Source organism: Gordonia sputi NBRC 100414 (assembly GCF_000248055.1).
In the GTDB taxonomy this organism is placed as follows: domain Bacteria; phylum Actinomycetota; class Actinomycetes; order Mycobacteriales; family Mycobacteriaceae; genus Gordonia; species Gordonia sputi.
This window is the reverse complement of the sequence record NZ_BAFC01000083.1, coordinates 1-57,671: the sequence shown is the minus strand read 5'-3', so window position 1 is coordinate 57,671 and position 57,671 is coordinate 1. Positions and strand designations below refer to the sequence as shown.

Here is a 57,671-nt window from a genome sequence, read left to right as displayed (position 1 = left end):
GACAGCATCCCGAGTCGACGTCGCAGGTCACCTGCACGCACACCGCCGATGTCTTCACGATGGGCGACGAGGTAGCCCGGCTTGCCCCGGAACTTCGCGAGCGCGACGCGTTCTGGGGATCGAGTCGGTGGGGATCGAGTCGGAACCGCTCGCTCGCCCGCGCGTTTCGCTACCGGGAGGTGCTCATACCTGCCGCACACATGGCCATGCGCGCTGCGCAGGCCGGCACCGGTGACCCCGACGTCGTGCGGTCCCTGATCGCGGAGTCGCGTCGGCGGTCATCGCTCGGCGACGTCGTACCGCTGGTCGCCACCGGTCAGCTACGCTCCGCGGCGTTCGCGGTCGGCATGGCGGCCTCGCCGTCGGCATACGCGCGGGTGCTGAGCAGGCGCTGACCTCCGTGAACGCACGCGCTCGTGGGAGCGCGGCCGAGGTGCGTACACAATCCGGTCGTCAGCGCGGCGCCGCGACAATAATTGTCTCGGCGTCCCGCTGACGTCACAGTTGTGTACGCACCCCTGCGGCATGGACGTGCGTCGGTCCCGGCATCTCGCGAAATCGCCTCCGACCGCGGTCACTGAGCAAATGTCCGGCGCCGGCGATGCGGCGTGTCGCCGCTGCTCGCGCGGCGTACGTGTCTGGTCGGGCGCGCGATTCCGCACTACGGACTTTTGCGCGGCTGAGGGTGCCGCGGTTCGTACACAATCCGGTCGTCAGCGCGAGGCCGCGACAATAATTGTCTCGGCGTCCCGCTGACGTCACAGTTGTGTACGCACCGCTGCGGCACCGGCGTGCCAGGTTCAGTATCTCGCGAAATCCTTACGACTCCGGCGACCAGTCGGGGGCCCGCGCCGTCCGCATGTCGCCGCGTGAGATCAGGCGCGGGTGCTGCGCACCCGGTAGCCGTCAGAGATCACGCGAGACGGCCCAAAAACGTTCGGGCGCAACGATTTTGTTCATGTCGAACTGCGTGTTCTGGGTGGGGTAGCACTCGACGGCCGCGCGTTTGAGATCCATCGAACCAGCAGCCGGTTGCACATCGTCGAGCACGCATCCGCGCCAACGCAACACGTCGCGGCTGGCCATCTCGTCGCTGCGGCTGTAGTTGCAGTACGGCAGGTCCGCGTACATCCACAGGGGGACCGGCACCCGAGCCGCCAGAACCGCGTTGCGTACGAGCAGGTGGTCGGCATGCCTGACACCGAGCGGCCCGATGACGATCTGCGGTCGGTGGGTTTCCACCAGTTCGGATACCGCGCCGCTCAGCGCCCCGAGGTCGGCGCCACCGTACTGCTGGTCGAGGAAGTCGAGGTGCACCGCGCGACCACCTATCGTCGCGACGGCCTTCTCGTCCTCTGCTCGGCGGACGTCGAGTGCTTCGGTCGACGACGCGAAGCCGGTCGAGCGATCCCACTCCGTGTGCTGAGGCGGATCCGGCCGACCGGCCAACATCGTCACGACGATGACGTCGTCCATCGCCGACAGCGCCGCACCAGCCGAATACACCGCATCGTCGAGGTGCGGAGAGAGGATAAGCACCCGCGACAGATCCTCCGGGTCGAGTCGCTCTCCGCCCGCTGCGTTCAGACTGTCTTCACCCTCGACGTTCAGTCGGTCTTCACCTCGGTGCGATCCTGGCCCCAGAGCGTGTGGAAGGTTCCGGGCTTGTCGACGCGCTTGTAGGTGTGCGCGCCGAAGTAGTCGCGCAGGCCCTGCGTCAGGGCGGCAGGCAGCCGGTCGCTGCGCAATCCGTCGTAGTAGGAGATCGATGAGGCGAACGCCGGTACGGGCACTCCCATCAGCGTCGCCGCCGACACCACTCGTCGCCAACTGTCGAGGGACGACTCCACGGCGTCGGTGAAGTAGGGCGCGAGCAGCAGGCTCGGCAGGTCGGCGTTGTCGGCGTACGCGTCGCGAATACGGTTGAGGAACTTCGCGCGGATGATGCAGCCGCCTCGCCAGATCGTGGCGAGCGAGCCGCGGTCGACGTTCCAGTTGTACTCCTGGCTGCCCGCGCTGATCTCGTCGAATCCCTGGGCGTAGGCGACCATCTTGGAGGCGTAGAGCGCGCGGCGGATGTCCTCGACGAACTGCTCTTTGTCTTTCGGAGCCTCTGCGAGCGTTCCCGACGCCAGCGACGTTGCCGCGGACCGCTGGTCGGCAGCACTCGACAGCGCTCGGGCGAACACCGCCTCCGCGATCCCGGTCACAGGGATGCCGAGATCGAGTGCGGCCTTCACTGTCCACCGGCCGGTGCCCTTCTGGCCCGCCTGGTCGACGATGACGTCGACGAGTGGTTTTCCGGTCTCGGCGTCGACCTGGGCCAGCACCTGCGCGGTGATCTCGACCAGGTAGCTCTCGAGTTCGCCCTTGTTCCACTCGGCGAAGACGTCGGCGATCTCGGCGGGTTCCATGCCGAGGCCGCGACGCATCAGGTCGTACGCCTCGCCGATGAGCTGCATGTCGGCGTACTCGATGCCGTTGTGGACCATCTTCACGAAGTGGCCGCTGCCGTCGGGGCCGATGTGGGTGCAACAGGGTTCGCCGTCGACGTGTGCGGAGATCTTCTCGAGCATCGGACCGACCGATTCGTACGACACCGCGGGGCCGCCGGGCATGATCGACGGACCGTTGAGTGCGCCTTCCTCGCCGCCGGAGATGCCCGCGCCGATGAAGTTCAGGCCGCGCTCGGCCATCGCGGCCTCGCGACGGATCGTGTCGGTGTAGAGGGAGTTGCCGCCATCAATGATGATGTCGCCCTTCTCCATCACGTCGGCCAGCTCAGAGATGACCGCATCGGTGGGGTCGCCCGCCTTGACCATGATCAACACGCGACGTGGCTTCTCCAACGCGTCGACGAACTCCTGCATCGTCTCGGTGCGGATGAAGTTGCCCTCGCTGCCGTGCTCATCAAGGAGAGCATCGGTCTTGGCGATGGAGCGATTGTGGAGTGCAACGGTGTAGCCGTGGTGGGCGAAATTGCGGGCGATGTTGGAGCCCATGACTGCCAGGCCGGTGACTCCGATCTGGGCCTTCGACGACGCGGACGGTGTGGCGGAGTTGGTCATGTCACCAGCCTATTGCCTAGGCGGCGTCCTGTGTTCTGTGGTGTCCGAAGTGTCGCAACCACACCGGTCGACGGTGTCGCACGCCGACCCGGCGCACGAGAGCATCAGTGAGCCGCGACGAGCCTGCTCAGTTCGGTCAGCCAGGGGATTGCGACGGCCAGCGTCGGCACCACCAGGATCGCGGTCGCGCCCGAATACGCCACCGTGACCAGCCAGATCGGCGCGCGGTCGTGCCGGAGGCGATGGACGCGGGTCAGCGTTGTCGGCCCGCCGACGGCCATCGCGCCGCGTGGTGCGACGGCGTCGGCGCATGCAACAAGCGCGCGCCCGAGTGTCGTCGGTGCGGTTGCTCGAACCGCCTGGTCGTCGGCGAGGGCCTCGACGAGAAGCTCGACCGAACCGAGCGCGGAGGAACTACGTACGAAGCGGGGAAACGCTTCATGGAGCGCGATGAACGCTTCGAGGACGAGGTCGTGGCGTGCGCGCAGGTGTGCACGCTCGTGTGCGATGACGGCGATGAGTTCGTCCCGCGAGAGCCTGGCCACGACGCCCTCGCTCAGCACGACGCGCTGCCGAATGCCGGGCAGGCAGTAGGCGAGTGGCTGCTCGACGTCGATCATGCGGATATCGCGACCGAACAGCGGATGCGACTGATCGGAGCGGTCGCATCGGTCGAGGATGTCGATGAGTTGGCGATGCGTCGCCCGTCGAGCACGGGTGCGTACGCCGACGCGAACGACCGTGAAGATCAGGCGGGCGCCGATGAGCAGCGTGAGCGCGAAGACGCCCACATAGGCGATCCACAGAGGAAGTCCGACCCGTTCGATCTCCCGCAGCGGATGGGTCGTCGGCGCGCCGTCGGGGCCGGGGGAGAGCAGATTCGCCGCGATTGCCAGACCGCAACTGAACGCAGACAGCACGGCAGCGAGTGCGATGGCCTGCCACAGCGTCATGGCCGCCCGGGGTGCACGAATCGGCCACTGGGCTCGCGACAACGCCTCAGGGGCAGGGCCGACGAAAACCAGCGTCATGATGCCGAAGAGCAGTGCGGTCATCGAGTGCTGTCCTAGCGGTGGGCTGTATAGCAGGGTGAATCAGTCGTGCAAGTAAATACATAGAACGAAAGCGAGTGAATCAACGGTACTAAAGCGAATCTAGCTGGTCTCTTGAGTACCGCGGGCTGCTTCGAGCTCATCGAGCGCACGACGCAGCGCGGCGGCTTCGTCGGCGCCTACTCGACCGACAAAGCTGACGAGGGCCGCGTGCCGAGAGCCGGGGGCGTGCGCTTCGCTGAGCGCATCGACCATCAACGACGCCACGAGGTCTTCGCGTGGATGGGTGGGAACGTACTTGTGGGCTCTGTCCTCGCGGATCTGCGTGACCAGGTTCTTCTTCGCCAGACGCTGCAGCACGGTCATCACCGTGGTGTAGGCCAGCGAGCGGTCGCGGGATAGATCCGCGTGGACCTGGCGAACCGTCTGAGGCGTGGGACTCTCCCAAAGGGAGTCCATCACCGCACGCTCCAGATCGCCCAATCCGTTCATCTTTCGCATTTTACTGCCGTTTCCTCTACTTGCTCGACGCCGGGGCCAACTTGTCCCGCGGGGTGCCTTGACAATGTTGGTAAGGCTAGCCTACGTTAATCACAACGTCGGACCGCGCGAGAGTCCTGAGGGCTGCAGAGACCCCCGGTCCACGTCGCGGTAAGCCCCACATCCCCAACGGGATGTGGGGCTTACTGGTTCCCGGGGATGTCCACAGGGCCAGCGATGCTCGGCCACGTGAGTCGTGACACTCTTGTTCGCATGACTGTTGACGACACGGACAATTTTTCGAAGTTCGCGGGCAAGGGTCTCGACGCCCTGCTCGGCCTGCAGATCACCGACATCGACGACGACGGCGCGGTCACCGCGACCTTGGAGATCGATTCGCGACATCACCAGCCGTTCGGCATCGTGCACGGCGGTATCTACTGCGCGATCGCCGAAAGCGTTGCCAGCACCAGTGGCTTCGTGTGGCTGTCCAAGCAGGGGCCGGGTCAGACCGCGGTCGGCGTCAACAACAACACCGACTTCCTCCGTTCGGTCAGCAGTGGCGTCGTCACCGCAAAGTCGTCGCCCATTCACCGCGGACGCCGGCAGCAGCTATGGCGTGTCGAGATGTCCGACGACGCAGGTCGCCTGCTTGCCACGTCGCAGGTGCGTCTCCAGAACATCGACATGCCTGCGGGCGCGTGACCTCGCGGCACACGTTGGGCGCCGACGTTCGGCGCTCGGTCGAAGAGCTGCTCGCGCCGGTCGACGACGATCTCGCGGCGCACTACCCCGGCGATCGGACTGATCCGCAGCCGGTGCACACCGTCTACGTGAGCGCGGCAGACGTCGACGAACAGACGCCGCAATCGTGGGGTGACGAGGCGCTCCGGATCGCCGACGCTGCGTCGGGTGTCCTCGGCGAACTCGCGGACGACGACGTGGTCGGAATCGCGCTCGAGCGGTTACGAACCAACCCGATCGAGGATCTGCGGATCGATCTCGAAGACGGTTACGGATGGCGTCCTGACGCCACCGAGGATGCCGACGCCCGCCGGGCAGGCGAGACCCTCGCCGCCTGGACTCGCCAACGACCCCACGCACCTCGATCCGCGGGTGTGCGGGCCAAGGGACTCGGAGCGGTCGAGCGCAGCCGCGGTCTGCGCACGCTCGAACTGGTCCTCGACGCCGCGGGCGGTATCCCCGACGGTTTCGTGTTCACGGTGCCGAAGCTGCGCGACGTGCGGCAGGTCGACGCCGTGAATCTGCTGTGCGCCGAGTTCGAGCGCGTCCACGGCGTGCCCGTCGGCTCGTTGCGATACGAACTGCAAATCGAGATCCCGCAGGCGATCCTTGGCCCGGACGGGAGCGCAACGGTTGCCGAAGCGGTGCATCGGGGTGCCCCGCGGCTGAGTGGCCTGCACTACGGCACCTACGACTACAGCGCAGCATGCGGAATCGTCTCGGCTCAGCAGTCGCTTGCGCACCCGGTCGCCGATCACGCCAAGAACGTCATGCAGGCCGCGGCGGCGCAGACCGGCGTCTGGCTCAGTGACGGCTCGACGCAGGTCATGCCGACCGGCGACGACGCCCAGGTCGCGGCCGCGTTGCGGCGTCACCACTCGCTGGTGCTGCGCTCGCTCGAGCGCGGCTACTACCAGGGATGGGATATGCATCCGGGGCATCTGATCACCCGATGGGCCGCGGTCACCGGGTTCTACCGGTCGGCGATGCCGACCGCGGTGACCCGACTGCAGAGCTATTTCGAGCGACGAGGCGGCGACGTCGTCGACGAGCCGGCCACCGCGATGTCGTTGGCGCTGGTCGTCGGCCGAGGGTTGGCGGCAGGTGCGTTCACCGAAGACGAGGTCACCGCGATCGCTCCGCAGTGCACCGTGACCCGCCTCGCGCAGTTGCGCGCCACCGGCGGTGCACTCGTCGACGAGTGACGGCGCTTCGACGCGCCGCCGCGCAGCGCGCGTGGCAGTATGACCACACCAGCAGTGGGGTGTGTCGACCCCGGATCGTTGTGAAGAGGGGTTCAGGTGCGGCTGTCGCCACATGAACAAGAACGGTTGCTCATCTCCTACGCCGCGGAACTGGCCCGGCGCAGGCAGGGCAGGGGCGTGAAGCTGAATCATCCCGAGGCCGTCGCGTTGATCACCGATCACGTGCTCGAGGGTGCGCGGGACGGACGCAGCGTCGCCGAACTCATGGCATCTGGGCGTGAGGTACTCGCTCGCGACGACGTGATGGACGGTGTGCCCGAGATGCTGCACGACGTTCAGGTGGAGGCGACGTTCCCGGACGGGACGAAGCTCGTCACCGTGCATCATCCGATCGGGTGATCCTGATGAACCACCGCGCGCCCGCGACGCTGACGAGCACGGCGATGCCCCAGCGCAGAGCATCGATGCCCCAGCGCAGAGCATCGCAGAAGCGCACGACGACAACGTTTTCCGAGTTCGTGATGCCGTGTCTCGGCGTGTCGGCGACACCCGCGCGGCTGCCAGAACGAGAGGTGCCATGTCCGACAACAATCCCGCGGTGATCCCCGGCGAGGTGATCGCCGCACCGGGAACCATCGAGCTCAACGCAGGAGCCGACCCCGTGACGTTGACCGTCGTGAACTCGGGTGATCGACCCGTCCAGGTCGGGAGTCACGTGCACTTCCCCCAAGCCAATTCGGCGCTCGATTTCGACAGAGCCGCCGCGCGTGGCCGTCGACTCGACATCGCCGCCGGCACCGCGGTGCGATTCGAACCCGGCATCGAGATGACCGTGACACTCGTACCGCTCGGCGGAACCCGTGAGGTGTACGGGATTTCGCTGGACGCGCCTGGAAAGGTTGACTGACATGGCAATTCTGGGACGCGACCGTTACGCACAGCTGTTCGGTCCGACGACCGGCGATCGAATTCGCCTCGCCGACACCGACTTGCTCATCGAGGTGACCGACGATCGTTCCGGCGGACCGGGTCTCGCGGGCGACGAAGCGGTTTTCGGCGGTGGCAAGGTGATTCGTGAGTCGATGGGACAGAGTCGCGCCACGCGCGCCGACGGCGCTCCCGACACCGTCATCACCGGTGTGGTCGTCCTCGATCACTGGGGAATCATCAAGGCGGACGTCGGTATTCGCGACGGCCGGATCGTCGCGCTGGGCAAGGCGGGTAACCCCGACACCATGGACGGTGTCCATCCCGATCTGGTTATCGGCGCCTCCACCGAGATCATCGCGGGCAACGGCAAGATCCTCACCGCGGGCGCCATCGACTGCCACGTCCACTTCATCTGCCCGCAGATCATGGACGAGGCGCTCGGCAACGGCATCACCACGCTGATCGGCGGCGGCACCGGTCCGGCGGAGGGGAGTAAGGCGACCACGGTGTCGCCCGGTTCGTGGCACCTCGCGTCGATGCTCGCCGCCACCGACGGCTGGCCGATGAACATCGCGCTGCTCGGCAAGGGCAACACCGTGAGTGCCGAGGCGATGCACGAACAGATCCGGGCGGGTGCGTCGGGCTTCAAACTGCACGAGGACTGGGGGAGTACCCCCGCCGCGATCGACGCGTGCCTGCGCGTCGCCGACGAGACCGGGGTGCAGGTCGCCCTGCACTCGGACACCCTCAACGAGGCGGGCTTCGTCGAGTCGACGCTCGGTGCGATCGCCGGACGCAGCATTCACGCGTATCACACCGAAGGCGCCGGAGGCGGGCACGCACCCGACATCATCACTGTCGCATCGGTTCCGAATGTGCTTCCGAGTTCGACGAATCCGACGCGCCCGCACACCGTCAACACACTCGACGAGCACCTCGACATGTTGATGGTCTGCCACCACCTCAATCCGACGGTGCCCGAGGATCTCGCGTTCGCCGAGAGTCGTATCCGACCGTCGACGATCGCCGCGGAGGACCTGCTCCACGACCTCGGGGCGATCTCGATGATCGGTTCGGATTCGCAGGCGATGGGTCGCATCGGTGAGGTGGTGTTGCGTACCTGGCAGACCGCGCATGTGATGAAACGCAAACGCGGATCACTGCCGGGCGACGGCGCAGCCGACAACAATCGCGCGCAGCGCTACATCGCCAAGTACACGATCTGCCCGGCCGTCGCGCACGGATTCGATTCCGAGATCGGGTCGGTGGAGACGGGTAAGCTCGCCGACCTCGTGCTCTGGGATCCCGCATTCTTCGGTGTCCGACCGGATCTCGTCATCAAGGGTGGCGCGATCGCGTGGGCACAGATGGGCGACGCGAACGCGTCCATCCCCACACCGCAGCCGGTACTACCGCGTCCGATGTTCGGGGCGAGCGCACCGTTGGCTGCCGCGACGTCGATCAGTTTCGTCGCACCGGGCTGCGATCCCGACCTCGCCGAGCGAATCGGTGTGCGACGCAAACTCGTTCCGGTCACCGACACGCGCGGAATCGGAAAAGCCGACATGACCAACAACGACGCGCGGCCGGAGATCACCGTCGATCCGGACACGTTCACCGTCACCGTCGACGGCGAGGTGTGGGATGCGCCGCCCGTCACCGAACTGCCCATGGCACAACGCTATTTCCTGTTCTGAGTTGTTCATGCTCCCGCTCCGATCTCGAAAACCACACCATGACCCCACCTGACCAACCATCGCGCTACGCGGGCGCGCCGCTGGCAATGATGTTGTCGCTGGCCGATTCTCGGCTACCCGTCGGCGGGCACGTGCACTCGGGGGGTGTCGAACAGGCCATCGCCGACGGTTTCATCCGTGGGGTCAGCGATCTCGCGTCCTTCCTCCATCGCCGTGTCACCACGAGCGGTCTGGTTGCTGCGTCCATCGCGGCGGCGGTCGCCGACGGCGGCCTCGACGTCGAGCGTGCGCTGCAGGAAACGGACGCACGCACGCCGTCGGCGGCCGCTCGCAAAGCGTCGATTGCTCAGGGCCGAGGAATGCTCCGATTGGCCAAACGCATGTGGCCGGAACGGGATTGGTCCTCGCACACGCCGACGACGCATCTGCCGGTCATCAGTGGCGCGGTGGGTGCGGCAAGCGCCTTGTCGGGATTTCACACCGCCCTTGTGCTCGTGTACACGACGATGAGCGGTTCGGCGACCGCGGGCCAGCGACTCCTCGCACTCGACCCCGCCGACGTGGCGCTCATGATCGCCGACCTCGGTCCCGAGTGTGAACGTGTCGCGGCGTCGGCGGCGGTGGGTCTCGCCGATCTGTCCGATCCGGTTCTCGACGTGTTCGCCGAACGCCATGAGCGACAACCGATGCCACTCTTCATGTCCTGACGTTGTCTTTCGATTCGCTCAACTCACGTAGTCCAACCCGCACTGTCCACAGTCACCGAAAGGATCACCATGCCACCGCATCTCATCGACGGAGAGCCGCACAGCCACGATCACGATCGTCCGCGACGCCACCGCGAGCCGGGCGAGGCGTTGCGGATCGGCGTCGGCGGGCCGGTCGGCTCGGGCAAGACGGCTCTGGTTGCCGCGCTGTGCCGTCAGCTTCGTGAGGAACTCTCCGTCGCGGTCCTGACCAACGACATCTACACCACCGAGGACGCAGACTTCTTGCGGCGCAACGCCGTTCTGCCCGACGAGCGCATCACCGCTGTGCAGACGGGTGGTTGTCCGCACACCGCGATCCGCGACGACATCACGGCGAATCTCGACGCGATCGACGACCTGGTCGCAGCGAATCCACCGCTCGATCTGATTCTGGTCGAATCCGGTGGCGACAACCTCACCGCAACCTTCTCGACCGGCCTGATCGACGTGCAGATCTTCGTGATCGACGTCGCCGGTGGCGACAAGGTGCCCCGCAAGGGCGGACCGGGCGTCACTTTCTCGGATCTGTTGGTGATCAATAAGACCGACCTCGCCGAGCGGGTCAATGCCGATCTCGACGTCATGCGTCGCGACGCCGCCAAGGTTCGCGACGACCGACCGACCGCGATGATCTCGTTGACCGACGACCCGGCGGCCACCGATGTGTTGGCGTGGGTTCGCACGCAACTCGCGGCCCCCGTGGCGACGGGGTAATGCGTACCAGAGTCGAGATCGTCGTCGAGCCCGGTCGGCGCTTCCGACACCGGGCATCCGGTGGACTGGCTGTGCGCCAAACGGGTTCGCAGGCAGCGCATCTCATCGGAACGGCGGCAACTCCGCTCGGCGGTGACGACATCGAGGTGCGCGTCATCGTCGAAGCGGGCGCCCACCTCGACCTCGGCAGTGTTGCCGCGACCATCGCGCTGCCGTCGACGCGGCGTGTCGATTCGACGATGTCGTGGCACATCGAACTCGGGCCAGGTGCCCGGTTGCACCTGCATCCAGAGCCGACCGTCGTCGCGGCCGGTGCTGATCATCGGTCGGAGATCGTGGTCGGAATGGCCGACGACGCGATCCTCACCCTCGCCGAAGACGTGCAGATCGGACGTTCTGCGGAATTCGGCGACAAGGACGCCGCCGGGCGCTGGGAGGGCGGACTGCACGTCGATGTCGGTGACGCCCCCGCGCTGCGACACCGGGTCGCGCTAGGTGTCGGCTCCAGCGCCCATCGGACCGGCCTTCGCGCGGCCAGCAGCGTCTTCCGTTACCCGGATACGCGCGATGATCAGGTCGACGGAGAGGCTTTCGCCGCCCGCCTGAGCCTGGCATCGGGCGGGTCGCTCGCTACCGCACTCGGAGAGAATGTCGCACAGACACGGCGCCTCGTCGACGAGATGGAACTCGCGACGATGGCGCCGTGACCTGAACCAGAAGTCGAGCCGGCGGTCAGCTCGCCTTGGTATCGGTTTTCTTCGCGACCTCGGCGTCGGCCTCCGATTTCTTCGCGTCGGCACCGACCGATTCGCCCTCCACCTCGTAGATGGGCTTGTTCTCGAGTTCGGAGAGATGCCCGATGGCGGTGCGGGCGTAGACCTGCTGCTCGGTCACCGCGAGCTGTGTGCGACCGCGGGTGCTGAACGCGAAGAACCAATTGATCAGCGTGTTGAGGCGGTTACGGAAGCCGACCAGATAGACCAGGTGCAGCGCCAACCAGCCGACCCATGCGAAGTAGCCTTCGGTCTCGAACCGCTTGTCGGTACCCGGAATCGGAACCGACATCACCGCGGAGAAGCGCGAGACCGTCGCCATCGAACCCTTGTCGTGGTACGAGAACGGCTTGCGCTGTTGCGGGGTCTGACCCTTGAGCTCGTTCTTGATGCAGTCGGCCGCGTACCGACCACCCTGGATCGCGCCCTGCGCCATGCCCGGCACACCCTCGACGGACATCATGTCGCCGACGACGAAGACGTCGGGGTAGCCGGGGATCGACAGGTCGGCGAGCACCTTGACGCGGCCCGCGCGATCGAGTTCGACGCCCGACTGCTCTGCGAGTTGCTTGCCGAGTGGGCTGGCCTGAACACCGGCCGACCACACCTTGCACTGCGACTCGATTCGACGGGTCGTGCCGTCCTTCTCCTTCACCACGAGACCGTCGTAGTCGACGTCGACGACCATTGCGTTGAGCTGGATCTCGACGCCGAGCTTCTCGAGGCGCTTGGCGGCCTTGGATCCGAGCTTCGGACCCATCGGCGGAAGGACGGCGGGCGCGGCGTCGAGCAGGATCACCCTCGCCTGGGTGGGATCGATGTTGCGGAATGCGCCCTTGAGGGTCTTGTCGCTCATCTCGGCGATCTGCCCTGCGAGTTCGACACCCGTCGGTCCGGCTCCCACGACGACGAACGTGAGCAACTTGTCGCGCTCGGCCGGATCGTCGGACAGTTCTGCCTGCTCGAATGCACCGAGAATCCGACCTCGCAGTTCGAGCGCGTCGTCGATCGTCTTCATGCCGGGGGCGAACTCGGCGAACTGGTCGTTGCCGAAGTACGACTGGTCGGCGCCTGCCGCGATGATCAGTTTGTCGAAGGGTGTCTCGGTCACTCTTTCGAGCAGACGTGACTTGACGACCTTGTTCTTCAGATCGATCTCGAAGACGTCACCCATGATGACGGCGGTGTTGTTCTGCTTCCGCAGTACGACGCGGGTTGCCGGAGCGATTTCACCCTCGGCGACGATTCCGGTCGCAACCTGATAGAGCATGGGCTGGAACAGATGGTGCGTGGTCTTGGCAACCAACGTGACGTCGACGTCGGCCTTGCGGAGTCGCTGCGCGGCGAACAATCCGCCGAATCCCGAGCCGATGATGACGACACGGGGACGAGCGGGGGCTGTCGGAGCGGGGCTGCTCATGATCGAGAACATCTCCTTCGCGCATTGCAGGAACGACGCGCAGGGCGCGCGTACATCTCAACGGTAGTCAATGATCAGTCGTAGGTCGCGGTGAGCCTTGGGTTGACGCCGAACTGCTCGCGCGGCCGTGTTGCGGACGGCGTCACGTATGTCTGATGTGGCACGTCACCCCGACGTCACGCCGGAAGGTTCATCACCTGGTGTCGACGTGCGTCGGCGCCCATGACCAGCGCTTCCCAATGGTGTCTGAGCAGCTCGTACTCGAGTTCTCCGAGGTTGTCGCGATTCCCGTGAGCATGCTCGTACCGCCTGCCGAGGTGGTCGCCGCCCGCGCGAACGCCCGACACCCGCATACCGAGCTTTTCCATCACACGTCGCGACGAGGAATTGCGCAGAGTGGTGCTCGCGAAGACACGCTCGGTGTGCAGTTCGTCGAATGCGAGTCCGACGACGGCGCGGGCAGCCTCGGTGGCGAGGCCACGGCCCCACGTGTCGCGGCGCAGCCGATAGCTCAGCTCCATCTCCGAGCGCTGACTGTGACGCGGCGCCCGCAGGAGCACCCAGCCGAGAAATGCCTGATAGCGCTGGTCGATGGCGATCCACATCCCACCCCGACCGGTGCTCAGTTCCGCTCGGGCGCGGGGAATGACCCAGTCGGAGATCTCGGCACGCGGCGTCGGGCGCCCGTCCGAGACAAATCGCATGACCTCGGGATCGGAGTCGAGAAACACGAGTGCATCGACGTCGGTCGAGTCGACCGGTCGCAGCCGTAGACGGCGAGTCTCAACGTTCACACATCCCCCAAGAAAACCGAGCGTGCCGGGTGGTTCGTGGCCCCCTGCAAGTCTCTCCCCGGTCAGGGAGTCTACGTAGTCTCAGCCCGAGCCGGGTCAGATCATCGCGGTGTGTCGTGCGCGTCTCCGACGCGGTGTGCCAGGGGCGTCTCCGACGCGGCGCCTGTCGAAGACTCCCCGCCGCCGATGTCGGTTCCGCCGGATAGGCTGCGGAGCGTGCAGATACCACTATTCCGATCGTCGGTGGCGGGCCCGGTAGCGAAACAGCCGCCGACGCCAGCCCCGGCACGGTGTCGCCGTCGGGTGCGACCACGGTCTCCCTACAGTTGCGCTGGGGCGACATGGATGTCAACAAACATGTCAACAACGTGCAGTTCGCTCGACTGCTCGAAGAAAGTCGTGTGCGCACGTTCGCGGAGTGGTTCGAGGGGGTATCGGTAGTGCTACCGATACTGGTCGCGCGTCAGATCATCGAGTTCCGCGCAGTGCTCGAGTACTCGTTCGACCCGGTCACCATTACCACCGGCGTCTCGCGAATCGGGCGGACGTCGTACACGATGTCCGCCGTCCTGACCGATCCGTCCGGTCTCGTGTGCGCCGTTGCCGAGACCACGCTCGTCGCCATCGACCCGAGTACTTCTCGCCCGCGACCCCTCTCCGACGATGCCCGCGCCATTCTCGAATCGCATCGCATCGAGCCGCAGCCGATGCACACGAACTGACCGCGGTCGGAATCACCCGTGTTGACCCTTCACCGCGCAGAGCGCAGCGATACCCTCGCCGACGCACTCGCCGACGTACTGCGGGTTCCGCTTGCCGATCCGATGGCAACCGAGGTCATCTCAGTGCCTGCGCGCGGCGTCGAACGATGGCTGACCCAACACCTCGCGACCACATTGGGTGCAGGCGCCGGCGGAACCGACGGGATCGCCGCGAACATCGACTTCTCGTCACCTGCGGCACTGAGCGAAGCCGTCGTGGATGCCGTCCGTACAACGCCGCGTTCGCACGCAGGACCGTACGGTCGTCACGACCCCTGGGAACCAGCACGAATGGTGTGGCAGGTCCTCGCCGTTCTCGACGAGAACATCGACGATCCGGCACTCGACATCATTGCGCGACATATCGGTTCGGGTCGCTCCGCGACGGCAGGCGACAGTGATCTTCGGATCGGCCGACGCGTCGCCACCGCTCGCCATCTCGCCGACCTCTTCGATCGGTACGGACGCCAGCGCCCCGCGATGCTTGTCGAATGGGCCAACGGCCACGACACCGACGGATCCGGGGCGGCACTCGCATCGGACATGAAGTGGCAGGCCCGATTCTGGCGGGCGGTACACGCACGGGTCGGCGTCGACCATCCCGCGCTTCTGCTCGACGACGTGTGCGCACGCGTCCGCGCCGACCCCGATGCCGTCGACCTCCCCGAACGCGTCAGTGTCTTCGGTGCGACTCAAGTGACCGAATCATTCCGACAGATACTGTCTGCACTCGCACGCCATCGCGATGTGCACCTGTTTCTGCCGCACCCGTCGCCTGCGCTGTGGGCATCGGTGGCGCGCGCCAAGACACAGACGGGCGCCGAGACCGTCGATCAGGTGCGTCGCGCCGACCGGCCGATCCCCGCGATCGATCATCCGCTGCTCGCCGGGCTGTCGCGCGATGTCCAGGAACTCCAGCAACGCATCGCCCCTATCGTCGACAGCGACATCTATCACGAGTCTCGAGCCGGGGCGGGCGTCAACTCGAGCCGTCTGCTTCCGCGCCTGCAGGCCGACCTGCGCGACGACACGGTGCACCCGACCACGGCGGCGGCCGACTCGTCGCTCGAGATACACGCGTGCCACGGCGCCGAGCGGCAGGTCGAGGTCATGCGCGACAGACTGCTGCACCTGTTCGCCGACGATGCGACGCTCGAACCGCGCGACGTCCTGATCATGTGTCCCGACGTCGAGTCGTTCGCGCCGCTCATCCGTGGTGCCTTCGGTCAATCCGGCCTCGACCACCCGGCGTTCAACCTCCGAGTGCGCCTGGCCGACCGCGGCCCCCGTCAGGTGAACCCGGTCCTCGACGTGGTGGCGTCGATCGTCGAACTCGCCGCGAGTCGAGCAGCGGCAGGAGATGTGGTCGACCTGTTGAGCCGTTCGCCGGTTCGGTCCCGGTTCGCGATGGACGACGACGATCTCGACATGATTCGGGAGTGGTTGGCGCACAGCAACATTCGCTGGGGTCTCGGAGAGAATGAACGCGCTCGATTCGGACTGTCCGGCTTCCGTCAGGGGACCTTCGCGAGCGGAGTCGATCGCATCGCTCTCGGAGCAGTCGCCGAGGAGGCCGACGGCGAATGGTTGGGCGCCGCGCTCCCGCTGGCGGGTGTGGAGAGTACCGAGATCGACTTGGCCGGCAGGTTCACGGAATTCGTCGACCGGCTCGCAGACCTCTTCGACCGCATGGGCGGTCGTTCCTCCCGTGCAGCGTGGCAACAGACGCTGATCGACGTCGTCGACCAGCTCACGCTGTCCGATCCTGGCGAGGAATGGCAACGGGCACAGGCGGTCCGGGTGATAACGGACGCTCTTGACGCCGATGAGTCCGATTCGCAGCATCTGCTGCTCGCCGACATCCGTGACCTGATGGCCGGGGTGGTGGCGGGGAGACCGACGCGCGCCAACTTCCGGACCGGCGAACTGACCGTCTGCACCATGGTGCCGATGCGTTCGGTGCCACACCGTGTGATCGTGCTCCTCGGAGTCGACGCCGACACTTTCCCACGCGCACAGCGCACCGATGGCGACGATGTCCTCGGCCGTGATCCGCTTGTCGGGGAACGGAATCCGCGCGACGAAGACAGGCAGCTGTTCCTCGATGCGATCGGCGCCGCCGGGGACTCGCTACTCGTGTTCTACAACGGAGCCGACCCGGTGAACGGAAGCCGCATCCCGCCCGCGGTGGTCGTCAGCGAACTCGCCGAGAGTGTCGCCACCCTGCGAGGACTCGACGACCCCTCCGACGTCGTCATCACCCACACCCTGCACGGATTCGATCGGTTGAATTTCACCCCCGGCGCGATCGGTTCGATTCCGACACCATTCAGCTTCGACGCCGAGTTGCTCGCGGGCGCACAGGCTCTCGACTCTGACGCGGTGCCGTCCGCGCGATTGTCCGACGCCGAGGTCGGCGATCTCGAACCCACCGACATCGAGTTGCGCGACCTCGTCGCGTTCCTCGCGAATCCGATCGAGGGCTTCGTGCGTCAGCGACTCGGGGCACGAATGCCAGACGACGATCGGGCACACACCGACGAACTCGACGTAGAACTCGATGCTCTCGACAGGTGGGGCGTCGGCGACCGATTCCTACGACAGATGCTCGCGGGCGACGATCTCGTCACCTGTCAGGCAGCAGAGCTGCGACGTGGCAACCTGCCTCCATACGAATTCGGGCGCCGTGAGTTGGTCGAGATCTCCGAAACGGTGTCACGTGTGTACGACGCGGTCGCCTCGGTACGCACGCAGCCGCCGGTCACCCGCGACGTCGTCGTCACCTTGCCCGACGGTCGTCGCGTCCACGGCAGCATCGCCGACATCGTCGAGAACTCGCCGTTCGGAACGACGATCGTCACCGCGACGTACTCCCGTGTGCGGGCCAAGCAGCGATTGACCGCGTGGCTGGGATTGCTGCTCCTCGCGGCGTCGGCCGCCGACGCGTCACCGCCGTCGGCGCTCGTCGTCGGCCGCGGCGGCGCGGGAGCGGTTGCCCAGTCCATGCTCACTGCTCCCGACGACGCACGCGCCGTGCTCAACGATCTGGTGCGTCTCCGCGACCTCGGGTTGCGCTCGCCGATTCCGCTGCCGCTCGAACCCGCGGAGGAGTACGCCACCAAGGTGCGCGCAGGCGTCCGTTCGGACGCGGCGGTGGAAACCGCGCGACGCAGCTTCGACGGGATGTTCGGCGCGGGCACCGACACCTACCTGCGCTTCGTGTTCGGGGCCGACGTGACGTCGTCGGTCGCATTCGACGAGATCCTGCGGATGTCGACCTCCGACGACCCCCGGTGGGCCGGGCTGATCCTGCCCGGAGAGGCCGAGGCGCCGCTGTTCACCAGGCTCGCCCGCGCCCTCTGGAACCCACTCCTCGACCACGAGACGATGTCATGACCGAAGCGCACACCATCCCCGACACGGGGACACCGGGGTCCGAAACCGCCCCTGCGCCACAGTCTTTGGAGGGCTCTGTACCACAGCCTTTCGACGTTGCAGCACCGTTGCCCGGCGGCACAACGGTCCTCGAGGCCAGCGCTGGGACAGGTAAGACGTATGCGATTGTCGGCGTCGCTGCTCGACAGATCGCCGACGGCCTGCCGATCGACAAGCTGCTGTTGGTCACGTTCAGCCGCTCGGCGAGTGCCGAACTGCGCGAGCGTATGCGCGCACGCCTCGCCGACCTCGTCGTCGCGCTCGATCCGGCCCGCGTGCACACCGATCGCGACGGCGACGACGACCCGGTGCTGCGTGCGGTGCTGACCGGGAGTCCCGACGAGATCGGCGCGCGCCGTGGACGTCTCATGCAGGCGCTCTCCGATTTCGACGCCTCGACGATCGCGACGACACACACGTTCTGCAATCGGATGCTCGAAGCCCTGGGTTTCCTCGGCGAACGCGAACTGATCTACGACGTCGTCGAAGACACCGACGACATCGTCGAACAGACCGCGCTCGATCTGTACCTGTCGTCGTATGCGGGTGATGCCGACCGCCCCCCGTTTTCTGTCGGCGAGGCGATGGCGATCGCGCGCGAGGCCGTCCGGAGCGCGGGGGTGCCGCTGGCGCCGCAACCCGACGACACCGCAGACGCCACACCGTCGGCCGCAACCCAGCGCGTGCGATTCTGCGAGCGCGTGCGCAGCCGCGTCGAACGTCGCAAGCGCCTCGCGCGACTGCGGACCTACGACGACCTCCAGATGATCCTGTACCGGGTCGTCACCGACCCGGAGTTCGGTGAGGCGGCGTGCAAGCGCATCCGGGCCTCGTTCGAATTGATCCTCGTCGACGAATTCCAGGACACCGACCCGTTCCAGTGGGAGATCCTGCGGCGCTGCTTTCACGGGCATCGACAACTGGTTCTCGTCGGCGATCCGAAACAGTCGATCTACGCGTTCCGTGGTGCGGAGGTCCGCAGCTACCTGACGGCCGTCGACGTCGCCGATTCGCTCCGTGCGCTCGACACGAATCACCGTTCCGATGCCGACCTCGTGACCGCGCTGGATCGGATCTACGGCGGCGCGAGCCTCGGTGATCGATCGATCACGGTGCACCCCGTTCGGGCCGCGCGGTCGGGGAGTCGGATCTCCGGTGCACCGGCTCTGCGCATGCGCGCCCTGTCGCGAAGCGATTTCACCATCCGCGGGAAGAGTGGATTCCCTTCGGTTGCCGACGTCCGGTCCGCGATCACGGCCGACGTCGCGAACGACATCGCCCGGCTCCTCGCCTCCGACACCCGGCTCGACACCGGCGACGGACCACGCGCTGTCACCCCGGGCGACATCGCGATTCTCGTTCGCACGAACGGCACCATCGAGCCGCTGCAGCGAGCGCTGTCGGAACTCGGCATCGCCTCAGTCGTCGGCACCGGGACCAGCGTCTTCCGTACGATCGGTGCGCTGCACTGGTTGTGGGTGATCCGTGCGATCGAGCAACCGGCGCGCGCCGACCGCGTCCGACTTGCCGCGTTGACGCCCCTGATCGGTTGGGACGCAAGCGAACTCGCAGAGGCTTCCGATACCCGCCTCGCGGAGCTGTCATCGATGTTCGCCGAACTGGGTCGAGTCTTCGCCGACGGTGGGTTCGCGGCCCTGTCTCAGCGTCTCCTCGCAGCCGAGAACGTCGCCGGCCGAGTGCTCGGAATCGAGGACGGCGAACGTGCACTGACCGATCTGCTGCAGGTGGCGTCGCTGGTGAACAAGCACGTCGTCGAGAACGAGTGCGGGCTGGCAGGTGTCGTGGAGTGGCTTGCGGATCGCATCGCCGATGAATCCCAGTGGCGGCGCCACGAAGATCAGACCAGACGTCTCGACCGCGACACCCATGTCGTGCAGATCATGACTGTGCACGCGAGCAAGGGACTGGAGTTCCCGATCGTGTACGTGCCGTTCGGTTGGGACGCCGCGCGGGTCTCGAAGCCGAAAACCTTTCGCTACCACGACGATGCCGGTCGCCGTCACCTCGACGTCGGTGGCGAGGGGACTCGCGGCTGGGGTGAGCGGATCGCGCGTCGTAACGAGGAGGAAGCGGGCGAGGACCTCCGCCTGCTCTACGTCGCATTGACGCGCGCCTCGTCACAGGTCGTCATGCACTGGGCACCGTCGTTCAACACGTCGAAGGGTCCACTGCACCGATTGTTGTTCGGACGCCGAGAACACGCAGGCGAGACGCGACGCGGCACCGACGCCGAGACCGTGCCGACCTCGGTGAACGTGCCGGACGACCACACGTGCGTGTCGACGCTGCGTGCGCTCGCGGCCGATCCGCCGGTGTCGATCAGTGTCGAGCACGCCGACGACTCGCCGGCACCGGTGTGGACACCGCCAGATGACGACGAAAGCCGCCCCGAACTCGACGTCGCGCGGTTCACTCGCACGATCGACCAGCAGTGGCGTCGCACCTCGTACTCGGCCCTGATCGCCGGTGCCGCGCACCGACATCCGACCCTGACAACCGGCAGCGAACCCGAGGTCGGCTCCGCTGCCGACGGCGAGTTGATCACCGACGAGCCTGCCGATCCCGCCGACACTCTCGACTCCGGCGATCCTTATGCGGCAACGGATCCGGCAGCCGGACAGGCCTCGGCGCTTCCCGAAGGAACACCGTCGCTGATGAACGGCATGCCATTCGGAGCGGCCTTCGGAACACTGGTCCACGAGGTGCTCGAATACGTCGACACCGCAGCACCCGATATCGACGACCATGTCCGCGAACTGTGTGCTACGTCCGCGACCAGGCACGCACTCGACGTCGACGTCGATGATCTCGCCGCCGCGTTACGTGCCGTACTGACAACCCCACTGGCGTCGCTCGGAGGCACCCTGTGGTCGGTCAGGCCGCGAGATCGGCTGGCAGAGTTGGACTTCGAGTTCCCGCTCGGTAACGCGGCGTCGACGCCTGCCGCGGCGGTCCTGTCCGACGTCGCCGCCCTGATGAATCACCATCTCCCCGAAGCGGATCCGCTACGTGCCTACGCCGAGTCGCTCGCCGAGATGCCGCCGCGCGCATTGCGCGGCTATCTCACCGGAAGTATCGACTCGGTGCTACGCACGTCCGACGGCCGATACGTCGTCGTCGACTACAAGACCAACCGGTTGCGTCCGGGCGAGCTGAGCGCTGAAGACTTCACCGCCGATGCAATGGCCGCAGAGATGATCGGCGCACACTATCCGCTGCAGGCACTGCTGTATTCCGTTGCGCTGCACCGCTATCTTCGCTGGCGACTGCCCGGCTACACGCCTGCCGAGCACCTCGGTCCGGTGCAGTACCACTTCGTGCGCGGGATGGTGGGCGCCGACACCCCACCGGGTTGCGGGGTCTACGAATGGGACATCCCCACCGCGTTGGTCACCGAGTTGTCGGATCTACTCGCGGGCATCGAAGGAGGCGACGACCGGTGAGCACCGACAATCCCGGTGTGCTGACCATCGACGATGCGCGGCGGGTTCGTGACGCCGACGGCATCCTCGCCGATGCAAACGCCGCAGGCCTTTTCGCTGCATCCGATCTGCACATCACGTCGCGCATGGTCCGCATGTGTGGCGAGCCGGTCGCGGTCGCGGCTCAGGTCGCCATCGCACTCGCCGTTCGTTCGGTGCGCCTCGGGTCGACATGTTTCGCGCTCACCACCGTCGACGAACTCCCGGGCGCGCAATCACTCGCGCTTCCGAGTGCCGCCGAGATGCTCGCCGAACTGCGCGGTTGTCCGCTGGTCGTCGGTGCCCGCGGGTCGACGCTGCAGCCCGTGGTGTTGATGGACTCCGACGACGGCCCGTTGGTCTACCTGCAGAAGTACTTCCGCCAGGAGCAATCGATCCGCCAGACGCTCGCCAACCGTGCGACCAGTGCACCTGACGTCGATGTCGAGGCGGTGCGGGCGCAGGTTGCGCAGGTGTTCGCCGACAGCACCGCAGAGCCGCGGCAGCGCCTCGCCGCCGAGGTTGCCGCCTCGCACTGGACGTCGATCCTCGCCGGTGGCCCGGGAACGGGAAAGACGTACACCGTCGCTCGGATTCTGGCGGTTCTCGACAGTCTCGCGGGGGGCGACCTCCGCATCGGGATGTGCGCACCAACTGGTCGCGCGGCAGCCCAGTTGCAGGCGTCGGTCGACCTCGACGGGACGCTGCCCACCTCGGTGCGGGCGGTGACCGTGCACAGCCTTCTCGGCTGGCGGCCGGGCTCGACGCCGCGGTACGGGCTGGCCAACAAGCTGCCACACGACGTGATCGTGGTCGACGAGACATCGATGCTGTCGATGACCGCGATGAGCCGACTACTCGACGCCGTGCGCTCGGATGCGCGACTGATTCTCGTCGGCGATCCCCATCAGCTGGCCTCGGTGGAGGCGGGTGCGGTCCTCGCCGACCTCGTCGAGCGCGCTCCCGGCCCACCATCGGGTCAGGCGTCCGCGACGACGGCAGGTGATCCCTCGATCGAGATGAATGCCGACGAATCAGCGCGTCTGAGAGACGGAGTGGTCACGCTGCGTCGGGGTTTTCGATTCGGCGGACAGATCTCGCGCGTGGCCGATGCGGTCAATCGTGGCGACGCAGATGCTGTCGTCGACCTCGTCACCTCGGCCGACATCGACGACGTACAACTCGTCGCGCCAGACAAGCTCGACGCTGTTCACGACGACATCGTCGCCTGGGGCACGGCACTGCACCGCGCGGCACACACCGGTGACGTCGACGCCGCATTGGCGGCGCTCGACTCGCACCGGATCCTGTGCGCGCATCGTGAGGGACTCTGGGGCGTGCGTGGCTGGCAGCGACGCGTTGCCGACTGGCTGTCGGAGTCGCCGGGCCTTCCGCGGATCGAGCTCGACACGATGGTGTGGTCTTTGGGTGAGCCGCTGCTGGTGACGTCGAACGACCGGCAGACCGGGACGTTCAACGGCGACTGTGGAGTGGTGGTTCGTGCCGGTGGCGAGACCGATTCCGATCGCCTCGAAGTCGCATTCCGCCGTGGCGCGCAGGAGCGGCTGATCGCACCGGTGCAGCTGCCCGACGTCGCGCCGGCATACGCGATGACGATTCACCGCAGCCAGGGAAGTCAGTTCGGAGGTGTCACCATCGTGCTGCCGCCCTCGGGATCGGAGCTGCTGACCCGCGAGCTTCTCTACACCGCGATCACGCGTGCACGTACTCGTGTGCGAATCGTCGGAACGCGAGAAGTGTTGGCCGAGGCCGTCACTCGCCGTGTCCATCGGGCGAGCGGGTTGCGGTCGGCGGTCCGGGAACTGGCCTGACTCAGAGGTCGCAGCCGTCGGCGGTAAGGTCGCGGCGGAGGAAGCATTCGGTGCCAAGGGCCAGATCACGTTGTGCGCGCGGCAGACTCATCAGCGCGGAGACGGTGGATCGTCGTGCCAGTTCTGTCTTATGCGACTCGATCGCGCGAACTTTGTGCTCGATCCATTCGGATACGTCGAGCTGAAGTCCGAGCGTGTGCGCGGGCGTACCGAGAAAGTCGCCGGGCTGTAGTCGAGGGAACAGTGTGTCGGCCAGCTCGGCGACCATCCAGTCGGCGATCGTCGCGAAGTACAGCGAGCGCACCTGCCACGCCGGCAGGTCATCGCGGTACAGGGTTGGGGTGGCCGCGGCATCAGCGGCAGCACAGGTGATCCTGTGTGCCCTGATGTGATCGGGGTGCCCGTAGATCCCATACGGGTCGTAGGTGACGAGGACGTCGGGTCGTCGACGTCGGATGTGGCGGGCCAGCTCGGCGACCTCGCTGTCGAACGACGCATCCGTCAACCGTTGATGTCCCGGCGCGGACTCCGGCACCTTCAGGTCGGCGTAGTCGAGCAGTATCGGCTCGTCGTGTACACCGAGTTCGCCGAGTGTGTCGAGCAGCTCGCGATGTCGTGGAGTGCCCGACATCCACGTGCACATCACCACCGAGACCTCGCCACCTGCGGCGATAGCGCGGGCGATCAGGCCGCCGGTCCACAGCGACTCGTCGTCGGGGTGTGCGTGAACGAGCATGATGCGCGGCGTCGACATCCTTCGCTTTCCAAGGCTCGGTGGTGCTGCGGTCGTGTGGTGCTGGGTCGATTGTGTCCGAGCGCGGTGAGGTTCGCCGCCCTCCGACCCTCCTCAGGGTACTGCGCGCAGCGTCGGTAAAATTCTCATGTCGCGCACGTCGCACCCGTGTGGTCGCGATGGCATCGAATCGGCAGACAATGCGCACAGTCGTACTGATCCGGAGGCACTTGATGAGCACACAGTCGGAAACCCGCGAATTCCAGGCAGAGACCCGTCAGCTTTTGAACCTGATGGTTCACTCCGTGTACTCGGACAAGGACAGCTTTCTTCGGGAGCTGATTTCGAACGCGTCCGACGCGCTCGACAAGCTCAGACTCGAATCGCTCGTCGACAAGGACCTCGACGTCGACGCCTCCGATCTGCACATCACGCTCGAGCCGAGCGCTGATGACAGCGCCGAGCGCACCCTCACCATCCGCGACAACGGCATCGGAATGTCACGCGACGAGGTCGTAGAACTGATCGGAACGCTTGCGCGCTCCGGCACCGCCGAATTGCGTGCCAAGCTCGCGCAGGCGTCGGATTCCGCGGCGACCGAAGAGCTGATCGGACAGTTCGGCATTGGCTTCTATTCGACGTTCATGGTCGCCGACAAGGTCACTCTCGTCACCCGCAAGGCAGGCGAGCAGACCGGAACCCGTTGGGAATCAACGGGTGACGGCACCTACACCATCACTGATGTCGACGACGCGCCGCAGGGTACGTCGGTGACGCTGACGCTCAAGCCTGCCGACGCCGAGAACCACCTCTACGACTACACCGACCAGACGAAACTCCGCGCACTCGTCAAGCGTTACTCCGACTTCATCGCGTGGCCGATCCGGATGGACGTCGAGAAGACGACGACCACTCCGGCCGAGAACGAGGGCGACGAACCGGTCACCACGACCAGCACCGAAACCGAGACCATCAACTCGATGAAGGCGCTGTGGTCGCGTTCGCGCGACGAGGTGTCCGACGAGGAGTACAAGGAGTTCTACCGCCACGTCGCGCACGCGTGGGACGATCCGCTCGAAATCATCACCCTCAAGGCCGAGGGAACGTTCGAATATCAAGCGCTGCTGTTCATCCCGTCGCAAGCACCGTTCGACCTGTTCATGCGTGAACGCACCGGCGGCGTGCAGCTCTACGTCAAACGCGTGTTCATCATGGACGACTGCGACGAGCTGATGCCCGAGTATCTCCGCTTCGTGCAAGGCGTGGTCGACGCGGCGGACCTCTCGCTCAACGTGTCCCGCGAGATCCTCCAGCAGGACCGACAGATCAGAGCCATTCGTCGTCGACTCACGAAGAAGGTGATCTCGACCGTCGATGAGATGCGCGCCGCCCGTCCCGACGACTACCGGACGTTCTGGGACAACTTCGGTCGCGTCTTCAAGGAAGGTCTCGTCAACGACGCCGACAACCGTGATGCGCTGCTCAAGGCATCGGCATTCGAAACAAGCCGCGCCGCAGACGAATTGACCTCGCTGGCTGATTACGTCGGTCGGATGTCCGACGCACAGAAGTCGATCTACTACCTGACCGGCGAATCCCGTCAGCAGATCGAGAACTCGCCGCATATGGAAGCTTTCCGGGCCAAGGGTATCGAGGTGCTCTTCCTGCACGACCCCGTCGACGAGATGTGGGTCTCGAGCGGTGTCGAATTCGATGGGAAGCCGTTCCGCTCAATCGCCAAGGGAGAGGTCGATCTCGACGAACTCGACGGTGACACGAGCACTTCCGACGAGTCGACGGATGCGCGCACTGCCGAGTTCGAGGAACTGCTGTCCTGGCTCGGCGAGGCGCTCGACGCCGACATCAGCGAAGCCCGCCTCTCGCACCGCCTCACCGAGTCGGCCGCGTGTCTCGTCGGCGACACGTATTCGATGTCGCCACAACTCGAACGCCTCTATCGTGCGTCGGGTCAGGAACTGCCGAAAACCAAGCGTGCGCTCGAACTCAACGCCGATCATCCGCTGGTCACCGGGCTCAACGCGGCCTTCAAGGCCGACGCCGACCATTCTCGGCTCACCCCAACGGCCAAGTTGATCTATGGGATGGCGTTGATCGCCGAGGGCGGGGAGCTCGACGATCCGGCCGATTTCGCGCGCTTGCTGACGGGAACACTGACCGCCTCTGTGGCGACCGCGGGCGGCACCGACTGACCATCATTCGCCTGTCCGACCCGACTGCGTCAGATCGTTGTAGCTCGTTTAAGGTTGGTCCGATTCCGACGATTCCGACAGCGAGTGCAACGAGCCACTGAAGCTGCCCGCGTCGGCGACGACAAGGGGAGATGCCGCCGTGAGTTATCCGCACGATCCGTTTCAGCCGGGTGATTCGACGCCGCAGGGCGCGGCACCGCAGGGTCCTTCCGGCGGGGGTGAAGCGGCCTCGAGCGACGGCAAGTCTGCTGGCGGGTACACGCCATACGGACAGCAGCAGAGCCCCGAGCAACCGGCGTACGGGCAGTCGACGCCCTACGGACAGCCCGGGTACGAGCAATGGCAAGCGGCGCCGACCGGAACGGCCACCGACCCGACGGTGAACTTCGGTCAGCAGCCGAACCAGATGCACGACACGAACTTCGGCCAGCCCCAAGCCGGTCAAGCCCAAGCCGGTCAAGCCCAGTACGGCCAACCGCAGGGCTATGGGCAGCAACCGGGCGCTGCGTGGGGTGCGCAACCAGCGATGGGTGGCGGGGGAGTGCCGCCGCAACAATCGAAGCAGAAGAACAAGCGACTGCTTCTGCTCCTGGGTATCGGTGGTGGCGTCCTCGTCGTGATCATCGCCCTCGTGGCGACGCTGATCGTCGTCTTCACGGGTGACTCGGGGCCTGGCGGTTCGCCCAAGGCCGCAGTCCAGACCTATCTCGACGGTCTGTCGAACGGCGACGCCAAGAAGGCGTTGAGCGTTGTCAGAACACCGCCGTCGGAGAAACTCCTCACCGACGAGGCGCTCAAGAAGCAACAGGCGTCCGCAAAGATCTCGGACATCAACGTGCGGGAACCATCGAGAACGTCGTCGAAGTTGGCCAGCGTGAAAGCCACGTACAAATTCGGAGATCGCAACGCCGACATCGACTTCGACCTCACGAAATCTGATGGCAAGTGGATGGTCGATCACGGGACGATCCCGATCGACGTCGACGCCCCGCGCGTGCCCCAACTGACCGCGTTCGGTATCGACGTCAGCAAGGACACCAAGGTCTACGTGTTCCCCGGACCGGTCGAGTGGGGTTCTGCCAACCCGAACTTCTCGGTGAAGGCCGTAGGTTCGACCGACTTCCCGCTGGGGCCGAGCTACTCGTCATTGGCCATGCTCAGGCCCGAATTGAGCGACCAGGGCACCAAGGCGGTGGCGACAGCCCTCGACACGTACTTCACGAACTGCGCGGGTTCGACGCAGGCGATCGCGTCGAAGGACAAGCCGGGATGTTCGCAGTCGCTGTACCAGTCGGTCGTACCGGGAAGCGTTCGCTGGACCAAGCCGAGCGACATCAACGAACTGAAGCTCAGTCCGGATTATGACGCTCCCACCAGTGTGCAGGTGTACGGCAGGGTCGAGTGGCCTGCCACGTACATGTCGACGTCATCCGGTCCGGGAAGCTACACCGACAGCGACTACCTCAGTGGCACTGTCGACCTCGCAGCCTCCGAACCCACCTTCACCCCGGATCGGTGACGAACTGTAGATGACCACCAGCAAGGCGGGCCGCGACGGAAACGTCGCGGCCCGCCTTGTCAGCCTGCTCGGTAGATCTCGATGTCGAGTGGGTGCCCCGGCGGAGTATCGGCGACTCTTTCGACGCCGTCGAGGGACGTGCCCAGAGGCGCTTGGACTACGGCTCCCCGTGCGCGCGTGCTGATCTCGTTGCTGAGGTGCGTGCGAAGCATGTCGTTGCGGGTGAGTACCGCCCCCATCCAGCTCACGCGGGCGGCATCGCCATCGTGCCATCCGGTACGACGCAGAGCCGCTATCACCGACGTTGCCAGCTCTGCGGCTGCGTTGCGGAGAATGTCCACCGCGATGCCGTCGCCGCTGTCGGCTTCCCGGCCGACGATGCGGGCGAACCCCGCGATCGACGCGACGTGGTCTGGCGCGGCCTGCATGCGCATGTACAACTCGGGGAGCGGACCGAACTCGTCGACGGCCGCACGTTCCAGCGAGGTAGTGCCGCTGCGTCCGTCGAACGAACGCAGCGCCGCGTCGAGTCCGGCGCGGCCGATCCAGTAGGCGCTGCCCGCGTCACCGAGAAGATGACCCCACCCGTCGATCCTCGCCGTACCGAGCTCACCGACACCCAGCGTCACCACTCCGGTTCCGACCGCCGTGACGACTCCGTGGTCGAACCCGTTGGCGCCGAGATACGCCGACACCGAATCATGAACCAGGAACACCGAGTCGACGCCGAGATCGGCCGTCAGTGCCAGCAATCCCTCGGGACGTGACTGATCGGGGGTCAGCCCGGACACACCTGCGGTGAGGGTCGTCGCGCGAACCGGCGCGCCGGCGAGCGCACGGCGTGCGATCTCGGCGACCTGCTCGACGACCGGTCGCGACGTGAAGATCGGACCGTCGTCGTGGTCGGTCGTCGTACCGTCGACGGCGATACGGACGCGTGCGCCGCTCTGTCCGCCATCAATGCTGACGCGACGCTTTCCCGGTCCGGTTGTCATGGCACCTCCCGGTCCGAAACTACCCGCTCATGCGGCGCGTTCGATGGGGATCGGGATGGTCTCGAGGGCGACGTCGTTGGCGCGGTGGATCGGAAGGATGGGCACGCCGAAGCGTTGTGCAGCACTCGCGAGGAGCCGGCACCAGCCGAGATCGCGTGCGGTGATCCCGTCCGAACCGGGGCGGGTGAGCAGGAAAGCGAGCGACAGATGCCCGTCGTCGTCGGTCACCGTGCGGAGCTGGGTCACCAATGTGTCGATGAGATGCGCGTCGGGCACGGTCGGCAGTGTCATGCGCGGCAGTGCCCCGGGGACCAGGCGATCATTGTCGATGAACCCGATCCAGAGGCAAGGTTCGCTGAAACCGAGCGGTCCCATGAGGGCGCGCCAGCGTTGGCGCAACTCCTCGGTGCTGTCGAATGGCAGCTTCGCGGTCTTGATGTCGGGAATCGGTTCGCTGTCGGGGGTCGGTCCGTTGTCGGGTATTGGTCCGCTTTCGGGTGCGCCGAAGGGATCGTCGGAGATCGGGCCAGAAATGTTGTCGTGGTTCATGCGTGTCATCGTGGTCCCGATCGGGCGAGACGGTCAGATCCGCTTCCACAGCTGTGTACATCGATCTTGACAGGGCGTGAGGCGATGAACCGCCCACATGGAACACTGGCCATATGGGCCTGTTGACTCCGCTGGCGATCAAGATCGGTTCCATCCCCTGGATGCCGAGGTATCTTCCACAGATTGTGAAATGCGACAAGGTGATTGCGGCCGTGACGCGTCAGCGCTATGGCCTACTCGATATCGCCGGCCTACCGCACATCACGGTGATTGTGCGCGGACGCCGCAGCGGTGTCGAGCGTGCCACGGCGCTGCTCGCGGCACCCACCGATACCGGCTGGTTGATTGCGGGTTCGTATTTCGGTGGACCCGATATGCCGCAGTGGGTCTACAACCTGCGCGCCACGGACACGGTCAAGGTGCGTCACGAGGGGATGACATCGGTGGCGTCGGTGCGCGAACTCGACGGCGACGAGCGCGCCCAGGCCTGGCAGACACTGCGTGCGACGTGGCCGAACTTCGACCTCTACGAAAAGCGCACGGACAGGAAGATTCCGGTCTTCTCGCTCGTCACAGACAAACGAGAAGACCGGACCACGGATCAGTGATGGTGTGGCGTGACGTCAGGAGCCGGTGAACTTCGGGTCGCGCTTCTCGAAGACCGCCGTGATCGCCTCGGTGAGGTCGTTGCTCGGCAGGAACGCCGCGTTCCAGACGGCCACGTACCGGAGGTTGTCGGCGACTGCGGCTGAACGGGTGTGATCGAGAACGGCTTTGACGCCCTTGACGACGAGCGGAGGATTGGCGGCGATCTGCTTGGCCGTCGTGCGTGCGAGAGCGAGGGACTCCTCGGGGGTCTCTGTGACCTCGTTGATGAGACCGATCGTGGCGGCCCGCTGCGCGTCGATGTCCTTGCCGGTGAGAGCCAGCTCGCGCAGGTGACCGTCGCCGATGATCGCGGGGAGCCGGGCGAGGCTACCCATGTCGGCGACCATGCCGACTCGCACCTCGCGGACGCTGAACTTGGCATCGGCACTCGCATAGCGGATGTCGGCTGCGGTGATCAGGTCGACTCCGCCGCCGATGCACCAACCGCTGACGGACGCGATGACGGGAGTACGAGAGTCGGCAACGGCGTTGATCGCACGCTGCATGTCGATGATTGTGTTATGGAAGTCGGTGCGGGGCTTGGCTTTTGCATTGTCGGCCAATGCGGGGCCGAGTGCTCCGGACATCGCGGGAAGGTCGAGTCCGTAGGAGAAATTCTTTCCCGACCCGGTGACGATGATCGCGCGAACCTCGTCGTCGGCGTCGAGCGCTTCGATGATGTCGGGAAGTTCACGCCAGAAGTCGGGTCCCATCGCATTGCCCTTGCCGGGACCGGTGAGGCGCACTTCGGCGACCTGGTCGGCCACATCGACCTCGAAGGCCTTCCATTCACGGTCACTGACGGTCTGCTCGCTCATGGGGGTCAACTTACCGGAGGCCAACCTCCCCGGTCGGGGCGCCTGCACCGACGAACACACCGTTGCCGGTCACCAGCGGGAGATCAAGGGTTGTGCGGATACCTGCGGGTGCGTCGTGGACGGCCGGGATCGCGTTCACGATGCGTCCCAACGCGGCCACGATGGCGGCGTGGTTGTGATCGCCCTTCGCGCTCGTCGGCATGATGTCGACGCGGTACGACGGTTCGCCGACGATCTCGACCCGATAGCATCCACCTGGTTGCGAAGGCCGCGCCCAGTCGGGTCGGAGATCGTCGCGCAGTCGCGTGACGTGTTCGATCACGACGGCTTCGCGCTCGCCGGACATGCCGATGATCTCGAAACGCACCGCTGCCCGGGTGCCCTTCTCGACGACCCCCGCTGCGATCTCGAATTCCTCTGGCGCGGGCTCGCTTTCGTGATGCTCGATGACGTTGTCGATGGTGATGCCGAGCCCGGCGGCGAGGAGCCGCATCGTCGTGCCCCACGCGAGTCCGAGGATTCCGGGGAGGAAGAGCATGGGCGTCTCGTCGAGTGGTTTGCCGAAGCCCATCACGTCGAACATCACCTCGGCGCCGTCGTAGGTCGCGTAGTCGGCGATCTCCATGCATCGGATCTGCTCGATCCGCTGACAGGTTCCTGCGAAGACGAACGGGATGAGGTCGTTGGCGAATCCGGGGTCGACGCCGGTGATGAATACGCTCGCGTTGTTGTCGTGCGCGGTCTTCTCGAGCTTGGCGATCGCCTTGTCGGGCATGACGCCCCAGGGATACTGCAGTCCGCCCGGTGCCGAACCGACGACGTCGATACCCGCGGACACGATCATGAGGATGTCGTTGAACGCGTCGATCGGGCGCGTGTCACCCATGGCGCAGTAGACGATGACATCAGGTGAGCGTTCGACGATCGCGCCGAGATCGTCGACGGCGAGGACGCCCGTGGCGCTGTCACTTCCGGCCAGGATTCCCGCGTCGACGCCGACCTTGTCGGGATTGTTCACGCAGACACCGACGAGTTCGAAACGGTAGTCGTCGATGAGTTGGGTCAATGCGAGCCTCCCCGCGTTCCCGGTGCCGACGAGGGCCACGCTGATCGTCATGTGTCGAAGCCTCCTTGCTGCGGTGAACAGCTGTCAGGGGTGGACACGAGTGAACATCTGTCCGGACTCGTGTCCATATCAGTAGAGCACGGAACGACGAAGATAGGTAGAACGTGTTCTCATTTAGACTCCGACCAGGTACCGTGTGTCGCCATGGGACGTGTGGACGGCAAGGTTGCGATCATTACCGGTGGTGCCCGCGGGATGGGTGCAGAGCATGCGAGGGCACTCGTCGCCGAGGGTGGAAAGGTCGTGATCGGCGACATTCTCGACGACGAGGGCAAAGCGCTCGCCGCTGCGATCGGAGACTCCGCGCGCTACGTGCACCTCGACGTCACGTCTCCGGAGGATTGGCAGGCCGCAGTGGCAGCCGCGATCGACGACTTCGGCAAAGTCAACGTTCTGGTGAACAACGCGGGCATCGTGAACGGGTCGACGGTTCAGAAGTTCCGCCTCGACAAGTGGAAGCAGATCATCGACGTCAACCTGACGGGAACGTTCCTCGGAATCCAGTCGGTGGCCGATCCGATGATCGCTGCCGGCGGCGGATCGATCATCAACGTGTCGTCCGTGGAAGGTCTGCGTGGAAGTCCGTGGGCACATGGATACGTCGCGTCGAAGTGGGGTGTGCGCGGCCTGGCGAAGTCGGCCGCTCTCGAACTCGCGCCGCACAACGTGCGGGTCAACTCGATCCACCCCGGTCTCATCAGGACTCCGATGACGGAGGGTCTGCCCGAGGACATGGTCAAGGTGCCTCTCGGCCGTGCGGCCGACTCCAGCGAGGTGTCGACCTTCGTGGTCTTCCTCGCCAGTGACGAGTCGTCGTATGCGACCGGCGCTGAATTCGTCATGGACGGCGGGCTGTCCGCCGACGTGCCGCACAAATAGCGGGGGTCTGGTCAGCGGTCGCGAATCATCCGAGGGATGAGCTGCACGAACACCACCATCCCGACCAGTTCGACGGCCGTCTGGGCCACCACCGCGGTTGCCGCGAGGTCGGCTCCTTCGTCCAGCGACAGGGCAAGGGGCAAGACCACCAACGAGTTTCGTGTCGCCCCGGAGAAGGAGACGGCACGCGTCGATCCGGTGTCGAGACCGAGGAGTCGGCCCACCGCCCACCCGATCAACGCCATCAGCACCAGGAACACGACGTAGATCCACAGCGCGCCGGCCACCGTCGAGAGATCTGATCCGAGGCGCGCCACCTGCGACGCAGCCACCAGCGCCAGAACCAACGCCATCATCGGCACCATGGCGACGTCGAGTCGACGGACCAGCGATTCGCGCTGTGCACTGTTGCGTGTCCACAACTGAACTCCCCAGGCGCACACCAGCGGGATGACGATCAGGAAGACGAACGCCGACACAAACGGCGCCGGGTCGATTGTGCCGAGGGAGGCGCCGCCCCCGAGGAGCGCGAGATAGGCCGGCAGCAAAAGGAATTGGGCGATCAGCAACAGTGGGGTCGCTGCGAGCAGTCGGTCGCTGCGGGCCCCGGCGAGTCCGCTGAACACGATCACGTAGTCGACGCACGGACAGAGCAAGACGATCAACATCCCGAGGCGAACGGGATCGGACTCCGGCATCACCAGGGTCAACAGCGCCACCAGCGCGGGCACAGCCACGAAGTTGACGATGAGCACCGCACTCAGAAAACGCCAGTCGCGCCACACCGTCGCCAACCCGGATACGGGGACCTGCAGGAAGGTCAAGAACAACAGTGCTGCCAGCGCCGGTGTCACCAGATACTCTGCGGCACTACCGATCTCCGGCACCGCCGCCCCGACGAGGCCACCGAGAGCGAACGCGCACAGGTACACGGCGACCTGATGGCGTTCGAGCGACGCACCTATCGCGGAAGCCTGCATGTGGCTATTGTCCCCAACGCAGGGCGCCGCCCGGCGGGCACCCTGCAGCGGGTGGGTGTGCCTACTGCGTTCCGAAGATCCGGTCGCCTGCGTCGCCGAGGCCGGGAAGGATGTACCCGTCGTCGTTGAGTTCGCGGTCCACCGCGGCCGTGTAGACGGGGACGTCGGGGTGTGTGTCGTGGAGCGCGGCGAGTCCTTCAGGACAGCTGAGGAGGCAGACGAATCGGATCGAGCGCGGCTGATATTCCTTCAGCCGGTCGACCGCCGCGACCGCCGAGTGGCCTGTCGCTAGGAGCGGATCGACGATGACGACGTCGCGTTCGGCGAGTTCCTTGGGCATCTTGAAGTAGTACTCGACAGCGATGTGCGTCTTCGGATCTCGATACAGCCCGATGTGACCGATGCGTGCGCCCGGCACCACGCTCAACATGCCGTCCGCGATCGACGTCCCGGCGCGCAGGATCGACGCGAAGACGAGCTTCTTGCCGTCGATCACTCGTCCCGTCGTCACCTCCATCGGTGTCTCGACCTTGATCTCGTGCATCGGGATGTCGGCGAGGACGTCGTAGGCCATCAGAGTCGAGATCTCGTCGAGGAGGCGTCGGAAGTCGTTGGTAGAGGTCTCTTTCTGACGCATCAACGTCAGTTTGTGTTCGACCAGCGGGTGATCTATGACGTGAACCGTGCCGCCCATGTGTGCTCTTCTCGTTCTTCGGACGGTCAGAAGACCGTGCCGTCGCTGATGATGGTCAGGGGTGGAAGTCCTTGTCTCCGTTGCGCGGCGGCCTCACGACCCGCAGCCCATGTGCCGCCTTCGAGGATGCACGCGAGGGGAGTGGCGGCAGCGTCGAGTCCGAGTTCGATGCAGACCAGTGGCGCCAATTCGTCGAGCAGCGCCACGGTAAGCGCGCGCCACTCGACGATGAACTCGTCGTCGACCTGCCATTCGCGTGTCGACCAGTCGGCTGGAATGGGATCGAGGACTCCGGTGTCGAGAAGCAGGCCGCCGTTGCGGTATTCGGGCAGCGCGGTCAGGTACTCCAGTCCGGTGACGGGGATTCCCTCGTCGCCGAAGGGTTCGAGCAACGAGTACGTCAGCCACTGCGACAGCTTGTGGAATGGCATCCATCCGGTGGTGACGCCGTCGCCACCGACATCGCTGTGCCGCCAGCAGTCTCCGAGTGGCCGATCGTCGATCCGATTGGCAGAGGGCCAGATCGGCGCGAAGTAGGTGAGCAGTAGTTCGAGGATGTCAGCTGCGCGAACACCATCGGTGCCACCGATCAGTACATTCCCCAGTCCGCCGGGGCGGCCGTCCTGCCCGAAGACACCCGGCGTCGCCTCCAGCACGTCGGCGAGTTCGTGGAGCAGCCCGAGCCTGCCCTCGACGCCGACAAGCGGATTGTCGGCAGTCACCTGGAATGCCTGCGCGAGTTGGTCAGCGGTCAGTGCTCGCAGACCTGCTGCGTCGACGCGCAGTGGATCCTCGTCGGTGCTGGAGAACAGACCATCGGTGAACGCGTGGAAACTGGCGACGCCGAGTCCCTCTGAGCGGGTGAGGCGTATGTCGGTGACAGGCTCGTCGAAGTGCCACTGCGGGCCTGCGCCCGCGTCGAGCAACACACTCACGACGGCGAGGTCGATACGCGTGCTGATCCGTTCAGCCACAGTGAACGTACTCATCCGCTGCGCCAGCCCGGCGACCCTGTCGACTCCCGCGGCCTCGAAGTGGCGCCATCGGCTGTGGAACGGGACGTCGAGGTCGGGGTAGCGTGCCCGTGTGACGTCCGCCACCAGGCTGACCGTCGTTCCGATGGCATCGTCGTCGACGGTGAACCAGTGCGATTGGCCCTCGCGTGCGCGGGCGAGAAGTGTTGTCGCCCGGTCGCGGATGGTGTCGGTGCTGTGCAGGGTCGCGAGGGGATCGACGACCGTGTCCGTCGCCCTCATGTGGTCAGACCCCGACCTTTCGCCTTACGCAGTTCGTCGGCGTCCGGGATCACGCCGCTCGTGAAGTAACCTGCTGCTGTCTTCGCGTCGATCTCCACGCGTGCGTCGTCGGGAATCAGGTAGTCGGGGAGGTCGACACGTTCTCCGACGGTGATCCCGGATCCGGTGATCGCGTCGTACTTCATATTGCTCATCGAGACCAGTCGATCGATCTTGGTGATGCCGAACCAGTGCAAGACGTCGGGCATCAGCTCCTGGAAGCGCATGTCCTGCACCCCCGCAACGCATTCCGTGCGTGCGAAGTACTGGTCGGCGGTGTCGCCGCCCACCTGTCGCTTGCGTGCGTTGTAGACGAGGAACTTCGTCACCTCGCCCAATGCACGACCTTCCTTGCGCGAGTACGCAACCAGGCCGACGCCGCCGCGTTGTGCTCCGAGGATGCACTCCTCGATCGCGTGGGTGAGGTAGGGCCGGCAGGTGCAGATGTCGGAGCCGAACACATCCGACCCGTTGCATTCGTCGTGCACGCGGGCGGTGAGCTCGACGGTCGGATCGGCGAGGGCGCGCGGGTTGCCGAAGATGTACACGGTCTGCCCACCGATGGGCGGTAGGAAGACGTCGAGGTCGGACCGCGTGACCAACTCGGGGTACATACCACCGGTCTCTTCGAACAGAACGCGACGCAATTCCGTTTCGCTACAACCGAATCGCTTGGCGACCCCGGGCAGATACCACACCGGTTCGACGGCGGCCTTGGTCACAAGTGCAGCACCGTTGGGCAGCAACGTCTCGCTGTCGGGCACCAAGCGCCCCTTGGCGATCGCCTCGGCGATCTCGGGGAGGATGACGTGAGCCTTCGTGATGGCGATGGTCGGGCGGACGTCGAACCCGGCGGCGAGGTGATCGGGAAACGAGTCGGCGATCGTCGCGCCCCAGGGGTCGATGCTGACGATGGCCTCGGGGTCGCTCCACTGTGGGTAGGGGCCGACCACGTCGGTGGGCGAGGTGTTGGTGAGGTCGGCGCGGTGTTCGCGCGAGAGTGCACCGCTTGCGACAGCCAGCGCCCGATACACGCTGTACGAGCCCGAATGAGTGCCGACGACGTTGCGATGTCCGCGCGTCGTGGTGGTGGCGATGACGGGGCCACGCTCTGCCGCGGTCGACGCTCCCCAGGTGATCGACGGAGCGTCGACTCCACCGCTATGCGACGTCAGTCTGATGTGGCCGGGCAGACGCTGCCCGGATGTCGGTCTGGCCTGTGCGCCGGAGTCGGTTGACACGGTGCGCTCCTTCCGCGGGTGGCCCCGGCGTCGCGGTCGGAGCCACCGTGAGGTCGCTTCGGCGCGTCGGGAAACCGCCAGCATAGCCACAACCAGGGGCTCGCGCCGGGCGAGCGATGACCCGTTGGTTGGCTAATCACGTTGACGGCGACACGAGGTCGACGGCAGACTCGAGCACGTGTCTGCACCATCTGTCCGCCTCGTGCGGCGTGAGGGGGTTGTCGGCGTGCATGCCGACAACAGATAGCCGTCTGCGCTGAGTGCGCGCTCGCCGTATTCGGTGAGCGCGCGATCGTTCGTACGCCGGTCTGGCTGTCCTCATTGCTTCGTGCCGTCTCCAGGGGTTCCAGACTCCAAGGTTCCAGTGTCTTCAAGGGCCCAGGGACGGCACGCCACTCACGAAACAGGTGAATTCACCATGCGACAACTCTCCGAAAAACAACTGCGCGCGTCCCTCGTCAATGCCTCGGTACGGGAACGCAAGGAACTCCATCTGCCCGCCGAGTTCGACACGCTCGACTGGGATCAGCTCGAATACCTCGGTTGGCGCGACCCCAAGACGCCGACCATCGGCTACCTGGTCGTCGATCTCGCCAACGTCTCCGATGTGACTGGCGCTTCCGATGTGTCTGACACCGAAACCGCGGACGGTCTCGTCGGCCTGCGCCTGCGGGCGGGCGTGGTGCCGCCACGCACACGCGTGTTGTGTGCACTGTGTGAAGACGTCTCGATCCCGAACGAAGTCTTGCTGTTCACTGCGCGGCGCGTGGGCAAGGCCGGTCGACGCGGCGACACGATCGGCACACTGATTTGCTCGCACTTCGAGTGTTCACGCAACGTCCACCGGCTGCCGTCCTCGGCGATGGCCGGTCAGGATCGGGAAGCGGTGAGACTCAACAGGATCGACAATCTACGCGACCGAGTTCGACGCTTCGTCGTACGTGCCGGAGCCGACGAGATCGCCTGACGCACGAGCCCGCTGACAACGACCACGGGGCCGGGATCGGAGAAGGTTTCTCTGATCCCGGCCCCGCGCCGTCGGGTCGGTTGTCGATGTATCGCGCGCCGGTGTTACGACTCCGAGCTCGTGCCGACCTGCTCGGTGCCGATCTGCTGAGGGTCTACCTGCTCAGGGTCGGCGGCTTCATGGCGGCGATGCGACCATGTTGCGTTGCCCTCGATCGCGGCGATGATCCGCGGGCGCAGTTCGGCGGCGTCGATCACCGCGTCCACTGAACCCACCTCGACGGCGCGCCGGATGCTGTGCACGGCGTCGAACTCTGCGGCGACAGCATTGATCGTCTCGGCCCGCACCGACTGACGTACGTCGGCCAGCTCTGCGCTCAGTGCCGACCGGTCCGAGCCGGACGCCTGCGCCAACCGCGCCTCGATGTCGCGGACTCGTGGGTCGGTGGCGACTCGCTTGTTGACGTCGCCCGCGAACACCACGGCCGCGGCGGGAGCGCCGCCGAGCACGGAGGCGAACGAGCCGTCGATCGCCAACACCGTCATGTTCGGATTGAGCGCCTTGGAGAACACCACGAACGCTCCGCCGTGATAGCGCGAGATGACGCAGAAGACGATCGGGCCGCGGAAGTTGACGATCGCGCGTCCGATCTCGGCTCCGTACTCGAGCTGCAGCTTACGCATCGACTCCGGCGAGCCGTCGAATCCCGACAGGTTGGCGAGCACCACGAGCGGACGGTTGCCGCTCGCCGAATTGATTGCTCGCGCAGCCTTCTTCGACGACTGCGGGAAAAGCGTTCCCGCAGTGTAGGTGTCGGGTCCATCGGTGGGGGTGTAGCCACGGCGCGACACCTCGCGCGATTCGATCCCGAGCAGGCACACCGGAATTCCGCCGAGATGGACGTCGGAGACGACGGCGGTCTCGGCGTCGGCCATTCCGGCCCACCGTTCGAGGACCTGATGATCCTGATCGGCGACGGCGCGGATGACGGTCCGGATGTCGAACGGCTTCTTACGGTCGGGATTCATCTCCTTGGAGAAGATCTGTCCGACGGTGGTGAAGTCGCTGCCTGCGAGGACGTGTGGGTAGTCGGAGATGTCGCGGTCGACCGGGTCGCTGGTGATGAGGCGACGCGGTGTCTGCTCGCCGGGCATCACGTAGGTGTGGTCGTAATGTGCCATCAGCACGTCGCGTGCGGCGCCCAGATTCGGGGCCCAGTACTGAGCCTGGCCGTTGGGGCCCATCACCCGGTCGTAGCCGCCGATGCCGAAGTTGTCTTCCGCGGACACACCGCCGGAGAAGTCCAGCGACTGCTTGCCGGTCAGCACCATGGCCGACTCCGGGGTCATCACGAGGATGCCCTTCGTGTGCATCAGCATGGTTGCCTCGGCGTTCCAGTACGGCTGGGCGCCGACGTTGATGCCCGCGACGACGATGTTGATCTCGCCGCCGTCCTGCGTGAATTCGACGACCCGCTTCAGTGCGCGAGCCACCCAGTCCATGTTCTCGGTACCCGAGTCCATCGAGATTCGCGCGCCGGATGAGAGGGCGTACCACTCGAGGGGAACCTTCATCTCCTCGGCGAGATCGAGCGCCGCGATGACCCGCGCACACTCGGGTTCCGACAGCGCACCAAGCGATTTCGTCGGATCGCCGAGCAACACGACGCGGGCGATTCCCTGCGGATACTTCTCGGTCGGCGTCGTCACGACGCCCGCGACGATCGCCGCGGTGTTCTGTCCCTTAGGGCGTGCTACCGGTACGAGTCGCTGCTCGGCGTCGAGGTCGTACTCGCGGAAGTCGCCGAGCAGGCCGGTCAACTCGTACGGGTAGACCGTGTTGCGTCGAGCGGCGCTGAGGACCTTCTGGCGGTACTCGTCGACGGGCTCGATCGGGTCGGTGGACGGTTCGCCCACCGAGACGTCGAATCCGCCGGTTGCATTGACGGAGAAGCGAATCGAGACCTTGCGCAGTTCACCGGTCTCGCGGTCGCGGCGTCGGGCGATCAGTTGGACCTCTTCGAGTCCGACGTCGGCCGTCGTGCCACGGATGTGATCGGCGATGGTGGCCAGATCGTCCGACGACGCGTCGATCGGCGGCCACACGTACATGACGATGCGGTTGGTGTTGAGCGCTCGCTTCTGGCCGCGTTTGGCGCGACGAATCGAGTCGGCGCAGGAGGCAAGCACGGTCTCGGCCGTGGGTAGCGACAGCAGCCGACCGTCGTGCTCGCGGAGCGAACTCAGGTCGCGTACCTGCGCGAAAGCGACCAGCCTGTCGTCGGCCGGGTTCTCCTTCGCGACGGCGCGGAACAGGTAGATCTCCTCGTCGTCTGCCGATGGCAGCCGTGTGAGGTCGAACTTGCGGAGCCGTTCCATGCGCATCCGCTGCGCGATGTAGGGATGCAGCCCACGGATCAGTCGTTCCTCGACCATTCCGGTGGCCGAGGGTCGGAACGTGAAGTGGTGATGCATCACGGCGGTGCCGCGTCCGGCGACGGTGAACGTGACGCGCTGCACCTGGCCGGGCATCGGCGACGCCGCGACGATCTCGTGCAGTGCCGCGGCCATCGTGTCGAAGTCGTCGGGCTGGTCTTCCCAGCTGACGTAGATGTCGGCGGCGATGGCCGCGCTGTTGCGTGCGAGCTCGATGAGTCCGCTTGCCGCAGAGGCCAGTTCGTCGAATGGCACCGCTGCCGACACCACGCTGGCGCCGTCGCGCGCAGCGACTACGAACGTCGTGCCGCGTGCGGTCTGCGTGGCGATCACATCGACACCCTTGTTGCCGTAGTAGCGGCGGGTGAGAACCTCGAGCATGACGGTGTTGTCGGTGCCATCGCGTTGAATGCGTTGTCCCAGAAGGCGAACAAGAGGTTCGGTGCTTCGCACCATGTCGGCGATGCGCTCACTGCGGTCGGCGGCATCGGGGTTCTCGTCGAGGTACTTGAGGTGCTTGCGCACGTTCGTGTAGACGCGTGCACGGTCGCGCAGGAGCATTGCCTGGCCGTACCAGGCGTAGATCACACCGCGTGCGAGGTCGGCGATCGCGGGGAAGCGCACCTGTGTCGCGGCCACGATCCGATCCAGCGCAAAGCCGATGTCCTCGCGCAACTCGTCGCGCGGCGTCGGCTCATTGAGCCACTCCCGCAACAGCGTGGTGATGACGGTGACCGATGCACCAGGATTCTGCAGTGTCAGGAAGATGCGGAAGACCGCCGCCTCGAGCTCCGGTGAGCGGTCGAGTTCGGTGACACCGTAGTGGCGCAACGCCAGCCGCAGCTGGTCATGGAACGCCTCGGGGAGACCGTCACGCTCCACGTCGAGGCTCTGCAGATAGGTGTGGAAGTTCTCGCGTGAGCTGTGCACATGCTCGAACCCCGGATTCAAGCCCACCGGCGGACGCTTCTGACTCAGTTCGGCGAGATCGGCGAACACCGTGAGCAGCTCGAGTTCGTCGCCGATGGGGCGTCGACCCGACGCACGGACTTCGCGCCGCACGGTGAGGTAGTCGTCGAGGAGTCGCGATCGGTCGTGCGGATCGACGTCGTATCCGAGGAGCTGACTGCGCAGATCCTCCTGTGTGCGGGTGGTCCGGACATCCGGGTCGATGTTGTCTGGCGCCGCGGGCAATTCGAGTTCGACGCTCTCGACGGGTGCCTGGGCTGCCTCGTCGTCGTCCTCGGCGTCGGCGATCGGTTCGAGACGCATCAGCGTCGCACCGGTCTCGACCTGGGAGCCGACCGACACCGAGCACTCCTTGAGGCGGGAGCGCACGGGTGCGCGCAGCACGGTCTCCATCTTCATGCTCTCGAGAACCAGCACGGGTGCGCCGGCCTCGACCTCGTCGCCGACGGCCAACGGAGTGGCCACGACGAGTGCGGGTGCGGGAGAGCGGACAACGCCGCCCTCGTCGCGGCTGACGCGGTGTGCGACGCCGTCGACGTCGATGAGGTGGGTTGGTCCGTGCGTGTCGGTGACGAGGCGATAGCGGACCCCGTTGAGCACCATCTGCGCTGCGTGCTCGTCGAAGCGCTCGATGTCGACGTCCGCGGTGTAGGTGTCGGTTCCCGATTCGATGGACACGCGGAAGCGGCTCGCGCCGATCCGGGCGACGCGAACCCGGTAGGCAGCACCGCGCAGTTTCAGGTCGAGCGGGCGACCGCTCTCGTGCTGCACCTGCGGGCGTCCGCCCGACGCCGTCGACAGCAGGCGCTGACGCTCGACGGCTTCTTCTTCCTCGTAGCTGTCGATCGCGGCGGCGATCAGCGCAATCGCAGAGTGGCGATTGACGATGAGTCCGTTCTCGGCTCGGACGCGGTCGATCCACCCGGTGTCGGCGCTTCCGTCGATCACGGCGGGCTGTCCGAGGAGTTCGAGGACGAAGCTCTTGTTGGTGGCACCACCCTCGATGACGACCCGAGTCTCGCTCATGGCGCGACGCAGACGGCCGAGGGCCTCGTTGCGGTTGGCGCCATAGGCGATGATCTTGGCGATCATCGAGTCGAAATCAGCGGGGATCGTGTCGCCCTCACTGACTCCGGTGTCGACGCGGATGCCGGGACCGGCGGGGAGTTCGAGTCGTGAGATGCGGCCGGGGGCCGGGGCAAAGTCGCGGTCAGGATCCTCGGCATTGAGGCGCGCCTCGATCGCGTGGCCGCGCTCGGCCGGGGGCTCGCCATCGAGGCGGCCGCCCGACGCGACGTGTAGCTGCGCACGAACCAGGTCGATTCCCGTCGTGCATTCGGTGATCGGGTGTTCGACCTGCAAGCGGGTATTGACTTCGAGGAACGCGAAGAGGTGTTCGCCGGGGTGGTAGAGAAACTCGACGGTTGCGGCGCCTCGGTACCCGACTGCGACTGCGAGACGCTCTGCGGATGTCTTGAGGTCTGTGACCTGCTCGGGTGCGAGAACCGGCGATGCCGACTCCTCGATGATCTTCTGATTTCGACGCTGCACCGAGCAGTCGCGGACGCCGAGCGCCCATGCGGTGCCCTGGCCGTCGGCGATGACCTGAACCTCGACGTGGCGGGCTCCGGTGACGAGTCGTTCGAGGAAGACGACGCCGCTGCCGAAGGCGCGGGCGGCTTCATCGCGGGTGCGGTCGAAGGCGTCGCGGAGTTCGTCGTCGCTGGTGATGACGCGTATACCGCGACCTCCACCGCCTGCGGTTGCCTTCAGCATCAGCGGATAGCCGATCGACGCCGCGGCTTCGAGCGCGTCGTCGATGGTGTCGACGGACCCACGGCTCCACGGCGCGACCGGAACACCGACCTCTTCGGCGATCAGCTTGGCGCCGATCTTGTCGCCGAGTTTGCGCATCGCCTCGGCGGACGGGCCGATGAAGGTGACGCCGATGCGGTCGCATAGTTCGGCGAAGAGTGGATCTTCTGCGACGAATCCCCAGCCGACCCATGCGGCGTCGGCTCCGGTCTCGAGCAATGCGTGCTCGAGCACCTTGAGATTCAGGTAGGGGCGGTCGGCTGCCGCTCCCAGGTTGTACGCGATGTCGGCTTCGCGGACGAATGTGGCGTTGCGGTCGACGTCGGTGTGCAGGGCTACGACTTCGATGGGCTGACCGGTCTCGGCAGACAATCCGCGGACGGCGTGGATGAGCCGCATCGCGGCCTCACCTCGGTTCACGATGGCAATGCGCGTGAACATCACCGACTCCCTTCTCTTCTGGAACTGCTGTCGGCAGCGCCCCCGCTCGCCGTGCGAAGCACGAAACTCCGCGGTTAAGGGCCGCGTGTGAGTCACGCCCATGCGGACGCACGCGTGACTGTAAAACTTGCGGCCCCGGACGATTGTGTCGAATCGTTGCGCTACGCGCGAGTACGGGGGAGTTACTCGACGTGTCGGGCAATGGCGTAAGACTACGTGGTCTGCCACACACACCGATGCACCCCGCGGATTATGTCCGCGGGGTGCATCGGTGGTGATGAGTCGACTCAGTGCAGGTCGTAGCGGTCGAGTTCCATCACCTTGGCCCACGCGGCGACGAAGTCGTCGACGAACTTCTGCTTCGAGTCGTCCTCGGCGTAGACCTCGGCGAGTGCACGCAGATCGGAGTTCGAGCCGAAGGCGAGATCGACCCTAGAACCCGTCCACTTCTGTTCGCCCGACTCACGATCGACTGCGACGTAGGTGCCGTCGTCGGCAGGCGATGCCGACCATTCGACGTCCATGTCGGTGATGTTGACGAAGAAGTCGTTGGTCAGCGTGCCGGGCTTGGTCGTCAGCACTCCGAGCGACGAGCCCTTGTGGTTGGCGCCGAGTACGCGCAGACCACCGACGAGCACCGTCATCTCCGGCGGTGACAGGGTCAGGAGGTTGGCCTTGTCGACGAGGTTGTACTCCGCAGGCAGTTCGTTGCCCTTGCCCTCGTAGTTGCGGAACCCGTCGTAGCGGGGTTCGAGGTAGGCAAACGAGTCCTGGTCGGTCTGTTCCTGGGTCGCGTCGGTCCGCCCCGGCGTGAACGGCACGGTCACCGAGAAGCCCGCGTCCTTGGCGGCCTTCTCGATCGCGGCAGCTCCGCCGAGAACAACCAGATCCGCGAACGACACCTTGGTGCCGGGCTCGGCGTTGAACTGCTCGGCGACCAGCTCCAGTTTGCTGATGACCTGAGCGAGCTCGTCGGGCTCACTGGACTCCCAACCCAGCTGCGGCTGCAAGCGCAGCCGTCCGCCGTTCGCGCCGCCGCGGTAGTCGCTACCGCGGAACGTCGACGCCGCCTTCCATGCCGTGGACACGAGCTGCGGCACGGTGAGGCCGGTCTCGAGGATCGCGGATTTCAGGCTGTCGGCGTCGGCATCGGAGAGCAGCGGGCCCTCGGCGGCGGGGACGTTGTCCTGCCAGATGTAGGTTTCCGACGGCACGAGCGGACCGCGGTAGCGGATGGCAGGCCCCATGTCGCGATGGAGGAGCTTGAACCACGCCTTCGCGAACTCGTCGGCGAGTTCTTCGGGATGGTCGAGCCAACGGCGGGTGATCTCCCCGTAGATCGGGTCGAAACGCATCGTCAGGTCGGTGGTGAGCATCGACGGGTGGGTCTTCCCGTTGCCCTGGGCCATTGGCACCGAATTGGCCCAGCCGCCGTCCTTCGGTCGCCACTGATTGGCGCCCGCGGGACTCTTGAAGAGTTCCCACTCATTGCCGTACAGGATCTCGAGGAAGCTGTTGTCCCACTTGGTCGGTGTGTGAGTCCACGTCACTTCGAGGCCGCTGGTGACCGTGTCGTTGCCAACGCCGGTGCCCTGGGGATTCTTCCAACCAAGACCCATCTGTTCGAGCGGTGAGGCCTCGGGCTCGGGGCCGAGAAGCTCGGCGTCGCCGTTGCCGTGCGTCTTGCCGAAGGTGTGACCGCCGACGATCAGCGCTGCGGTCTCCACATCGTTCATGGCCATCCGGCCGAACGTCTCGCGAATATCGGCTGCGGCCGCGAGGTAGTCCGGGACACCTTCCGGGCCTTCGGGATTCACGTAGATGAGACCCATGGTGGTTGCACCCAGTGGCTCCTCGAGCTCGCGCTTACCGTCCTGGTAGCGCAGGTTGGTGCCCAGCCACACCGACTCGGCACCCCAGTAGACCTCGTCGGCCTCCCACTCGTCAGGACGCCCGAAGGCGAAGCCCTTGGTCGGCAGGCCCATGTCCTCGAGCGCGACGTTCCCCGCGAGGACCAGGAGATCGGCCCACGACAGAGCCTTGCCGTACTTCTTCTTCACGGGCCACAGCAGTCGTCGTGCCTTGTCCAGGCTCACGTTGTCGGGCCAGCTGTTCAGCGGGGCGAAACGCTGCATTCCGGTTCCGGCTCCGCCGCGGCCGTCCTCGACGCGGTAGGTGCCCGCTGCGTGCCAAGACATCCGGATGAAGAAGGGGCCGTAGTGACCGAAGTCGGCGGGCCACCACGACTTCGAGTCCTTCATGACGTCTTTGAGGTCACCGACGAGTGCGTCGACGTCGAGGTCGGCGAGCGCGGCGTCGTAGTCGAAGTCGGGTTCGCGGGGACGAATGACCTGCGGATTGTGGGCGAGCACACGCAGATTCAGCTTGTCCGGCCACCATTGCTGATTGCCGCCGCCTTCGACCGGTGGGCGGATGTGCATCGGACAACCTGATTCGGCAGGCTCTGTCTGTGCCTCACCGATGGGGGGAGCTTCGGGGGCTGACTTCTCTTCAGACACTGTCTTCCTTCCGGTAAGTGGTGATTCGGGCTGTGATCACGAATGTGACCCCGGTATGGACGTTGGGTTGCAGTCGGGGCATATGCCCCAATAGATGACCTCGGCCTCGTCGAGCACAAAGCCGTTGTCGTCGGATGCCGTGAGGCACGGCGTTGTTCCCGCAGCGCAATCGACATCGCCGATCGCGCCACATGAACGGCACACGGTGTGGTGATGGTTGTCGCCGACCCGCGCCTCGTAGCGGGCGACGAGACCGGACGGCTGGATGCGTCGGACGAGTCCGGCGTCGGTCAGCGCACCGAGTACGTCGTACACCGCCTGCCGTGAGACGTCGGGCAACATCGTGCGTGTAGCGAGAAAAATGGTCTCCGTGTCGGCGTGCGCGTGGGTGTTCACGGCCTGCAGCACCGCGACCCGCGGACGGGTCACTCGAAGTTCGGCTGCACGCAGTTGGTCTGCGTACTCCGGCGTGGGGGACACCTCGACAGTATGCAACGCATTCTGGAATGATTCAGGATTTCTCTCAAACTGAGACGGCGTGATCGGCGCGTCTCCGCTGTGGCACGCTGGTCTGGTGATGTGGACACCGGAGCGCGTACGCGCTGAGTCGATACGGTGGACATCGTCCTGGCATCCGGTCGGCTCGCGTCATCTCGAGATCGACGGTTACGAGTTCTATGTGATCGACGGAATCGCCACCCTCCTGAACTATCACGGGGCACAACGCGATCCGATCGTTGTGCTCGATGAGGCTGCTGCCCACGCGAGCCGACTCGACGCTCGACGAGTGCGCTTCACACGCGCGCCGGGACTGTTCGGGGGTATCGACGATGCCGAACTCGAGCGACGCGATGCCACTACGATCGCCGTCCGCGACATCGTCGCGCTCAAGACGGCGGTCGAGATCGTCGACCGGATACCGATGCCCGACGACGTGGTTGCGCGCCGCGTCGACGATGATGCCGGAATCGCCGAGTTCGCCCGAATCTCCCTCGATGCCTGGGGTTTTCCGCCACCCATCCTCGACGACGCTGCCACGCGGAACGACACGCCGCCCGGCCTTTTCGTGGCTGGCGTCTCATCGCGCGACGGTCTCGACGCGGCCGGCGCCGGCGGCTACACGATCGAGGGTGAGGTCGCTCGCATGTGGGGTGGTGCCGTCCTGCCCGCTCATCGGGGTCGCGGCATCTACCGCGCGTTGATCGTCGCTCGACTACACGACGCGCGACGTCGGGGAGCCTCGCTCGGGCTCGTGCACGCCGAGACCGCTACATCGTCGCCGCTGTTGCAGCGCATGGGCTTTCGGAAGTTCGGCGAGCGAGCGATCATCGAGTTCGGTATCTGAGGGTTCGCGCGTGGACCTCGACGACGCTCTGGACGAGTTGTATGGTTGCGCACCAAATGAATTCGTCTCACGTAGGCGCGAACTGACACGTTCGGCACGCGCGGCCGATGCTCCCGGGTTCGCCCTCGACATCGCGCGTGCGCGCAAGCCGACGCAGGTCGCCTGGTTGCTCAACCAGTGGATTCGACGTTCGCCGACGGATCTCGACCCCCTGCTCAGCGTTGCCGACGAACTCCGCGAGGCGCAGCGTCGCTCGTCGGCCGAACTCCTGCGGCAGCTGTCAACACGACGACGCGATGTGGTGCAGACTGCGCTCGAGCACCTACGGTCGTTCGCCACCGAGATCGGCGCGGGTATGAGCACGACGGTCGAACGAGAGGCTGTTCAGACACTGCGTGCGGCGATCGGCGACGAGCAGGTGGCCGACTTGCTGCGTCGCGGTCGGCTGGTCACCGCGATGGAGTACAGCGGCTTCGGCCCGGCCGGGCTGGTGGCCCTCGCCGATTCGCCGGGACCCGCCGACGAGGCGACCGCAGAGGTGCCCGAACCCTCATCCACCGCTGAAGAGGGTTCGACGGCCGACCGCGCAGCGGAGATCGACGCCGCCAGAGCGCTTCTCGATCGACACACCGCAGACGTCGACTCGGCGACCGTCGAACTCGATAGCGCTCAGCGCAGCGTCGACGATGCCGAGCGCGCCGCTACCGATCTCGCGGGCCGAGTCGCGCGGATGCGCGCGGAACTGGATCGTGCCGAACAGGAGCAGCGCTTCGCCCAGCGAGCGGCGGAGACAGCGCGGTCACAGCGGGACGAAGCCGCGACCGCTCTGGAATCGGCATCCGACGCGCGATCGCGCGCACAGCAGCGTCTCGATGATCTGCGTCTCGACGATCTTTCGGGCGACGCCGATCGGGACTGAGGAGTACCGCTCAATGTCGGTGTTCTCGGACTCGGCAGAAAATCTGTTGTGCGTCGTAGCCGGACCGCTTAGAGTCGCTACTCGCACTGCTCGACGACGACAACCCAAGTGGTGCAGGACGTTTGACAACTACATCGACATACGAATGCGGCATGGCGCATAAGCCGGAGTGATCCGGTGAAAGGCGGGGTGACATCCGTCGCCGGGAGAAGTTCCGGTACCCCATGCACTCCGAGCCGGAACCTTCACCCCAGGGTGGAGGCAACGTCGAAGCGATCTGACGGTGAGAGCCGGGAGAGCCGATCGGTGACCCGACACCTGCCAGGTGTGGTCAGTAGCGACGAATGTTGCGGCGAGGGAAGGAATTTCAGTCCGAGATGGTTCAGTCGAGGGCGTATTCCATGACTGTGGAGGCGGGGCGTGGCAGCTTCGCCGAGACAGGAGAGATCGAGTAGGACCGACATCCGAAAGGTCGAGGGTGTGCGGCATTCTGGGCCCAAAAGGCTTGGAACCGCACGGAAGAGCACATCCTCAGTCAACGCGACACTAGCTCAATTGGCAGAGCGGTCATTTGCAGAATGGCAGGTTGCTGGTTCAAGTCCAGCGTGGCTACCACCACACAAGCGAAAGCCTCTTCCCGACGACATCGCGACAGTGTCCTAATCCCTGACGTCGCACGACGAATCAGGGCGACATTCGAGCCCGCAAGGCCCGAGTGACGTTCACGCGCCAGTAGCGGTAGCGGAGAGACCGGCCAGTCTCTCTTCGACGTGACAGCGGTGGAGAAGCGGTCGTCGATACGCGTGGTGCCACGACACGGCACCGGACATGGTGAATACCGTCGAGAGGCGGTGGATACGCCGCAAACCCCTTGCAGGGAATACAGCGCGCAAAGGTCACCGGCAGTGGGGAAGTAGTCTCATTCCCCGCACACACAATCCTTGCTCACGGAAGGTCGAGGAGTTCCTCGTAGAAGCCACCGAATCGACGGTCGGGTTCGACGAGATGCACCTCGAGAATCCAATGGCACACACGCCCCGACGGATCCAGGCGACGCATGGGACCCGACGAACCTGGTGCCACATAACTCTCGATCTCGTCGCCGGAGATCTTCTCGTGCGGGAACTCGCCGACGAGGTGTCCGGCGATCTCGCCACCGAAATGCCATCCGGCTTCCTCGCTGAGTTCGACGACGCGGTCGAACAATTCGGCCCCGGTGATCTCGGGGTGTGCACGAAAGTAGGCGCGGCCAGCATCCCAGATTCGGGGCAGGTCGTCGGCGAGGCGTCGTTTGAGCGCGTCGTCGCCCAGGACGAAGGTGCGGCCGAAATCGGCTTCCCACTCTTCGAAGATCGGGCCGAAGTCGAGGAACAGGATGTCGTCGTCGGCGATGATCCGGTCCGGCGGGTTGGCGCGGAAGGTCTCCAGGGTGTTCTCGCCGGCGCGGACGATTCGTTTGTGCCAGTGACGCGTGACGCCGAACATCCGGCGGCCAGGTCACGGATGTCGTCGGAGAGTGCGCGCTCGCCGATTCCTGCGCGGATCATGCCGCGCCGCTCCACCTCGTCGAAGAGTCGTTCAGCCTTGGTCTGCGCGTCGAGGAGGCTGTCGACGCGTGCGCGGTCGTCGAGCTCGGGCGATGACATCGTGACTCCTCCAATGGTGCTGGTAACCGTGAGGCCTTCGATCCCTCTGGCCTTCGAACATGGTCACACAAGCGCGAGCATGACGCCTACGGCGACGAACAGAACTCCGAACACACGGTTGAGGCGACGCTGGCCCTGTTCGGTCCTCGTGACACGCGCGAATCCCCGTGCTATCAGGGCGAAGAAGAACCACATCACGGATATGTCGACGACCACCATCGTCACTCCGATGACCACGTACTGGATCAGCTGCGGATCGTTCGGGCGCACAAATCCTGGGATGAACGCGAGTAAGAAGACGATCGCCTTCGGGTTCAGCAGGTTGACCCAGAGTCCTCGGGTGAACATCGACGCAGCCGATTCGTTCTGGACGGATTCGTTTGCCTCGTCGGACATGTCGGGGCGTCGGAAGAACTGTCGGATTCCGAGGTAGATGAGGTAGGCCGCGCCGGTGTAGCGGATGACCTCGAACGCGGTGTGCGATCGGGAGATGACGACGCCGAGTCCCGCGGCGACGATGAGCAATTGGATGAGCAGCGCGACCTGTTGGCCGAGCACGCCCCAGAACGCACGTCGGAATCCGACATTCATGGCGTTGCTCATCGTGTTGATCGCGCCGGCGCCCGGGGTGAAGCTGATCAGCACGCACGCAGTCAGCAGCGCCGCCCAGGTCGAGAAAGTCACCAGCAGAGGGTAGTGGTGCGTGGACGCCGCGCGGGAATGCCCCCGGCTTGGTGACGGTTGCCACAACCATGACTGACGAGCAGTACGACCCCCGTGACCTGATCGCCGACACGTCGATCGCCATCCTCGCCACGATCAAGGCGAACGGACTTCCTCAACTCTCACCGGTCACCTCGGTGTACGACCGTGAGGCCGACACGATCTACGTGTCCATGACCGACGGACGTGCGAAAACCAAAAATCTTCGCCGAGATCCACGGGCCGCCATCGAATACACCAGCGCCGACGGCTTTACGTGGGCGACGGCCGAGGGAACCGCCGAGCTGATCGGTCCGTCGAGCGATCCTGACGGTCCGGAGGTCGACGCGTTGGTCGACTACTACCGCCTCGGTGCGGGGGAGCATCCGGACTGGGCTGAGTACCGCGAGGTGATGGTGAGCGACCGTCGCGTCTTGCTCAAGCTGGCTGTTACGCGGGTGTACGGCGCCAAGCTGCGCTGAGCGGTGGTCGGGTGATGGACGTCAACTGTGCGCACGAATGTCGGCGGCGACGAGCGAGGCGCATCCGTCGAATTGATGTCCACCTACTTCGTGGAGGCGAACTTCTGCTGACGGCAGGAGCCGCTGGTTGAGCGCCACATGGCTGACGGGGACGACGTCGTCGTCCTCGCAGTGATGCAGGGTGAGCGCGGTTGTCGGTTCCGCGCCGGTGACATCGTAGTCGGCGACCGCCCAGCCTTGATCGCCCCAGTTCGGCATCGCCAGCAGGAACGCGCGCGGCGGAGGTGTCGCCATGGTGCTCAACAGAGCGAGCAACATCGACGCACCGAACGAATGGGCCACAAGCACAGCGGATGCAGTCAGCCCGTCGACGTGGGGGCGTATCGCCGACGTCCAAGCCGAGACGGACATGTCCTCGTCGGGTAGCTCCGGCATCGAGACGTGCGCGTCGAGTTCACTTGCCAGCGCGACGGCAAGCGGCTGATCGTCGTGAAATCCGCCCGCTCCGTGCAGGAACAACATCTCGGTGGCCATCTCGTGTCCCTCTGTGTCGACGCCGGTTCTCGAAGGTTGTGACTCAGCGCCGCGTCGGAACTCATCGGTCCTGGGTGCGTCGGCCGTGAGTTGGTTGGCAACCACGTGCCAACGGCAGCGACGGGAGCCTGCTGGTGCAGGCCCCCGTCGTCCGGCAGTGAAAGCAGGCGAGACGTTACGCGACCACCGGTTCGAGGTCAGTTGCGTCGGACGTCGTGGTCGAGATGCGCAAGGCCTGAGCGATCAGGGCGCCCACCACGATGAACCCGATCATGACGATCAGTGACGCGCGGTAGGCGGACTCGAGACCCGAGGATTCTCCGACCGACGTGTACACGGTCCCGACGACCGCGGCGCCGAACGCCACCGCGAGTGCCTGGGCGGTGTTGAAGACCCCCGACGCCGCACCTGCGAGGCGCACCGGAACGTCGTTGAGTACCAGCAGCCCGGCCGAGCCGACGATCCCGCCGAAGCCGAGACCCGCGACGGTCAGAGCCGCGGCAAACCACAGCGCGGGATGCGCCGACTGCTCGGCGAAGCCCATCAGCAGCATGCCGAGGATGAACACCGCACCTCCGACCTGCAAAACCCGCTTACCGAATCGTGCGACGAGCACCGTCGCGGCGAGACCAGCCGAGACGGGCACCGCGAGCGAGAACGGAATCCACATGAGACCCGCGTGAAGTACCGACCACCCAAGCGCTAGCTGAACGTGCAACGACTGGACCAGGAAGTATCCGCCGGTGGGGACCATCAACGCCGTGAATGCCGCGAGTCCGACCGAAAATGACCGAGTGGCGAACAAGGCCGGCGGGACCATGGGTTCGACGCCACGCCGAGCTGAACGCACCTGTCGGAGTCCGAACAACCAGAGCCCGGCAACACCAGCAACCATCACGACGAATCCCCAAGCCGGCCAATCATTTTCAGGTCCGAGTGTGATCGGAAGCATGATCGCCGCCAACGAGCCGCCGAGGAGCAGCGCCGTACCGGCTGTGATGGGTGTCTTGATCGCCGAGCGTGACTCGGGAATGAAGGCGATCGCCGCCGCGATAGCGAGCACTGCCAGCGGCACATTGATCAGGAACACCGGTCGCCACGACAAGCCGAACCAATCGCCGTTGGTGATCACGGCTCCCAGGATGGGGCCGGTGACCGCCGCGAGACCGATGACCGACGTGAACATGCCCATCGCCTTACCGCGCTCGGCCGGTGGATACAGCACCTGGATGTTGCTGAGCACTTGCGGCACCATCAGCGCTGCGGCCACTCCCTGGATGAGGCGGAAGACCACGAGCTCGGTGGGCCCGGTCGCCAGTCCGCATGCCAGAGAAGCGAGTCCGAACGCAGCGAGACCGGCGACGAAGAGCTTGCGTCGGCCGAAGTTGTCGCCGAGTCGTGCACCGAGGATCAGGCCCACGGCGTAGGTGAGGGGATAGCCCGCGACGATCCACTGCAGACTCACCGCCGACGCGCCGAGGTCGACCTGCATCGTGCGAAGTGCGACGTTGACGACGGTTGCATCCATGAGTTCCATGAACGACGCCGCGAGCAAGCAGATCAGCGCGATTGTTCGTGCCTTGCCCGCAATACCTGGCGTGGAGCCGGAAGGCGTTGCGTCAGGCGATGATTCAGGCGAACGTCGGGTGGTGACACGGGAGAGTTCGACGACATTGTCGTCGGCGGGCTCAAGCGGTGCTGTCGTCATCAGGTGCTCCTGTGTGGCGGGTTGATCTGACAACGACGACGCTATGGGGGATAGGGGACACATCCGGTCCTCGATGAATCCGGGTTCCGGCTTCTTTCTCATCGGCGTCGATTCGGCCCTACTACGCAGACGCGCCGTGGGCAGATCGGCATGCGAACACGTACCGCGCTACGCGTGTGGGTGCGTAGGCGGGGTCCTAGCGTCGACAGCATGACCAAGAATCTCGTGGTGTGCTGTGACGGGACGTGGAAGAACTCCGACGATCGATACGTCTCGAACGTCGAGAAGATCGCGCGTTCGATTGCGCCCAGCGGCTTCGACGGCGAGACCCAGATCGTGCACTACGCGCGCGGCGTCGGATCGACTGGTAGTCGGATCGAACGGATCGTTGCCGGCGCATTCGGTGTGGGCCTCGACGACGCGATCGTCGACTGCTATCGATTCCTCGCGCTGAACTACGAACCTGGCGACCGCATCTTTGTGTTCGGATTCAGCCGCGGCGCATACACGGCCAGGAGTCTGTGCGGCTTGATCGCGCATGTCGGACTGCTCACCCCGATGGGGGTTGCGGAGGGACAACTGCCCACAGCGATGGACCTCTACCGCAACAGACCGCGCGCGAAGAGTTCCACAGAGACCACTCCCGCCGATCCGGCGCACGAGCGCGCGCTTGCGGCCATCGACAAGCACACGCACGGGCGTGGCCAAGTCCGAATCGAATTCCTCGGGGTCTTCGATACTGTTGGCGCTCTGGGTGTTCCGGGAATCGCGCGCGCGAAGTACAAGTTCCACGACGTGACGCTTTCGCCGATGGTGAAGACCGCCAGGCAAGCGTTGGCGATCGCCGAGCGTAGACGAGTCTTCGCGCCGTGCCTCTGGGGAGGCCGGCACGCCGACATCAGCCAGGTCTGGTTCGACGGTGTGCACAGCGACGTCGGGGGTGGGTACGAGAACTGCTACTACTCCGACAAATCGCTGCTGTGGATGGCATCTGAGGCAACGGCTCGTGATGAACGACGCTCAGGTGTGGCCATTGACTGGAAAAGGTTGGGCACCACTCTATGTCGCGACGACGAGAGCGTGACCGAGCACAATTCTCTGTCGTTCGCGTACCGGATCAGCAACGTGTTCAGCGCGGTACAGGAGTCGATACGTCGCAAAGTCGCACCGTACGTTCCGCTCTTCATCGGCGGGTGGCGTAACTTCGCACCGACGGTCGCTGTGCCGGGACTCGGCTACGCGCCCGCATGTGATGTCAGTGTGGAACGGTCTGCCATCAGGCGTGCCGCGAATCCGAACTTGATGCCGTGGTTCGACGCACTAGGGGCGTCGCCCGCCGAGCGTGACAAATTCGTCGTTGCCGTAGTGACTTTCGCATCGGTGAGCAGGCAACACCAGGCGGGCGCGGTTCAGGCGCGATCGTGAAGAGTGATGTGATAACCGTCGGGGTCGGCGAATGCGAATGTCCGTCCGAATGGGCCGTCGATGGGTTCTGACACGATGCTGTATCCGTCCGCGACGAGGGCGTCGTGGATCTCCTGCACACCTGTGGCGTGAAGCCAGATTGCAGCGCCGATACCGGGTTGAGTGACGGCGTCGAGGTCGGTGCCGGGAATCAGATCTCGCAGGGCGAAGGCGATCGGCTTGGTGTCGAACACGACCGCGTGCGGTGGCCCGGCCGGCGAGCGGACCAAGCCAAGGTACCTCTCGTAGAACGCCTGGGACGCTTCGAGGTTGCGGGTTTGCAGGGAGATGAAGTCGGGGCCGCTGACGGGCATGTTTTCCTCCGAATTTGAATGTCAACTTACTGACATGGGTCAATGTATGTCAGTATATTGACATGAGTCAAGACGGAAGCGGCGTCGAACTGGAGACCGTCGAGCTGGAGACCTCTGTGGGGTATGCCCTCAAGGAGGTGGCTAGCGCGCTCCGCGCGGCGATGGAGGACGTTCTCCGACCGCTCGGACTAAGCGTGACCCAGTACTCGTGCCTTGAACTGCTTGCGCAGCGGCCCGGTCTGTCGAATTCCGAACTGGCCCGCGGCACGTTCATCACACGTCAAGCGATGAATGTCCTACTGCAAGGACTGGAACGGGATGGCTTCGTCAGCAGACCCGACGCCGCGCCCGTGGGTAGAGTGCTTCCTGCACGGCTCACGCCCCGTGGGCGTCGCAAGCTCGAGAAGGCCTCTGCGGCAGTGCGTTCGGTGGAGGAGCGGATGCTCTCAGGCCTCAGCGACGTCGAACAGGCGTCGCTGTTGCGGGCCCTCCAACAGATGAGCCGGTCGCTTCGCTGACGCATCGATCGTGTTGCTTCGCCAACGGTTTCGTGGAACTACCGCACCAGCAGCCAAACGAATCGCATGAGGACAACTGAGAACCCGAGAACGGCGGTGGCGATGAGCCAGCGTCGAGCAAGATGATCGCGAGCGATGTTGTCGCGCTTGGGGTTTTCGTGAAGGTAGACGTAGGCGGCGGCGAGTGCGCAGCCGGACGCGGCCACGCCGAGGGTGATGCTGATGATCAGCATCACCGTGCTTGCTGCGTCGTGGTGTGGCATGTGGGGTCAACTGTATAGACGTTGCCTGTGGCTGACACGTGTCCCGGCGACACCCGCCGGTCGGGTTACCGCGGGCGCGCGCCGTCGAGGAAGAGCGAGACGATTCGCTCGGCGTTGTCTGGCCCGGAGTCGAGGTCGCTGGCGCGGGTGAGGTGCAGGAAGGCGTTCATCAGGAACTGTGGATCTCCCTTGACCTCGCCATCTGCGACCGCGGCGGCAAACAGCTCGACAACTGGTTCGAGCAAGCCGTTCACGTAGAGCTCGGAGATGCGGTTCTTCGTGGTCTCGCTGACCTGGCCGAGGGTGTCGTAGATGCGTTGCTCGAAGCTGACCGTTCCACCGTCATCGGCGGTTGCCTTCGCTAGCGCGATCAGTCGGTGTGTCAGGGGGCCGTCGTTGTCGAGGGCGGCGCGCATTCGGGCGCTCGTGTCCTCGATGTAGCGCTCGGCCACTCCGGCGTACAGGTCTTCCTTGCCTCCGGGAAAGTGGTGGTAGATGGAGGGTTTGCGGATTCCGACTGTGCGCGCGACCTCGACCAGGGAGATGCCCGGGTAGCCGGTGGCGGCAAGTTGATCGGTGAACGCGTCCATGATCTGGCCGCGGGTGTCTGTTTGGTTGGTCATCGGTTCCTCTGTGAACAATTCTGGTCTGCGAGCAAGGGGTTTGCGGGCCGACTCAGGCTACCTACCGGTCGGTAGGCGCCGCAAATCACGGCATGTCTGGTCGACGCTGGATGGCCTCGCAGCGTTACAGATAACTTGTGAACATGGCCGGTGGGGTATATGCATCGAAGCCGCCGCCTGCACCGCACTGGACGCTCAATAGTCCTGCGAGACAGCGTAATACGTGACGGCCTATTTGCGCGAACCGGCATAGTCGAATGATTCACCATCAGAGGGCTACGCGCCCAGAAGACTCACGCCATCACCGGACAACTCGTCGATGACGCTGCGTCGTCCCGTGATAGCGAGCATCAACGTATCCGCCGTCCCGCGCACGGTCGGTCCGTCGCCGTGACGCCAGTCGATATCGGTGGCCTCCCACCGCACCGCAGCAGCGGAATGCGTAAACGCGTCGCGCCCGCGGAGACCGGTGACGTAATCGAGAACGACGACGCGACGGTCGTCGGGCGAACTGCGTGCAAACCCCAAGGGGCGACAGATATCGAGCGCATGCACGACGATGTCGGTCAGGGGAGCAGCGGGACCCCGGCCAGGCGGCGTGAAACGCTTGTCGGCGCGGTCGCGGAGGAGTGAGACCAGCTCGGTGCCGTGCTGGCGTACCACCATGTCGGTCATCATTTTGTTGGCCTCGTCGAAATTGCCGCGGGCGCGAAGCATGAGCACGCCAAAGCGCCAGATCGGAATCACCAGTGGTGCCACGAGATGTGCTGCGACGTCGCGGACGGTCCACTCGCCACATAGCGACGTGTGATCCCACTGAGCCGGTGTCAGTGTTGCCAATGTGTTTGCGAGCGAGCGTCGTTCATCGGCAATGGCCTCGAAGGTCTCGTCGTCTGACATCATCGCGGTACCTCCGGACTCACGACTGGCGGTGGGGCGTCCGAGCGCCGTGGATGGAGCATATCGTCGCAAACAGAGAGTAGCTCTCCACTGGTCCAGACCGACACGCGTCCATCGGAGCGGTCTTTCAATTCAGGCGATCTCCATTCACAGTAATGTCCGCTGTAGGTGAAACTTCCCAAACCTCTAACGACTCGTTGGTGATGAGATCGTCACACGCGGTTGGGGAGCAGCCCACGAATGCCGAATCGAAGTCGAAGTGGGTCGCTACGCACCACGAACGG

General features: G+C 65.3%; 48 protein-coding genes, 1 tRNA gene and 1 pseudogene (1 of these 50 running past the window's edge). 24 read left to right on the top strand and 26 right to left on the bottom strand.

Annotation, left to right across the window (positions count from 1 at the left end):
• On the top strand, positions 1–395 hold the end of the coding sequence (locus GOSPT_RS13740) for a glycosyltransferase family 2 protein (protein WP_005206846.1). Its footprint begins 649 nt before the window's first position; the window shows 395 of its 1,044 coding nt (coding positions 650–1,044); the start codon falls outside the window, past its left edge; the stop codon is at positions 393–395.
• A 511-nt stretch (positions 396–906) separates the two neighbouring features.
• Here the strand turns inward: GOSPT_RS13740 and GOSPT_RS13735 are convergent.
• The 4 genes from GOSPT_RS13735 to GOSPT_RS13720 form a co-directional block, all read right to left on the bottom strand.
• A complete protein-coding gene (locus GOSPT_RS13735) occupies positions 907–1,539 on the bottom strand; it encodes a PIG-L deacetylase family protein (protein ID WP_005206844.1) in 633 nt (210 codons plus the stop codon).
• 68 nt (positions 1,540–1,607) lie between these two features.
• Positions 1,608–3,068, bottom strand: coding sequence for an NADP-dependent phosphogluconate dehydrogenase (gene gnd / locus GOSPT_RS13730; protein ID WP_005206841.1), 1,461 nt, complete (start codon positions 3,066–3,068; stop codon positions 1,608–1,610).
• Between the two features lie 104 nt (positions 3,069–3,172).
• The gene (locus tag GOSPT_RS13725) at positions 3,173–4,123 is read right to left on the bottom strand and encodes a M56 family metallopeptidase (RefSeq protein WP_005206839.1); all 951 of its coding nucleotides are present in this window, start codon (positions 4,121–4,123) and stop codon (positions 3,173–3,175) included.
• A 99-nt stretch (positions 4,124–4,222) separates the two neighbouring features.
• Positions 4,223–4,621: a BlaI/MecI/CopY family transcriptional regulator gene (locus tag GOSPT_RS13720; RefSeq protein ID WP_005206837.1), complete on the bottom strand. Its 399-nt coding sequence runs from the start codon at positions 4,619–4,621 to the stop codon at positions 4,223–4,225.
• Between the two features lie 252 nt (positions 4,622–4,873).
• On the opposite strand from GOSPT_RS13720, the gene GOSPT_RS13715 reads away from it, so the two are divergent.
• The 8 genes from GOSPT_RS13715 to GOSPT_RS13680 all read left to right on the top strand — a co-directional run bounded on the left by GOSPT_RS13715 (position 4,874) and on the right by GOSPT_RS13680 (position 11,346).
• Entirely contained in the window at positions 4,874–5,305 is a 432-nt protein-coding gene (locus tag GOSPT_RS13715; protein ID WP_005206835.1) for a PaaI family thioesterase, read from the top strand.
• Positions 5,302–6,549 (top strand): DUF6986 family protein, encoded by a 1,248-nt coding sequence (locus tag GOSPT_RS13710; protein WP_005206834.1) that lies wholly within the window; start codon positions 5,302–5,304, stop codon positions 6,547–6,549. Before GOSPT_RS13715 ends, GOSPT_RS13710 begins: the two co-directional genes overlap by 4 nt.
• Before the next feature lie 96 nt (positions 6,550–6,645).
• Positions 6,646–6,948, top strand: a complete 303-nt coding sequence (locus GOSPT_RS13705) for an urease subunit gamma (protein ID WP_005206833.1) — start codon at positions 6,646–6,648, stop codon at positions 6,946–6,948.
• Between the two features lie 178 nt (positions 6,949–7,126).
• Positions 7,127–7,456, top strand: a complete 330-nt coding sequence (locus tag GOSPT_RS13700) for an urease subunit beta (protein ID WP_005206832.1) — start codon at positions 7,127–7,129, stop codon at positions 7,454–7,456.
• A 1-nt stretch (position 7,457) separates the two neighbouring features.
• Positions 7,458–9,176: an urease subunit alpha gene (locus GOSPT_RS13695; RefSeq protein ID WP_005206831.1), complete on the top strand. Its 1,719-nt coding sequence runs from the start codon at positions 7,458–7,460 to the stop codon at positions 9,174–9,176.
• Positions 9,177–9,214: 38 nt separating this feature from the next.
• Entirely contained in the window at positions 9,215–9,883 is a 669-nt protein-coding gene (locus GOSPT_RS13690; RefSeq protein ID WP_005206830.1) for an urease accessory protein UreF, read from the top strand.
• Positions 9,884–9,952: 69 nt separating this feature from the next.
• Entirely contained in the window at positions 9,953–10,639 is a 687-nt protein-coding gene (gene ureG, locus GOSPT_RS13685; protein ID WP_005206829.1) for an urease accessory protein UreG, read from the top strand.
• The gene (locus GOSPT_RS13680; protein WP_005206828.1) at positions 10,639–11,346 is read left to right on the top strand and encodes an urease accessory protein UreD; all 708 of its coding nucleotides are present in this window, start codon (positions 10,639–10,641) and stop codon (positions 11,344–11,346) included. The genes ureG and GOSPT_RS13680 overlap by 1 nt, the downstream gene beginning before the upstream one ends.
• Before the next feature lie 25 nt (positions 11,347–11,371).
• On the opposite strand, the gene GOSPT_RS13675 is transcribed toward GOSPT_RS13680, so the two are convergent.
• Together GOSPT_RS13675 and GOSPT_RS13670 are read right to left on the bottom strand one after the other, a co-directional pair.
• On the bottom strand, positions 11,372–12,832 hold the full coding sequence (locus GOSPT_RS13675; RefSeq protein ID WP_005206826.1) for an NAD(P)/FAD-dependent oxidoreductase: 1,461 nt from the start codon (positions 12,830–12,832) through the stop codon (positions 11,372–11,374).
• Positions 12,833–13,008: 176 nt separating this feature from the next.
• The gene (locus tag GOSPT_RS13670; protein WP_005206823.1) at positions 13,009–13,626 is read right to left on the bottom strand and encodes a GNAT family N-acetyltransferase; all 618 of its coding nucleotides are present in this window, start codon (positions 13,624–13,626) and stop codon (positions 13,009–13,011) included.
• Between the two features lie 341 nt (positions 13,627–13,967).
• On the opposite strand from GOSPT_RS13670, the gene GOSPT_RS13665 reads away from it, so the two are divergent.
• Genes GOSPT_RS13665 through recD form a run of 4 tightly spaced genes read left to right on the top strand, consistent with a single transcriptional unit; the run spans position 13,968 to position 23,136 of the window.
• Complete coding sequence (locus GOSPT_RS13665; RefSeq protein WP_051993905.1) at positions 13,968–14,348, top strand: acyl-CoA thioesterase; 381 nt, start codon at positions 13,968–13,970, stop codon at positions 14,346–14,348.
• Positions 14,349–14,366: 18 nt separating this feature from the next.
• Positions 14,367–17,783 (top strand): exodeoxyribonuclease V subunit gamma, encoded by a 3,417-nt coding sequence (gene recC, locus GOSPT_RS13660; protein ID WP_005206819.1) that lies wholly within the window; start codon positions 14,367–14,369, stop codon positions 17,781–17,783.
• Positions 17,780–21,286, top strand: a complete 3,507-nt coding sequence (locus GOSPT_RS13655; protein WP_005206818.1) for a UvrD-helicase domain-containing protein — start codon at positions 17,780–17,782, stop codon at positions 21,284–21,286. Before recC ends, GOSPT_RS13655 begins: the two co-directional genes overlap by 4 nt.
• Positions 21,283–23,136 (top strand): exodeoxyribonuclease V subunit alpha, encoded by a 1,854-nt coding sequence (gene recD, locus GOSPT_RS13650; RefSeq protein WP_005206816.1) that lies wholly within the window; start codon positions 21,283–21,285, stop codon positions 23,134–23,136. Before GOSPT_RS13655 ends, recD begins: the two co-directional genes overlap by 4 nt.
• A gap of 1 nt (position 23,137) precedes the next feature.
• On the opposite strand, the gene GOSPT_RS13645 is transcribed toward recD, so the two are convergent.
• A complete protein-coding gene (locus GOSPT_RS13645; RefSeq protein ID WP_005206801.1) occupies positions 23,138–23,890 on the bottom strand; it encodes a PIG-L family deacetylase in 753 nt (250 codons plus the stop codon).
• Between the two features lie 212 nt (positions 23,891–24,102).
• Here GOSPT_RS13645 and htpG point away from each other — a divergent pair, with 212 nt between their 5' ends.
• Complete coding sequence (htpG, locus tag GOSPT_RS13640; RefSeq protein ID WP_005206798.1) at positions 24,103–26,079, top strand: molecular chaperone HtpG; 1,977 nt, start codon at positions 24,103–24,105, stop codon at positions 26,077–26,079.
• Positions 26,080–26,218: 139 nt separating this feature from the next.
• Entirely contained in the window at positions 26,219–27,598 is a 1,380-nt protein-coding gene (locus GOSPT_RS13635; protein WP_005206795.1) for a hypothetical protein, read from the top strand.
• A gap of 59 nt (positions 27,599–27,657) precedes the next feature.
• Here GOSPT_RS13635 and GOSPT_RS13630 read toward each other — a convergent pair whose 3' ends face one another.
• Both GOSPT_RS13630 and GOSPT_RS13625 read right to left on the bottom strand, forming a co-directional pair.
• Positions 27,658–28,593: a BadF/BadG/BcrA/BcrD ATPase family protein gene (locus GOSPT_RS13630; RefSeq protein ID WP_005206788.1), complete on the bottom strand. Its 936-nt coding sequence runs from the start codon at positions 28,591–28,593 to the stop codon at positions 27,658–27,660.
• 27 nt (positions 28,594–28,620) lie between these two features.
• Positions 28,621–29,142, bottom strand: coding sequence for a hypothetical protein (locus tag GOSPT_RS13625; protein WP_005206787.1), 522 nt, complete (start codon positions 29,140–29,142; stop codon positions 28,621–28,623).
• Between the two features lie 113 nt (positions 29,143–29,255).
• Between GOSPT_RS13625 and GOSPT_RS13620 the strand changes: the two genes are divergently transcribed.
• Entirely contained in the window at positions 29,256–29,750 is a 495-nt protein-coding gene (locus GOSPT_RS13620; protein WP_005206786.1) for a nitroreductase family deazaflavin-dependent oxidoreductase, read from the top strand.
• Between the two features lie 15 nt (positions 29,751–29,765).
• On the opposite strand, the gene GOSPT_RS13615 is transcribed toward GOSPT_RS13620, so the two are convergent.
• Both GOSPT_RS13615 and GOSPT_RS13610 read right to left on the bottom strand, forming a co-directional pair.
• Positions 29,766–30,608, bottom strand: a complete 843-nt coding sequence (locus GOSPT_RS13615) for a crotonase/enoyl-CoA hydratase family protein (protein WP_005206785.1) — start codon at positions 30,606–30,608, stop codon at positions 29,766–29,768.
• Between the two features lie 10 nt (positions 30,609–30,618).
• On the bottom strand, positions 30,619–31,725 hold the full coding sequence (locus GOSPT_RS13610; RefSeq protein WP_005206783.1) for an NAD(P)H-dependent amine dehydrogenase family protein: 1,107 nt from the start codon (positions 31,723–31,725) through the stop codon (positions 30,619–30,621).
• A 153-nt stretch (positions 31,726–31,878) separates the two neighbouring features.
• On the opposite strand from GOSPT_RS13610, the gene GOSPT_RS13605 reads away from it, so the two are divergent.
• Positions 31,879–32,613: a glucose 1-dehydrogenase gene (locus GOSPT_RS13605; RefSeq protein ID WP_005206781.1), complete on the top strand. Its 735-nt coding sequence runs from the start codon at positions 31,879–31,881 to the stop codon at positions 32,611–32,613.
• A gap of 11 nt (positions 32,614–32,624) precedes the next feature.
• Here the strand turns inward: GOSPT_RS13605 and GOSPT_RS13600 are convergent, their stop codons facing one another.
• From GOSPT_RS13600 to GOSPT_RS13585, 4 genes are all read right to left on the bottom strand, one after another.
• Entirely contained in the window at positions 32,625–33,593 is a 969-nt protein-coding gene (locus tag GOSPT_RS13600; protein WP_005206780.1) for an arsenic resistance protein, read from the bottom strand.
• A gap of 61 nt (positions 33,594–33,654) precedes the next feature.
• On the bottom strand, positions 33,655–34,287 hold the full coding sequence (gene upp, locus GOSPT_RS13595) for a uracil phosphoribosyltransferase (protein ID WP_005206779.1): 633 nt from the start codon (positions 34,285–34,287) through the stop codon (positions 33,655–33,657).
• 26 nt (positions 34,288–34,313) lie between these two features.
• Positions 34,314–35,543 carry a URC4/urg3 family protein gene (locus tag GOSPT_RS13590; protein WP_005206778.1) on the bottom strand — a complete coding sequence of 410 codons (1,230 nt, stop codon included), beginning with the start codon at positions 35,541–35,543 and terminating at the stop codon, positions 34,314–34,316.
• Positions 35,540–36,823, bottom strand: a complete 1,284-nt coding sequence (locus GOSPT_RS13585; protein ID WP_005206777.1) for a GTP cyclohydrolase II — start codon at positions 36,821–36,823, stop codon at positions 35,540–35,542. The genes GOSPT_RS13590 and GOSPT_RS13585 overlap by 4 nt, the downstream gene beginning before the upstream one ends.
• Before the next feature lie 418 nt (positions 36,824–37,241).
• Here GOSPT_RS13585 and GOSPT_RS13580 point away from each other — a divergent pair, with 418 nt between their 5' ends.
• A complete protein-coding gene (locus GOSPT_RS13580; protein WP_005206776.1) occupies positions 37,242–37,790 on the top strand; it encodes an FBP domain-containing protein in 549 nt (182 codons plus the stop codon).
• A gap of 104 nt (positions 37,791–37,894) precedes the next feature.
• Here the strand turns inward: GOSPT_RS13580 and GOSPT_RS13575 are convergent, their stop codons facing one another.
• The 3 genes from GOSPT_RS13575 to GOSPT_RS13565 all read right to left on the bottom strand — a co-directional run bounded on the left by GOSPT_RS13575 (position 37,895) and on the right by GOSPT_RS13565 (position 46,449).
• The gene (locus GOSPT_RS13575) at positions 37,895–43,450 is read right to left on the bottom strand and encodes an ATP-binding protein (RefSeq protein WP_005206775.1); all 5,556 of its coding nucleotides are present in this window, start codon (positions 43,448–43,450) and stop codon (positions 37,895–37,897) included.
• Between the two features lie 287 nt (positions 43,451–43,737).
• Positions 43,738–45,969 carry a catalase/peroxidase HPI gene (gene katG, locus GOSPT_RS13570; protein WP_005206774.1) on the bottom strand — a complete coding sequence of 744 codons (2,232 nt, stop codon included), beginning with the start codon at positions 45,967–45,969 and terminating at the stop codon, positions 43,738–43,740.
• Between the two features lie 36 nt (positions 45,970–46,005).
• The gene (locus tag GOSPT_RS13565) at positions 46,006–46,449 is read right to left on the bottom strand and encodes a Fur family transcriptional regulator (protein ID WP_085941945.1); all 444 of its coding nucleotides are present in this window, start codon (positions 46,447–46,449) and stop codon (positions 46,006–46,008) included.
• 58 nt (positions 46,450–46,507) lie between these two features.
• On the opposite strand from GOSPT_RS13565, the gene GOSPT_RS13560 reads away from it, so the two are divergent.
• From GOSPT_RS13560 to GOSPT_RS13550, 3 genes are all read left to right on the top strand, one after another.
• Positions 46,508–47,314, top strand: coding sequence for a GNAT family N-acetyltransferase (locus GOSPT_RS13560; RefSeq protein WP_231894705.1), 807 nt, complete (start codon positions 46,508–46,510; stop codon positions 47,312–47,314).
• 10 nt (positions 47,315–47,324) lie between these two features.
• Positions 47,325–48,233 (top strand): hypothetical protein, encoded by a 909-nt coding sequence (locus GOSPT_RS13555; protein WP_005206771.1) that lies wholly within the window; start codon positions 47,325–47,327, stop codon positions 48,231–48,233.
• A gap of 540 nt (positions 48,234–48,773) precedes the next feature.
• Positions 48,774–48,844, top strand: a tRNA-Cys gene (locus tag GOSPT_RS13550).
• A 334-nt stretch (positions 48,845–49,178) separates the two neighbouring features.
• Here GOSPT_RS13550 and GOSPT_RS13545 read toward each other — a convergent pair.
• Positions 49,179–49,879, bottom strand: a pseudogene (locus GOSPT_RS13545) (M24 family metallopeptidase).
• Between the two features lie 63 nt (positions 49,880–49,942).
• Positions 49,943–50,563: a LysE family transporter gene (locus GOSPT_RS13540; protein ID WP_005206769.1), complete on the bottom strand. Its 621-nt coding sequence runs from the start codon at positions 50,561–50,563 to the stop codon at positions 49,943–49,945.
• A gap of 68 nt (positions 50,564–50,631) precedes the next feature.
• Here GOSPT_RS13540 and GOSPT_RS13535 point away from each other — a divergent pair, with 68 nt between their 5' ends.
• Complete coding sequence (locus GOSPT_RS13535) at positions 50,632–51,063, top strand: PPOX class F420-dependent oxidoreductase (RefSeq protein ID WP_005206768.1); 432 nt, start codon at positions 50,632–50,634, stop codon at positions 51,061–51,063.
• A 21-nt stretch (positions 51,064–51,084) separates the two neighbouring features.
• On the opposite strand, the gene GOSPT_RS13530 is transcribed toward GOSPT_RS13535, so the two are convergent.
• Together GOSPT_RS13530 and GOSPT_RS13525 are read right to left on the bottom strand one after the other, a co-directional pair.
• Entirely contained in the window at positions 51,085–51,597 is a 513-nt protein-coding gene (locus GOSPT_RS13530; RefSeq protein ID WP_005206767.1) for an RBBP9/YdeN family alpha/beta hydrolase, read from the bottom strand.
• Positions 51,598–51,772: 175 nt separating this feature from the next.
• Positions 51,773–53,305 (bottom strand): MFS transporter, encoded by a 1,533-nt coding sequence (locus GOSPT_RS13525; protein WP_005206766.1) that lies wholly within the window; start codon positions 53,303–53,305, stop codon positions 51,773–51,775.
• A 210-nt stretch (positions 53,306–53,515) separates the two neighbouring features.
• On the opposite strand from GOSPT_RS13525, the gene GOSPT_RS22840 reads away from it, so the two are divergent.
• A complete protein-coding gene (locus tag GOSPT_RS22840; RefSeq protein ID WP_231894704.1) occupies positions 53,516–54,730 on the top strand; it encodes a T6SS phospholipase effector Tle1-like catalytic domain-containing protein in 1,215 nt (404 codons plus the stop codon).
• On the opposite strand, the gene GOSPT_RS13515 is transcribed toward GOSPT_RS22840, so the two are convergent.
• On the bottom strand, positions 54,715–55,083 hold the full coding sequence (locus GOSPT_RS13515) for a VOC family protein (RefSeq protein ID WP_005206764.1): 369 nt from the start codon (positions 55,081–55,083) through the stop codon (positions 54,715–54,717). The genes GOSPT_RS22840 and GOSPT_RS13515 overlap by 16 nt on opposite strands.
• 62 nt (positions 55,084–55,145) lie before the next feature.
• Here GOSPT_RS13515 and GOSPT_RS13510 point away from each other — a divergent pair, with 62 nt between their 5' ends.
• Positions 55,146–55,601, top strand: coding sequence for a MarR family winged helix-turn-helix transcriptional regulator (locus GOSPT_RS13510; RefSeq protein ID WP_005206763.1), 456 nt, complete (start codon positions 55,146–55,148; stop codon positions 55,599–55,601).
• Positions 55,602–55,639: 38 nt separating this feature from the next.
• Here the strand turns inward: GOSPT_RS13510 and GOSPT_RS13505 are convergent, their stop codons facing one another.
• From GOSPT_RS13505 to GOSPT_RS13495, 3 genes are all read right to left on the bottom strand, one after another.
• Complete coding sequence (locus tag GOSPT_RS13505) at positions 55,640–55,864, bottom strand: hypothetical protein (protein ID WP_141630885.1); 225 nt, start codon at positions 55,862–55,864, stop codon at positions 55,640–55,642.
• Positions 55,865–55,929: 65 nt separating this feature from the next.
• Positions 55,930–56,487, bottom strand: a complete 558-nt coding sequence (locus tag GOSPT_RS13500; RefSeq protein ID WP_005206761.1) for a TetR/AcrR family transcriptional regulator — start codon at positions 56,485–56,487, stop codon at positions 55,930–55,932.
• A 276-nt stretch (positions 56,488–56,763) separates the two neighbouring features.
• The gene (locus GOSPT_RS13495) at positions 56,764–57,390 is read right to left on the bottom strand and encodes a maleylpyruvate isomerase family mycothiol-dependent enzyme (RefSeq protein WP_005206760.1); all 627 of its coding nucleotides are present in this window, start codon (positions 57,388–57,390) and stop codon (positions 56,764–56,766) included.
• Positions 57,391–57,671 lie beyond the last annotated feature (281 nt).

Coding starts and splice junctions, on each gene's coding strand:
- gnd (WP_005206841.1), bottom strand. CDS start 3,068: ATGACCAACTCCGCCACACCGTCCGCGTCGTCGAAGGCCCAGATCGGA.
- GOSPT_RS13725 (WP_005206839.1), bottom strand. CDS start 4,123: ATGACCGCACTGCTCTTCGGCATCATGACGCTGGTTTTCGTCGGCCCT.
- GOSPT_RS13720 (WP_005206837.1), bottom strand. CDS start 4,621: ATGCGAAAGATGAACGGATTGGGCGATCTGGAGCGTGCGGTGATGGAC.
- GOSPT_RS13715 (WP_005206835.1), top strand. CDS start 4,874: ATGACTGTTGACGACACGGACAATTTTTCGAAGTTCGCGGGCAAGGGT.
- GOSPT_RS13700 (WP_005206832.1), top strand. CDS start 7,127: ATGTCCGACAACAATCCCGCGGTGATCCCCGGCGAGGTGATCGCCGCA.
- GOSPT_RS13695 (WP_005206831.1), top strand. CDS start 7,458: ATGGCAATTCTGGGACGCGACCGTTACGCACAGCTGTTCGGTCCGACG.
- GOSPT_RS13690 (WP_005206830.1), top strand. CDS start 9,215: ATGACCCCACCTGACCAACCATCGCGCTACGCGGGCGCGCCGCTGGCA.
- ureG (WP_005206829.1), top strand. CDS start 9,953: ATGCCACCGCATCTCATCGACGGAGAGCCGCACAGCCACGATCACGAT.
- GOSPT_RS13680 (WP_005206828.1), top strand. CDS start 10,639: ATGCGTACCAGAGTCGAGATCGTCGTCGAGCCCGGTCGGCGCTTCCGA.
- GOSPT_RS13675 (WP_005206826.1), bottom strand. CDS start 12,832: ATGAGCAGCCCCGCTCCGACAGCCCCCGCTCGTCCCCGTGTCGTCATC.
- GOSPT_RS13665 (WP_051993905.1), top strand. CDS start 13,968: ATGGATGTCAACAAACATGTCAACAACGTGCAGTTCGCTCGACTGCTC.
- GOSPT_RS13655 (WP_005206818.1), top strand. CDS start 17,780: ATGACCGAAGCGCACACCATCCCCGACACGGGGACACCGGGGTCCGAA.
- GOSPT_RS13645 (WP_005206801.1), bottom strand. CDS start 23,890: ATGTCGACGCCGCGCATCATGCTCGTTCACGCACACCCCGACGACGAG.
- htpG (WP_005206798.1), top strand. CDS start 24,103: ATGAGCACACAGTCGGAAACCCGCGAATTCCAGGCAGAGACCCGTCAG.
- GOSPT_RS13630 (WP_005206788.1), bottom strand. CDS start 28,593: ATGACAACCGGACCGGGAAAGCGTCGCGTCAGCATTGATGGCGGACAG.
- GOSPT_RS13625 (WP_005206787.1), bottom strand. CDS start 29,142: ATGAACCACGACAACATTTCTGGCCCGATCTCCGACGATCCCTTCGGC.
- GOSPT_RS13620 (WP_005206786.1), top strand. CDS start 29,256: ATGGGCCTGTTGACTCCGCTGGCGATCAAGATCGGTTCCATCCCCTGG.
- GOSPT_RS13615 (WP_005206785.1), bottom strand. CDS start 30,608: ATGAGCGAGCAGACCGTCAGTGACCGTGAATGGAAGGCCTTCGAGGTC.
- GOSPT_RS13610 (WP_005206783.1), bottom strand. CDS start 31,725: ATGACGATCAGCGTGGCCCTCGTCGGCACCGGGAACGCGGGGAGGCTC.
- GOSPT_RS13605 (WP_005206781.1), top strand. CDS start 31,879: ATGGGACGTGTGGACGGCAAGGTTGCGATCATTACCGGTGGTGCCCGC.
- GOSPT_RS13600 (WP_005206780.1), bottom strand. CDS start 33,593: ATGCAGGCTTCCGCGATAGGTGCGTCGCTCGAACGCCATCAGGTCGCC.
- upp (WP_005206779.1), bottom strand. CDS start 34,287: ATGGGCGGCACGGTTCACGTCATAGATCACCCGCTGGTCGAACACAAA.
- GOSPT_RS13590 (WP_005206778.1), bottom strand. CDS start 35,543: ATGAGGGCGACGGACACGGTCGTCGATCCCCTCGCGACCCTGCACAGC.
- GOSPT_RS13580 (WP_005206776.1), top strand. CDS start 37,242: ATGCGACAACTCTCCGAAAAACAACTGCGCGCGTCCCTCGTCAATGCC.
- GOSPT_RS13575 (WP_005206775.1), bottom strand. CDS start 43,450: ATGTTCACGCGCATTGCCATCGTGAACCGAGGTGAGGCCGCGATGCGG.
- GOSPT_RS13535 (WP_005206768.1), top strand. CDS start 50,632: ATGACTGACGAGCAGTACGACCCCCGTGACCTGATCGCCGACACGTCG.
- GOSPT_RS13530 (WP_005206767.1), bottom strand. CDS start 51,597: ATGGCCACCGAGATGTTGTTCCTGCACGGAGCGGGCGGATTTCACGAC.
- GOSPT_RS13525 (WP_005206766.1), bottom strand. CDS start 53,305: ATGACGACAGCACCGCTTGAGCCCGCCGACGACAATGTCGTCGAACTC.
- GOSPT_RS22840 (WP_231894704.1), top strand. CDS start 53,516: ATGACCAAGAATCTCGTGGTGTGCTGTGACGGGACGTGGAAGAACTCC.
- GOSPT_RS13515 (WP_005206764.1), bottom strand. CDS start 55,083: ATGCCCGTCAGCGGCCCCGACTTCATCTCCCTGCAAACCCGCAACCTC.
- GOSPT_RS13510 (WP_005206763.1), top strand. CDS start 55,146: ATGAGTCAAGACGGAAGCGGCGTCGAACTGGAGACCGTCGAGCTGGAG.
- GOSPT_RS13505 (WP_141630885.1), bottom strand. CDS start 55,864: ATGCCACACCACGACGCAGCAAGCACGGTGATGCTGATCATCAGCATC.
- GOSPT_RS13500 (WP_005206761.1), bottom strand. CDS start 56,487: ATGACCAACCAAACAGACACCCGCGGCCAGATCATGGACGCGTTCACC.
- GOSPT_RS13495 (WP_005206760.1), bottom strand. CDS start 57,390: ATGATGTCAGACGACGAGACCTTCGAGGCCATTGCCGATGAACGACGC.